This window comes from Streptococcus sp. 2741 (genome assembly GCF_013276315.1).
In the GTDB taxonomy this organism is placed as follows: domain Bacteria; phylum Bacillota; class Bacilli; order Lactobacillales; family Streptococcaceae; genus Streptococcus; species Streptococcus pseudopneumoniae.
Genome location: NZ_VMKU01000007.1, coordinates 6914 through 54532 on the forward strand (window position 1 = coordinate 6914; position 47619 = coordinate 54532).

Annotated in this window: 51 protein-coding genes and 1 pseudogene; 3 read left to right on the forward strand and 49 right to left on the reverse strand. The window is 39.4% G+C overall.

All coding sequences use genetic code 11. The features are described from left to right. Positions 1-41: 41 nt before the first annotated feature. Genes HT671_RS01100 through HT671_RS01120 form a run of 5 tightly spaced genes read right to left on the reverse strand, consistent with a single transcriptional unit; the run spans position 42 to position 4448 of the window. Positions 42-446 carry a PTS sugar transporter subunit IIA gene (locus HT671_RS01100; RefSeq protein ID WP_138703027.1) on the reverse strand — a complete coding sequence of 135 codons (405 nt, stop codon included), beginning with the start codon at positions 444-446 and terminating at the stop codon, positions 42-44. 6 nt (positions 447-452) lie between these two features. Continuing rightward, positions 453-1268, reverse strand: coding sequence for a PTS system mannose/fructose/sorbose family transporter subunit IID (locus tag HT671_RS01105; RefSeq protein ID WP_050235419.1), 816 nt, complete (start codon positions 1266-1268; stop codon positions 453-455). Beyond that, complete coding sequence (locus HT671_RS01110; RefSeq protein ID WP_050235418.1) at positions 1255-2160, reverse strand: PTS mannose/fructose/sorbose/N-acetylgalactosamine transporter subunit IIC; 906 nt, start codon at positions 2158-2160, stop codon at positions 1255-1257. The genes HT671_RS01105 and HT671_RS01110 overlap by 14 nt, the downstream gene beginning before the upstream one ends. Before the next feature lie 27 nt (positions 2161-2187). After that, on the reverse strand, positions 2188-2664 hold the full coding sequence (locus HT671_RS01115; RefSeq protein WP_000156958.1) for a PTS system mannose/fructose/N-acetylgalactosamine-transporter subunit IIB: 477 nt from the start codon (positions 2662-2664) through the stop codon (positions 2188-2190). Continuing rightward, complete coding sequence (locus tag HT671_RS01120) at positions 2661-4448, reverse strand: beta-galactosidase (protein ID WP_138703026.1); 1788 nt, start codon at positions 4446-4448, stop codon at positions 2661-2663. Before HT671_RS01120 ends, HT671_RS01115 begins: the two co-directional genes overlap by 4 nt. Positions 4449-4794: 346 nt before the next feature. Here HT671_RS01120 and HT671_RS01125 point away from each other — a divergent pair, with 346 nt between their 5' ends. Together HT671_RS01125 and strH are read left to right on the forward strand one after the other, a co-directional pair. Then, complete coding sequence (locus HT671_RS01125) at positions 4795-5511, forward strand: GntR family transcriptional regulator (protein ID WP_001007202.1); 717 nt, start codon at positions 4795-4797, stop codon at positions 5509-5511. 314 nt (positions 5512-5825) lie between these two features. After that, a complete protein-coding gene (strH, locus tag HT671_RS01130) occupies positions 5826-9764 on the forward strand; it encodes an LPXTG-anchored beta-N-acetylhexosaminidase StrH (protein WP_172923008.1) in 3939 nt (1312 codons plus the stop codon). A 54-nt stretch (positions 9765-9818) separates the two neighbouring features. On the opposite strand, the gene purB is transcribed toward strH, so the two are convergent. The 6 genes from purB to purH all read right to left on the reverse strand — a co-directional run bounded on the left by purB (position 9819) and on the right by purH (position 16111). Continuing rightward, positions 9819-11117: an adenylosuccinate lyase gene (gene purB / locus HT671_RS01135; protein WP_000610745.1), complete on the reverse strand. Its 1299-nt coding sequence runs from the start codon at positions 11115-11117 to the stop codon at positions 9819-9821. Positions 11118-11179: 62 nt separating this feature from the next. Continuing rightward, positions 11180-11407 carry a hypothetical protein gene (locus HT671_RS01140; RefSeq protein ID WP_000614701.1) on the reverse strand — a complete coding sequence of 76 codons (228 nt, stop codon included), beginning with the start codon at positions 11405-11407 and terminating at the stop codon, positions 11180-11182. Between the two features lie 9 nt (positions 11408-11416). Then, entirely contained in the window at positions 11417-12508 is a 1092-nt protein-coding gene (gene purK, locus HT671_RS01145) for a 5-(carboxyamino)imidazole ribonucleotide synthase (protein WP_000099012.1), read from the reverse strand. Beyond that, positions 12495-12986 (reverse strand): 5-(carboxyamino)imidazole ribonucleotide mutase, encoded by a 492-nt coding sequence (purE, locus tag HT671_RS01150; RefSeq protein WP_000165491.1) that lies wholly within the window; start codon positions 12984-12986, stop codon positions 12495-12497. Before purE ends, purK begins: the two co-directional genes overlap by 14 nt. Positions 12987-13179: 193 nt before the next feature. Beyond that, positions 13180-14442 (reverse strand): phosphoribosylamine--glycine ligase, encoded by a 1263-nt coding sequence (gene purD / locus HT671_RS01155; RefSeq protein WP_050208255.1) that lies wholly within the window; start codon positions 14440-14442, stop codon positions 13180-13182. A gap of 121 nt (positions 14443-14563) precedes the next feature. Beyond that, positions 14564-16111 carry a bifunctional phosphoribosylaminoimidazolecarboxamide formyltransferase/IMP cyclohydrolase gene (purH, locus tag HT671_RS01160; protein WP_031222471.1) on the reverse strand — a complete coding sequence of 516 codons (1548 nt, stop codon included), beginning with the start codon at positions 16109-16111 and terminating at the stop codon, positions 14564-14566. 118 nt (positions 16112-16229) lie between these two features. On the opposite strand from purH, the gene HT671_RS01165 reads away from it, so the two are divergent. Next, entirely contained in the window at positions 16230-16460 is a 231-nt protein-coding gene (locus HT671_RS01165; protein ID WP_138703024.1) for a hypothetical protein, read from the forward strand. Positions 16461-16816: 356 nt separating this feature from the next. Here the strand turns inward: HT671_RS01165 and purN are convergent, their stop codons facing one another. The 38 genes and pseudogenes from purN to HT671_RS01335 all read right to left on the reverse strand — a co-directional run bounded on the left by purN (position 16817) and on the right by HT671_RS01335 (position 47484). Continuing rightward, the gene (gene purN / locus HT671_RS01170) at positions 16817-17368 is read right to left on the reverse strand and encodes a phosphoribosylglycinamide formyltransferase (protein WP_023938635.1); all 552 of its coding nucleotides are present in this window, start codon (positions 17366-17368) and stop codon (positions 16817-16819) included. After that, the gene (gene purM, locus HT671_RS01175; RefSeq protein WP_023938637.1) at positions 17365-18387 is read right to left on the reverse strand and encodes a phosphoribosylformylglycinamidine cyclo-ligase; all 1023 of its coding nucleotides are present in this window, start codon (positions 18385-18387) and stop codon (positions 17365-17367) included. Before purM ends, purN begins: the two co-directional genes overlap by 4 nt. A gap of 38 nt (positions 18388-18425) precedes the next feature. Then, on the reverse strand, positions 18426-19868 hold the full coding sequence (gene purF, locus HT671_RS01180; RefSeq protein ID WP_172923009.1) for an amidophosphoribosyltransferase: 1443 nt from the start codon (positions 19866-19868) through the stop codon (positions 18426-18428). Positions 19869-19960: 92 nt separating this feature from the next. After that, the gene (locus HT671_RS01185) at positions 19961-23686 is read right to left on the reverse strand and encodes a phosphoribosylformylglycinamidine synthase (RefSeq protein ID WP_172923010.1); all 3726 of its coding nucleotides are present in this window, start codon (positions 23684-23686) and stop codon (positions 19961-19963) included. A 56-nt stretch (positions 23687-23742) separates the two neighbouring features. Beyond that, positions 23743-24450 carry a phosphoribosylaminoimidazolesuccinocarboxamide synthase gene (gene purC / locus HT671_RS01190; RefSeq protein ID WP_050222965.1) on the reverse strand — a complete coding sequence of 236 codons (708 nt, stop codon included), beginning with the start codon at positions 24448-24450 and terminating at the stop codon, positions 23743-23745. Between the two features lie 169 nt (positions 24451-24619). After that, a complete protein-coding gene (comB, locus tag HT671_RS01195; protein ID WP_023938644.1) occupies positions 24620-25969 on the reverse strand; it encodes a competence pheromone export protein ComB in 1350 nt (449 codons plus the stop codon). 12 nt (positions 25970-25981) lie between these two features. Then, on the reverse strand, positions 25982-28135 hold the full coding sequence (gene comA, locus HT671_RS01200) for a peptide cleavage/export ABC transporter ComA (protein ID WP_023938645.1): 2154 nt from the start codon (positions 28133-28135) through the stop codon (positions 25982-25984). 381 nt (positions 28136-28516) lie between these two features. Then, positions 28517-29008 carry a hypothetical protein gene (locus tag HT671_RS01205; RefSeq protein ID WP_000671988.1) on the reverse strand — a complete coding sequence of 164 codons (492 nt, stop codon included), beginning with the start codon at positions 29006-29008 and terminating at the stop codon, positions 28517-28519. Beyond that, complete coding sequence (locus HT671_RS01210; protein WP_000687786.1) at positions 28989-29585, reverse strand: ATP-binding cassette domain-containing protein; 597 nt, start codon at positions 29583-29585, stop codon at positions 28989-28991. Before HT671_RS01210 ends, HT671_RS01205 begins: the two co-directional genes overlap by 20 nt. Continuing rightward, positions 29582-30064, reverse strand: a complete 483-nt coding sequence (locus HT671_RS01215; protein ID WP_001232096.1) for a stage II sporulation protein M — start codon at positions 30062-30064, stop codon at positions 29582-29584. Before HT671_RS01215 ends, HT671_RS01210 begins: the two co-directional genes overlap by 4 nt. Next, positions 30061-31193: pseudogene (locus HT671_RS12005) on the reverse strand (hypothetical protein). The gene HT671_RS01215 and the pseudogene HT671_RS12005 overlap by 4 nt, the downstream one beginning before the upstream one ends. A gap of 6 nt (positions 31194-31199) precedes the next feature. Then, complete coding sequence (locus HT671_RS01220; RefSeq protein WP_000837726.1) at positions 31200-31496, reverse strand: uberolysin/carnocyclin family circular bacteriocin; 297 nt, start codon at positions 31494-31496, stop codon at positions 31200-31202. Positions 31497-32038: 542 nt separating this feature from the next. Further along, positions 32039-32932: an XRE family transcriptional regulator gene (locus HT671_RS01225; RefSeq protein WP_000343887.1), complete on the reverse strand. Its 894-nt coding sequence runs from the start codon at positions 32930-32932 to the stop codon at positions 32039-32041. Positions 32933-32952: 20 nt separating this feature from the next. After that, positions 32953-33147, reverse strand: coding sequence for a hypothetical protein (locus HT671_RS11475; RefSeq protein ID WP_000757185.1), 195 nt, complete (start codon positions 33145-33147; stop codon positions 32953-32955). Between the two features lie 401 nt (positions 33148-33548). Further along, on the reverse strand, positions 33549-33755 hold the full coding sequence (locus tag HT671_RS01230) for a hypothetical protein (RefSeq protein WP_023938646.1): 207 nt from the start codon (positions 33753-33755) through the stop codon (positions 33549-33551). 77 nt (positions 33756-33832) lie between these two features. Next, on the reverse strand, positions 33833-34012 hold the full coding sequence (locus HT671_RS01235; RefSeq protein WP_000846995.1) for a hypothetical protein: 180 nt from the start codon (positions 34010-34012) through the stop codon (positions 33833-33835). Positions 34013-34092: 80 nt separating this feature from the next. Then, positions 34093-34308: a bacteriocin immunity protein gene (locus tag HT671_RS11480; protein ID WP_078149558.1), complete on the reverse strand. Its 216-nt coding sequence runs from the start codon at positions 34306-34308 to the stop codon at positions 34093-34095. Between the two features lie 3 nt (positions 34309-34311). Continuing rightward, positions 34312-34479, reverse strand: a complete 168-nt coding sequence (locus HT671_RS01240; protein ID WP_001047583.1) for a class IIb bacteriocin, lactobin A/cerein 7B family — start codon at positions 34477-34479, stop codon at positions 34312-34314. 8 nt (positions 34480-34487) lie between these two features. After that, positions 34488-34688, reverse strand: a complete 201-nt coding sequence (locus HT671_RS01245) for a hypothetical protein (RefSeq protein WP_000478865.1) — start codon at positions 34686-34688, stop codon at positions 34488-34490. 27 nt (positions 34689-34715) lie between these two features. Beyond that, a complete protein-coding gene (locus HT671_RS01250; protein ID WP_000180815.1) occupies positions 34716-34910 on the reverse strand; it encodes a class IIb bacteriocin, lactobin A/cerein 7B family in 195 nt (64 codons plus the stop codon). A 34-nt stretch (positions 34911-34944) separates the two neighbouring features. Continuing rightward, the gene (locus HT671_RS01255) at positions 34945-35100 is read right to left on the reverse strand and encodes a hypothetical protein (RefSeq protein WP_166735291.1); all 156 of its coding nucleotides are present in this window, start codon (positions 35098-35100) and stop codon (positions 34945-34947) included. 11 nt (positions 35101-35111) lie between these two features. Further along, a complete protein-coding gene (locus HT671_RS01260; RefSeq protein WP_000658224.1) occupies positions 35112-35240 on the reverse strand; it encodes a smi_0059.1 family bacteriocin-like peptide in 129 nt (42 codons plus the stop codon). Positions 35241-35732: 492 nt separating this feature from the next. Next, a complete protein-coding gene (locus tag HT671_RS01265) occupies positions 35733-36779 on the reverse strand; it encodes a DUF6287 domain-containing protein (protein WP_138703023.1) in 1047 nt (348 codons plus the stop codon). 29 nt (positions 36780-36808) lie between these two features. Beyond that, entirely contained in the window at positions 36809-38206 is a 1398-nt protein-coding gene (locus HT671_RS01270) for an N-acetylmuramoyl-L-alanine amidase family protein (protein ID WP_000725077.1), read from the reverse strand. A gap of 46 nt (positions 38207-38252) precedes the next feature. Continuing rightward, complete coding sequence (locus tag HT671_RS01275) at positions 38253-39488, reverse strand: CAP domain-containing protein (RefSeq protein WP_172923011.1); 1236 nt, start codon at positions 39486-39488, stop codon at positions 38253-38255. A 198-nt stretch (positions 39489-39686) separates the two neighbouring features. After that, on the reverse strand, positions 39687-40274 hold the full coding sequence (locus HT671_RS01280; protein WP_001268846.1) for a recombinase family protein: 588 nt from the start codon (positions 40272-40274) through the stop codon (positions 39687-39689). Positions 40275-40880: 606 nt separating this feature from the next. Beyond that, entirely contained in the window at positions 40881-41006 is a 126-nt protein-coding gene (locus tag HT671_RS12010; RefSeq protein WP_007284823.1) for a PncF family bacteriocin immunity protein, read from the reverse strand. Between the two features lie 2 nt (positions 41007-41008). Beyond that, entirely contained in the window at positions 41009-41239 is a 231-nt protein-coding gene (gene blpU / locus HT671_RS01285; protein WP_001093485.1) for a bacteriocin-like peptide BlpU, read from the reverse strand. A 192-nt stretch (positions 41240-41431) separates the two neighbouring features. Next, entirely contained in the window at positions 41432-41632 is a 201-nt protein-coding gene (locus HT671_RS01290; RefSeq protein ID WP_001055966.1) for an SPPN_00645 family bacteriocin-like peptide, read from the reverse strand. 29 nt (positions 41633-41661) lie between these two features. Beyond that, on the reverse strand, positions 41662-41853 hold the full coding sequence (locus HT671_RS01295; RefSeq protein ID WP_000439598.1) for a hypothetical protein: 192 nt from the start codon (positions 41851-41853) through the stop codon (positions 41662-41664). 19 nt (positions 41854-41872) lie between these two features. Next, positions 41873-42055 (reverse strand): class IIb bacteriocin, lactobin A/cerein 7B family, encoded by a 183-nt coding sequence (locus HT671_RS01300; RefSeq protein WP_000435077.1) that lies wholly within the window; start codon positions 42053-42055, stop codon positions 41873-41875. A 110-nt stretch (positions 42056-42165) separates the two neighbouring features. Beyond that, positions 42166-42306, reverse strand: a complete 141-nt coding sequence (locus tag HT671_RS01305) for a hypothetical protein (RefSeq protein WP_001004581.1) — start codon at positions 42304-42306, stop codon at positions 42166-42168. A gap of 11 nt (positions 42307-42317) precedes the next feature. Beyond that, complete coding sequence (locus HT671_RS01310) at positions 42318-42446, reverse strand: smi_0059.1 family bacteriocin-like peptide (RefSeq protein WP_000658221.1); 129 nt, start codon at positions 42444-42446, stop codon at positions 42318-42320. Positions 42447-42940: 494 nt separating this feature from the next. Next, a complete protein-coding gene (locus HT671_RS01315) occupies positions 42941-43672 on the reverse strand; it encodes a response regulator transcription factor (protein ID WP_001221866.1) in 732 nt (243 codons plus the stop codon). Then, a complete protein-coding gene (locus tag HT671_RS11485; protein ID WP_240148708.1) occupies positions 43669-44484 on the reverse strand; it encodes a GHKL domain-containing protein in 816 nt (271 codons plus the stop codon). The genes HT671_RS01315 and HT671_RS11485 overlap by 4 nt, the downstream gene beginning before the upstream one ends. 564 nt (positions 44485-45048) lie before the next feature. After that, on the reverse strand, positions 45049-45195 hold the full coding sequence (locus tag HT671_RS01325; protein WP_000425303.1) for a smi_0057.1 family bacteriocin-like peptide: 147 nt from the start codon (positions 45193-45195) through the stop codon (positions 45049-45051). 152 nt (positions 45196-45347) lie between these two features. Beyond that, positions 45348-46517, reverse strand: a complete 1170-nt coding sequence (locus HT671_RS01330; protein ID WP_138703021.1) for an N-acetylmuramoyl-L-alanine amidase family protein — start codon at positions 46515-46517, stop codon at positions 45348-45350. 112 nt (positions 46518-46629) lie between these two features. Beyond that, positions 46630-47484: a C40 family peptidase gene (locus HT671_RS01335; RefSeq protein WP_023935480.1), complete on the reverse strand. Its 855-nt coding sequence runs from the start codon at positions 47482-47484 to the stop codon at positions 46630-46632. Positions 47485-47619: the final 135 nt, after the last annotated feature.

Consider the following 47619-nt stretch of genomic DNA (forward strand, 5'->3'; position numbering starts at 1 on the left):
AAGGCGACGTTGACGTGGTTTGAAGAGATTTTCGAAGAGTATTATTCATCTTCGTCATCATCGAAGCCCGCTAACAGGTCATTAACTTTCACAATGCTTTCTGCAGCACGGCTCTTGTAGTCCGTATCTGCGCCTGTAAGGCTCGCATTGATAAATTCAATCACCATTGGAAGATTCATCCCTGCGTAAAGGTCAATATCACGACCTTCCATGATCAAGCGACTCACCACATTACAAGGTGTCCCACCGAGAAGATCCGCAAAAACTAGGAAATCATCCAATCCTTCAATAACAGCTTCAAATTTAGCAGTAAATTCTTCTGGGCCATCTTCTGGAAGAAGAGCTACTGTGTAAATGTTGTCTTGTGGGCCCATAATCATTTCTGTGCTACCTCTAAGCTCCTCACAGAAGCGACCATGGCTCACCAAAATTAATGATTTAGTCATAAGAAATTACATTCCAAATGCAAAGTGACCAAGGGCAGAAAGACCTACTGCAAGAGCGATAATGATACCGATAGCTTTAGTAGAAGTCATACCTTTCTTACCAAGCAACCAGAAGATAAAGGCAGTAAAGATTGCTGGAAGCAAACGTGGGAAGATTTGGTTCAAGATGTCTTGGAAATCAATCATCTTTTCACCGATTGGCAACTTGTAAGAAATTTCAAAGTTGATCATTGTTGCTACAAGAGCACCCATCATGAAGACACCAAGTACAGATGCAGCGTCAATCAAAGCTGTCAAGGTACTTTGCATGTTGTTGATAAGGTTAACCCCTTCTTTGTAGGCAAATTCCAACTGTTTCCAACGGAAGATGTCATAAGCAACTGCAACTGCAATCCAAAGGAAGATACCCCAAGGTTGGCCAGCGATAGCCATAGTTGCTGCGACTGACCCCATGATAGCAGGTACAAGTGAACCAAAGATTGTATCTCCAAGAGGAGCGAATGGCCCCATCAAACCTGTCTTGATACCGTTAACGGCGTCTTTTGAACCCACACCATCTTTTTCTTCCATGGCAAGGTCAAAACCAGCGATAATGGTATGGAAGAATGGTGAAGTATTGAAGAATTGAGTATGAACTTTCATCATTTCTTTCAATTCAGGAGTCCCATCCCCATACATTTTACGCAATTGAGGCAAGATCATGTAAAGGTAACCAGAAGCTTGCATACGTTCGTAGTTCCAACCTAATTGGAAAGTAAACAAGCTACGTTTGTTGATTTGATTAAAATCTTCTTTTGTAAGTTTGTAATTAGAATTCGTCATCTTCGATTTCCCCACTTTCTGATGGTGTAGAAGGTGCTGCTACAGCTACTTTTTGGCTATTTTTGAAGTGAAGCACTGCAAGGAAAATACCTACGATAGAAATACCAATCATAGACAAACCTTTGAAGTTGTTCACGAAACCAATTTTTTCAGCAACTTCAGCAGGAAGAGTACCTACGATACCAGCAACAGCGCCACCAAGACCTGTTACATATGAGTAAAGAACAGTCAACATAGCCGTCAAACCAAATCCCATAGCAAGATAGTGAAGGTTACGTTTAACTGGAAGGTAACGAAGCAAGATTGCAAATCCAAGACCTGGAAGCATACGTCCTGCGAGTGTCAAACCATCTGCAATCCATTGGTATTCTGTCACTAAGTCTACTACATGTTGTACAAAGGCACCACCAAAAGCAAGCGCAAAGAAGACTGGAAGGGCACGAGATAGAGCCCAAGGAATCGCACCAAGCAAGTAGTTGCGTTCAATACCTTTATAGTCAAAGCGTTCGATGGCAGCATCCACACGGTGAGCGAAGAAGGTAGTAGTCATACGACCAAGAACGTCGAAGTAAGTCAAGAGAGCTGCTACTGGTACAGCGATTGTAGTAATTGCAAGCGGTGCATCGATTCCTTGTGAAACAGAGAAGGCTGTCGCAAGAACCGCACCAGAAGTAGCGTCGATACGAGAAGCACCACCGAAGGTACCAACCCCAAGAACGAACAGTTGCAAGTTACCACCGATAAGCAAACCAGTAGTCACATCTCCCATGATTAAACCAGTAATGAAACCAGCAAATACAGGGGAACCTGCAGATGAAACGATCGTCAACTCATCACAGATTTGATAAGCTGAGTACAAAGTGAGAAGTAAAATTTGCCACCATTGTATCATAACAATGACCTCCTAAAAAATTTTTTCCTATTTTAATAAGCTCAAAAAGTCTGAAATTGGATCATTTGGAACCATTTGAGCAGTAAGTTTAACACCTTTTTCTGCCAGTTTGTGGAAATCTTCCACATCCTTGTCTACTACGTTGATAGAACGTGTAATAGAACGAGTTTCTGGTGTTTGAGACATATTCCCAACATTGAGGGTTTCAAGTGGTACACCTGCTTCAACCAAACCAAGGAAGCGGTCTGGTTTACGAGCCACGATAAAGAGACGTTGGCTATCGTATTTACCAGCAAGAATATTAGCTGCCGCTTTTTCAATTGGCAAAATACTCAATTTCACACCTGGTGGTGTCGCAAGTTTCAAACCACTCTTTTCAATATCGTTGTTGACAACTTCGTCGTCTACAACCATAATACGTGAAACATTTAGTTTTCCAGCCCAAAGATTGGCTACTTGTCCGTGGATCAAACGTCCATCGATACGGCATCCTACAATTGTCATAAGTTTTCCCCCTTTATGTGTTTTAGTGTAGGTTTACGATTTAAATGAATCTCTTCTTTATATTGACCCTCTGTTTCAAAGATAATGATGCGGTTGGCACCTTCCTTGAGATAGCTATGAGGGATATAAAGTGAGAGGGTCGGGCCGACATTCCAAAAACGTCCTAGATTCTGCCCATTGACAAAGGCAACTCCCTTACCAAACTCAGACAAGTCTAGGTAAGTATCTTTTGGCTCTTGGACTGTAAAGTCATAAGCATAAAAGGCTGGTTGTCCTTCTGTCCATCCTTTTGAAAAATCAATTTTCTCAGGATTGTCTAGTGGGAGTGGATAGTGTTTCCAGTTCAGTAAGAAATGCAAATCCTTACAAACCCCTGTCCGAATTCCCTTACGTTGCGTATCCGCTAAGAACTTGTGTCCATAGTTGACACGCCCCATATTTTCTATCAATATGTCAATCCTAGATAACGCTTTCTTTTCGCCTTGATAAAAAATATCTTCCCCAATCTCTGTCTGATATTGGGTTTCGACCCATTGACCATCGACATACAGCTGAGCCCTATCTCGACCGTCAATGATACGAAGTCTTTCTTCTTCTGCATCCCAGTTTGTTTCTGTTCGATAGAGTAGGTAGCCATAACTTTGTCCCAACTCCTCCATCTTTTTAGGATAGAGGCTTTCTACTGGACTTGACAAGCTATCCAGGGTTTCAAACAAGGAAACTTTTTCAACTAGTGGAATAGCATCCAACTCCATACTCTCTTTGTAGAGTGGCTCCAACTGCGGGTACTCTGGAAAATGTGTTGCCATCATCTTCTTGACTGCCAAGTATTTGGCAGTTGGATTTCCTTCTTCATCCAGAAGCGCATCGTAATCATAAGATGTAACTTGTGGCAAGTCCAAAGTTCCTCGAGCCGAGCAACCATTCATGAAACCAAAGTTTGTACCACCATGGAACATGTAAAGATTGATGGAACCTTGCTCCAAAACCTCTCGAACTGCATCTGCCAATTCTTTTGGATCTCGTGTGATAATCGGTTCTTTCCAACGATTGAACCAGCCATCCCAGAACTCCATACACATGAGAGGCCATTTTTTGCCATGTTCATCAAAGAATTCCTGCATCTGTGAAAAGTTGTAAGGTGCCTTAGAACCAAAGTTTCCTGTTACAAAGAGGTCATCTTCGATTAAGGTTCCAGCTTTCAGAGTAGCTCGCCATGGACCATCTGATGTAAAGAGAGGACAGGTTACGCCACGCTCTTCCATCAGCTGTCGAATGACTCTCAGGTAAGCCTTATCTTCTCCGTAAGAACCATACTCATTTTCAACCTGCATCATGAGGATATTGCCACCATTGTCCAACAGATGTGGAACCAATCGTGGAAAGAGCTGATCATAATAGCGACCGACAGCTTCAATATAGGCTGGGTCTGAGGAACGAATCCTCATATCTTTGGTTAAAAGCCAAGCTGGTAAGCCACCGAATTCCCACTCCGCACAGATGAAGGGTGACGGACGAACGATAGCGTAGAGACCCAAGTCTTGCGCTGTCTGTAGAAATCGCTCCAAATCCAGAGCTCCTTCAAAGTGAAACTCACCCTCACGAGGCTCGTGTAAATTCCAAGCCACATAAGTCTCTACTGTATTAAAACCAAGAGCCTTCAAGTTATAGAGCGAATGATACCAATCTTCTGGAGGAACCCTAAAATAATGAATGGCGCCAGATAAAATCTTAAATGATTTTCCATCAAGATAGAAATCATCTCGTATCTCAAATCGTGTCATAAAACTACCTTCTGACTGCGAAAGTTTGCGCTTTCATTTGTTGTTATAGTCATTATAAACCAATCTGTTTGAATTGTCAATAGAAATTGTAGGGATATTTACTGCAATTTTACTATTATACACACGTTCAATTAGTTTCAAACATTTTCAGACCCATTTCAAACACTCTTTAAATTCGGAATAGAGAACCTAAAATAATTTTGCACAAAATACATTTATAAAATACGTACAATGCCTATGTAACTTAATTTTTTAATCTGTTATCTAATTTTTTATTCAAAAGACTACTATTTTTTTCGCTTTTATGGTAAAATTTTCTATGGAGAAGGAAAATAGAGGTAAAAATATGGCAATTCCCAAATATCAATACATAAAAGACGAATTAAAAAATAAAATCATCTCTGGGCAGTTTAGCAGTGGAGATAAATTTTACACTGAAGCAGAGCTCATTTCAATGTACGATGTCAGCTCTATCACAGTTGTCCGCGCCTTAAACGACCTTGCTAAAGATGGCTATATTGTCCGCCAACAAGGAAAAGGAACCTTCGTTTCACGTGCACGCAAACACAAGCTTGTAGAGTTTTCAGATATTGAACTCTTCAATGCTAAAGATGATAAGGTAACTGTTCTTTCAATTGAACGCGGAAACAAGCTTGTTTACTTGGAAAAATTGGGTCTACGCGGCGATCAATTCTACTACAAGATTGAACGTATCCGCGAATCAAACGGTGTCGTTTATATCTACCATACATCCTACATCCCAGAACAATATATCAACGCAAATTATCCAAACCTTGAATACTATAGTTCTATCTATAATCGTTTCAAGTTAGACTACCACATTCACATGAATGATGAACACTTTGAAGAAATCAACGAAATAGTCTTTCCAACTCCAGAACATGCGGCTTCAGTCCTCGGAGTCGATGAACAATTCCCTACTGTCCTACAAACTAAAATCACCAAACTCGAATCAACTGGCCAAGTTTTAGAATACAGTGAAACTTACAAACGATCTGATTACTACAAGATTAAATTCATCTCATGTGACCGTGATCACTAAGAAGAAAGCCTGAGCCTAATCGCTCGGGCTTTTTCTATGCTTATTATACCACACCAAAAAGGTAGCGCTTACCTATTTTTGGAAGATTCTATAATTTGTGGAATATTTTATAGAAATAGAACCAAAAATTATACTAGATATATATACATATTTTTTCTGACCAATCTGAAATCTTAAGCTTAAATTTTATATTTTTTATACTTATTATAGTTTTTTGTCATCTCCTCTTGACTCTCGTTAATATAAGAAATAAAATAAAGGCGTTGATTTATATAATCGCTATCAATATAACAATGCAATCAGGAGGTTTTGCAATGAAACATGAAAAACAACAGCGTTTTTCTATTCGTAAATACGCTGTAGGAGCAGCTTCTGTTCTAATTGGATTTGCCTTCCAAGCACAGACTGTTGCAGCCGATGGAGTTACTCCTACTACTACAGAAAACCAACCGACCATCCATACGGTTTCTGATTCCCCTCAACCATCCGAAAATCGGACTGAGGAAACACCTAAAGCAGAGCTTCAACCAGAAACTCCAAAAACTGTAGAAACAGAAACTCCAGCTACTGATAAGGTAGCTAGTCTTCCAAAAACAGAAGAAAAACCACAAGAGGAAGTTAGTTCAATTCCTAGTGATAAAGCAGAAGTGGTAACTCCAACTTCTGCTGAAAAAGAAACTGCTAATAAAAAGGAAGAAGAAGCTAGCCCTAAAAAGGAAGAAGCGAAAGAGGTTGATTCTAAAGAGTCAAATACAGACAAGACTGACAAGGATAAACCAGCTAAAAAAGATGAAGCGAAAGCAGAGGCTGACAAACCGGAAACAGAGACAGGAAAGGAACGTGCTGCAACTGTAAATGAAAAACTAGCGAAAAAGAAAATTGTTTCTATTGATGCTGGACGTAAATATTTCTCACCAGAACAGCTCAAGGAAATCATCGATAAAGCGAAACATTATGGCTACACTGATTTACACCTATTAGTCGGAAATGATGGACTCCGTTTCATGTTGGACGATATGAGCATCACAGCTAACGGCAAGACCTATGCCAGTGACGATGTCAAACGCGCCATTGAAAAAGGTACAAATGATTATTACAACGATCCAAACGGCAATCACTTAACAGAAAGTCAAATGACAGATCTGATTAACTATGCCAAAGATAAAGGTATCGGTCTCATTCCGACAGTAAATAGTCCTGGACACATGGATGCGATTCTCAATGCCATGAAAGAATTGGGAATCCAAAACCCTAACTTTAGCTATTTTGGGAAGAAATCAGCCCGTACTGTCGATCTTGACAACGAACAAGCTGTCGCTTTTACAAAAGCCCTTATCGACAAGTATGCTGCTTATTTCGCGAAAAAGACTGAAATCTTCAACATCGGACTTGATGAATATGCCAATGATGCGACAGATGCTAAAGGTTGGAGTGTGCTTCAAGCTGATAAATACTATCCAAACGAAGGCTACCCTGTAAAAGGCTATGAAAAATTTATTGCCTACGCCAATGACCTCGCTCGTATTGTAAAATCGCACGGTCTCAAACCAATGGCCTTTAACGACGGTATCTACTACAATAGCGACACAAGCTTTGGTAGTTTTGACAAAGACATCATCGTTTCTATGTGGACTGGTGGTTGGGGAGGCTACGATGTCGCTTCTTCTAAACTACTAGCTGAAAAAGGTCACCAAATCCTTAATACCAATGATGCTTGGTACTACGTTCTTGGACGAAACGCTGATGGCCAAGGCTGGTACAATCTCGATCAGGGGCTCAATGGTATTAAAAACACACCAATCACTTCTGTACCAAAAACAGAAGGAGCTGATATCCCAATCATCGGTGGTATGGTAGCTGCTTGGGCTGACACTCCATCTGCACGTTATTCACCATCACACCTCTTCAAACTCATGCGTCATTTTGCAAATGCCAACGCTGAATACTTCGCAGCTGATTATGAATCTGCAGAGCAAGCACTTAACGAGGTACCAAAAGATCTGAACCGTTATACTGCAGAAAGCGTCGCGGCCGTAAAAGAAGCTGAAAAAGCTATTCGCTCTCTCGATAGCAACCTTAGCCGTGCCCAACAAGATACGATTGATCAAGCCATTGCTAAACTTCAAGAAACTGTCAACAACTTGACCCTCACGCCTGAAGCTCAAAAAGAAGAAGAAGCTAAACGTGAGGTTGAAAAACTTGCCAAAAACAAGGTAATCTCAATCGATGCTGGACGCAAATACTTTACTCTGGACCAGCTCAAACGCATCGTAGACAAGGCCAGTGAGCTCGGATATTCTGATGTCCATCTCCTTCTAGGAAATGACGGACTTCGCTTTCTACTCGATGATATGACCATTACTGCCAACGGAAAAACCTATGCTAGTGATGACGTTAAAAAAGCTATTATCGAAGGAACTAAAGCTTACTACGACGATCCAAACGGTACTGCACTAACACAGGCAGAAGTGACAGAGCTAATTGAATACGCTAAATCTAAGGACATCGGTCTCATCCCAGCTATTAACAGTCCAGGTCACATGGATGCTATGCTGGTTGCCATGGAAAAATTAGGTACTAAAAATCCTCAAGCAAACTTTGATAAAGTTTCAAAAACAACCATGGACCTTGAAAATCAAGAAGCCCTTAACTTTACCAAAGCCCTTATCGGTAAGTATATGGATTACTTTGCTGATAAATCAAAGATATTCAACTATGGTACAGATGAATATGCCAATGATGCGACCAACGCCCAAGGTTGGTACTACCTCAAATGGTATGGACTCTATAACAAGTTTGCAGACTATTCTAACAGTCTAGCTGCTATGGCTAAGGAAAGAGGGCTACAACCAATGGCCTTCAACGATGGCTTCTATTACGAAGACAAGGATGATGCTGAATTCGATAAAGATGCCTTGATTTCTTACTGGTCTAAAGGCTGGTGGGGCTACAACCTTGCGTCACCTCAGTATCTGGCAAACAAAGGTTATAAGTTCTTGAATACCAACGGTGACTGGTACTATGTTTTAGGAAATCACAAACAAGATGAAGCTTATCCTCTTTCAAAGGCAATTGAAAATTCTGGAAAAACACCATTCAATCAACTAGCTTCTACCAAATATCCTGAAGTAGATCTTCCAACAGTCGGAAGTATGCTTTCAATCTGGGCAGATAGACCAAGCGCTGAATACAAGGAAGAGGAAATCTTTGAACTCATGACTGCCTTTGCAGACCACAACAAAGACTACTTCCGTGCTAATTATAATGCTCTCCGCGAAGAATTAGCTAAAATTCCTACAAACTTAGAAGGATATAGTAAAGAAAGTCTTGAGGCCCTTGACGCAGCTAAAACAGCTCTAAATTACAACCTCAACCGTAATAAACAAGCTGAGCTTGACACACTTGTAGCCAACCTAAAAGCCGCTCTTCAAGGCCTCAAACCAGCTGCAACTCATTCAGGAAGCCTAGATGAAAATGAAGTGGCTGCCAATGTTGAAACCAGACCAGAACTCATCACAAGAACTGAAGAAATTCCATTTGAAGTTATCAAGAAAGAAAATCCTAACCTCCCAGCTGGTCAGGAAAATATTATCACAGCAGGAGTCAAAGGTGAACGAACTCATTACATCTCTGTACTCACTGAAAATGGAAAAACAACAGAAACAGTCCTTGATAGCCAGGTAACCAAAGAAGTTATAAACCAAGTGGTTGAAGTTGGCGCTCCTGTAACTCACAAGGGTGATGAAAGTGGTCTTGCACCAACTACTGAGGTAAAACCTAGACTGGATATCCAAAAAGAAGAAATTCCATTTACCACAGTGACTCGTGAAAATCCACTCTTACTCAAAGGAAAAACACAAGTCATTACTAAGGGCGTCAATGGACATCGTAGCAACTTCTACTCTGTGAGCACTTCTGCCGATGGTAAGGAAGTGAAAACACTTGTAAATAGTGTCGTAGCACAGGAAGCCGTTACTCAAATAGTCGAAGTCGGAACTATGGTAACACATGTAGGCGATGAAAACGGACAAGCCGCTATTGCTGAAGAAAAACCAAAACTAGAAATCCCAAGCCAACCAGCTCCATCAACTGCTCCTGCTGAGGAAAGCAAAGCTCTTCCTCAAGATCCAGCTCCTGTGGTAACAGAGAAAAAACTTCCTGAAACAGGAACTCACGATTCTGCAGGACTAGTAGTCGCAGGACTCATGTCCACACTAGCAGCCTATGGACTCACTAAAAGAAAAGAAGACTAAGTCTTTTCGATAAAAAATAAACAGCGAGATTGAAGCTCGCTGTTTATTTTTTAATTAATCACCTAGTCCAAGACGTTCAAAGATATCATCCACTCGTTTGGTGTAATAAACTGGGTTGAAGATTTCATCGATTTCTTCTTGAGTGAGACGTGATGTTACTTCTGAATCTGCCTCAAGAAGTGGTTTAAAGTCTACTTGGTTGTCCCAAGAGTAGGCTGTTTTTGGTTGCACCAAGTCATAGGCTTGCTCACGGGTCATGCCTTTTTCAATCAATGTCAACATAGCCCGTTGGCTAAAGATAAGACCAAAAGTCGAGTTCATGTTTCGGATCATATTTTCTGGGAAGACTGTCAAGTTCTTGACGATATTTCCAAAACGGTTGAGCATGTAGTCAATCAAAATGGTCGTATCTGGTGTGATGATACGCTCAGCTGATGAGTGAGAAATATCGCGTTCGTGCCAGAGAGCGACGTTTTCATAAGCCGTAATCATGTGACCACGAATGACACGCGCCAGACCAGTCATATTTTCAGAACCGATTGGGTTGCGTTTGTGAGGCATTGCTGAAGACCCTTTTTGCCCTTTAGCAAAGAACTCTTCTACTTCGCGTTGCTCAGATTTTTGTAGACCACGAATCTCAGTCGCCATACGTTCGATTGAAGTCGCAATGCTGGCAAGAACCGCAAAGTACTCAGCGTGAAGGTCACGAGGAAGGACTTGTGTAGAGATTTCTTGGGCACGGATGCCAAGTTTATCGCAGACATACTCCTCTACAAATGGTGGGATATTGGCAAAGTTCCCAACCGCACCAGAAATCTTACCAGCTTCTACACCAGCAGCTGCATGCTCGAAACGCTCGATATTGCGTTTCATTTCGCTGTACCAAGTTGCCAATTTAAGACCAAAGGTTGTCGGCTCAGCGTGCACACCATGAGTACGCCCCATCATGATGGTGAACTTGTGCTCCTTGGCCTTGTCAGCGATGATATTAGTGAAGTTTTCAAGGTCACGACGGATGATGTCGTTGGCCTGCTTGTAGAGGTAACCATAAGCAGTATCCACCACGTCGGTAGAAGTTAACCCATAGTGAACCCACTTGCGCTCTTCACCAAGAGTCTCAGAAACCGCACGCGTGAAAGCCACCACATCGTGGCGCGTCTCCTGCTCAATTTCCAAAATACGGTCGATGTCAAAGTCCGCCTTCTTGCGAATCAAAGCCACATCTTCCTTAGGGATTTCCCCCAACTCAGCCCATGCCTCGTCAGAGAGGATTTCCACCTCAAGCCAAGCACGGTATTTATTTTCTTCACTCCAAATATTCGCCATCTCAGGGCGAGAGTAACGGTTGATCATGTGTTAATTTTTCCTTTCTTCTTAAGCTGTTGGGAATAAGCTATCTAGGTAAACCAAGATTTCTACTCAAACTCCTCTTTTTCAATAAACACAGACGGGTAATGATCTAGTGTATTCAAATCCGTATCCAGCGGTACATCATAGATAGCTAAATAATTTTCGGGGTATTGTGCAGCTAGTTCTTCATATTTAGCTTGTACCTTATCTTGGTCAGCACTGGCATACAACACTTCAACAACTGCTCCAGTCTTATCCTTTTCAATAAATGTATTAACGATAATTTGTATCATAGACTTGTCCTAAAAATCAATCCCTTCCCCAAGCTCATCCACACTATCCGGTACATCACTAAACAAGGTCACATGTCCCATCTTGCGGTTGTGCTTCGCTTCTATTTTACCATACATGTGGAGGTGGGCGCTTGAATTTTCTGTCACATATTGCTCAGCAGCCTCGACATGCTGACCGAGGACATTAAGCATAACGGCTGGCGCATGGAGTTTGATGACTGGTAATGGTGCTCCGAGAACACCGAGAATATGGGTGTCAAACTGAGAGAAATCACAGGCTTCAATAGAATAGTGCCCAGAGTTATGTGGTCGTGGGGCGATTTCATTGACAATAACGTCATCATCAGTCGCAAACATTTCCACACAGAGAGTTCCAGACAAGTTGAGTTGTTCTGCGATTCGCACTGCCATAGCTTTAGCCTTGTCTACTAGACTTTCAGAAATGCGGGCTGGTACGATGGTCTTAGACAGGATATTGTTGCGGTGGATATTTTCCTGAACTGGGAAAAACGTCACCTCCTTGCCATTTCCTGACACGATGACAGAAATCTCAAGGTCAAAGTTGATAAATTCTTCCAAGACGCAGTCTGCTGAGTCTGCTAGCGCATAGGCTGCTTCCAAGTCTGCTTCTGAACGAATAACCTTTTGTCCATGACCATCGTAGCCACCAGTCGCAGTCTTGAGGACATAGTTTTTCGACAAGTCGATATCTGCCAAGTCTAGGCTAGAAGTCACGACCTTGTAGGGTGCCACAGTGACTTGAGCCTTGTTTGACAAAAAGTCCTTTTCAAAAATACGATTTTGCGAAATGCGGAGCAGATCTGTTCCTTGAGGGAGTTGTCCATCCTTGATAACGGCATCCAAACCGTCAGCGTCGACATTTTCAAACTCGTAAGTGAGGACATCGCAACGGTCTGCCAACTGACGGAGGGCGTCCACATCGTTATAAGGTGCCACAATGATTTCCGCCACGCGAGAGGCCGGGCAATCCGCCGCAGGATCCAGCGCGATAACCTTGTGCCCCATGTAGATAGCAGAAATGGCCATCATCTGACCCAGTTGACCGCCACCGATAATTCCGATTGTTTTAGATGAGCTCATTGGTAGACTCCTCTGCGATTTTTCCTTGTTCTTCTGCAAAATCTGCCAAAGCCGTCGCGATAGCTTGATCCTCTACTGAAAGAAGACGGAGGGCGAAGAGAGCCGCATTTGTCGCACCAGCTTCACCGATAGCCATTGTCGCAACAGGCACCCCACCCGGCATCTGAACGATAGAATAGAGTGAATCCACGCCACTAAGGGCACGAGATTTGACTGGCACGCCAATGACTGGAAGGGTTGTTTTGGCAGCTACCATTCCTGGCAAGTGGGCTGCGCCACCTGCACCTGCGATAATGACCTTGATGCCACGGCTACGAGCTTCTTCGGCATGTCTGAACATGAGGTCTGGTGTGCGGTGGGCAGAGACAACCTTCTTCTCGTAGGCTACACCGAAGCGGTCTAGGACTTCTGCTGTTTTTTGCATGGTTGCCCAGTCGGATTTTGAGCCCATGATGATGGAAATAATTGGTTTAGTCATAATTTTTCCTTTTTTCTTCTTTTTTGATAATGGTCTTAGGTGGTGGGGACGGAAGCAAACCTTCGGTTTCATTCCTAAACTTTGAGCCTAAGGTCTCAAAGTTTCCCCCTGACCAGAACATTCACTGTTCTGGTCTTTTCACCACGACGACCATTATCGTGTTTGGCGACTACGGCGCGTTATTCTTATATCTTTACTTAATTGCCTTGCTTCCGATATCTGTTCGGTAGAAGAGTCCTTCTATTTTTTGTTGGGATAGTTCTTGGTAGATGCTGGCTTGGGCTTCTTTGACGGTGGCTGCTGTGGTAACGAGCATATAAACTCGTCCGCCGTTTGAGATCAGTGCTCTGCTATTTTCCGCAAACTTAGCCCCTGCATAGTAGGTGATGACATCGCCTTCTGTCTTGGCTGGCAACTCAACGCCCCTTTCATAGTCTAGCGGGTAGCCCTTGGATGCGACAACCACACCCAGAGTCACACCCTTATCCGTCCAGGTGATGTTTGGCTCCTTGCTATCCAGAATATCTGTAATATTTTGTGCAAAGTCAGATGTCAAACGAGGCAAGATAATCTGTGTTTCAGGATCTCCAAAGCGAGCATTGAACTCGATGACTTTAGGATCTTCTGCTGTCAGGATAAGCCCTGCATAGAGGATGCCAAGATACGGACGGCCTTCTTTGATCATCCCTTCAAGGATTGGCTTGACAATAGTCTCAACCGCTGTATCAACTACACTCTGTGGTAAGTGTGGAACTGGCGCATAGGCACCCATCCCACCAGTGTTAGGCCCCTTATCGCCATCATAGGCACGTTTGTGGTCTTGCGCTGTTGGCATGATGTAGAACTTGTCCCCATTGACAAAGGCAAAGAGTGAAAATTCCTCTCCTTCAAGGAATTCCTCAATAACCACACGCGCACCTGAGTCACCAAATTTATTGTCCAAAAGCATCTCGTGAGCTGCTTCGACCGCTTGCTCAACCCTCTCCGCAACGACGACACCCTTCCCAAGCGCCAGGCCATCCGCCTTGACTACGATAGGCGCACCCTGCTTTTCGATATAGGCCTTGGCTTCCTCGAAATCTGAGAATGTGCCATAGGTTGCTGTCGGAACGCCGTATTTGACCATGATTTCCTTAGCAAAATCCTTGGACCACTCCAACTCTGCCGCCAATCTTGTCGGACCAAAGGCTTTGAGACCAGCTTGGTTAAAATCATCCACGATACCAGCTGCAAGGGCGTCATCTGGCCCTATAAAGGTCCAAGCAATATCGTTGGCTTTTGCAAACTCAATCAATTTAGAATGTTCGGAAATAGAGATATTTACCAATTTCAGACCATCCAGAGTCATACCGTCATTCCCAGGAGCTACAAAGACTCTTTCAACCCCTTTTGATTCAAGTAACTTTTTAGCAATCGCATGCTCACGACCACCCGAACCGACAACAAGCAGTTTCATTTCTCAACCTCTTTTGCGAATTATTTACCAACATTATATCAAAAAAGTTCGTTTTAATCTTGTTCCAGTTAGCATTTTAAGCCAAAAAAGGAAAGAAACTGTTTTCTTCCCTTTAACGTTCTTAATGTCTAAAATGTCTCACACCTGTAAAGACCATTGTCAAGCCATATTTGTCAGCAGCTTCGATAGACTCTTGGTCACGGACGGATCCACCCGGCTGGATGATAGCCCTGATCCCTGCTTTGGCGATTTCTTCCACATTATCCGCAAATGGGAAGAAGGCATCCGAAGCAAGAACAGCGCCGTCAAGACGGTCTTTAGCTTGATCAATAGCGATGCGAACAGAAGCCACACGGTTAGTTTGACCCGGACCGACACCAAGTGTCATGTGGTCATTGGTTACGATGATACCGTTTGATTTGACGTACTTGATAGCTTTCCAAGCAAACTCAAGAGCAGTCGCTTCTGTCTCAGTTGGCTGGCGTTTGGTCACCACTTGCCAGTCAGCTGGGCTTTCTTTGACCACGTCTTGGTTTTGTACCAGAAGTCCACCGACAACACCTGTGTATTCTGCTTCCACTTCGCTAGCCTCTTGAGCATCAAATGGCAAGGCAAGGATACGCAAGTTTTTCTTTTTATTAGTCAAAATAGCTAGCGCTTCATCCGTATAACTTGGTGCGATGATGATTTCAAGGAAAACACCATGCATCTTCTCAGCTGTCGCAACATCCAACTCACGGTTGAGAACGACGATTCCACCGAAAATTGAGACTGGGTCAGACTCATAAGCATAGTCCCAAGCAGTCTCGATGTCGTCAGCTTGACCAATTCCACATGGATTCATATGTTTGAGAGCCACAACGGTTGGACGATCTTTGAAGTCACGGATGATACGAATGGCAGCATCCGCATCACGGATATTGTTAAAAGACAATTCCTTACCGTTGAGCTGTTTAGCGGATGCAATCGAGTAATCTGTCGGCAAAGCTTTTTGATAGAAATCGGCATCTTGTTGAGGATTTTCACCGTAACGCATTGGTTGCTTGAGGTCATAAGTCAAAGTGAGTTTTTCAGGCTTGCTTTCACCCACTTGAGCTGTGAAGTATTCTGCAATCAAGGCGTCATAAGCCGCTGTGTGACGAAATACTTTGGCTGCTAAACGTTGGCGAGTTTCATAAGAGGTTTCGCCGTTTGCTGCCAATTCGTCCAAAACCACAGCGTAGTCAGCAGGATCTACCACAACTGTAACACTGGCATGATTTTTCGCTGCTGAACGAAGCATAGACGGCCCACCAATATCGATATTTTCAACTGCATCAGCATAAGTCACATCTGGTTTAAGGATAGTTTCCTTAAATGGGTAAAGGTTGACCACCACAAGGTCAATGAGCTCAATCTTGTTGTCCTTAGCCGCTTCCAAGTGGCTATCCAAGTCACGACGAGCGAGAAGCCCTCCGTGGATATTTGGGTGGAGGGTCTTCACACGACCGTCCATCATTTCTGGGAAACCAGTCACATCATCGATAGCAATGGTATCCACCCCAGCATTATCAAGGGCAACCTTAGTTCCACCTGTTGAGATAATCTCCCAACCAAGTTTTTTGAGTTCTTGGGCAAATTCAACAATGCCCGCTTTGTCTGAGACGCTGATTAAGACGCGTTTAGTCATTATATTCTCCTTTTCCAAAACCATATATTTAACTTCGTATAAAATATCTATTAGATACACTTCTTTTGAAGCTTTACCCCATATGGGGTATTTAATAATATTTTTTATTCCACTATCTATGAAATTAATCAACCATACTATTATAGCTACGATTAAAATTAAACCCAAAAATGTTTCAACAGAAATAGCTGTCTCATCTGCAACAAATAATTTATTTAAAGCCAAAGTGATAAAAGCCGTTACCAAAATTATACCAACTATGCCTACCGACTTTACTAAACTTTCATACTTCTTAATTTTATTATCCTGTTTATCTGTCAAATCAGCTATTAACAACTTCACAGCATAACTAGCTTTTTCTCCATACATAAGAATCAATTCATACTTTATTTCTCTACATAGCTCTTCAAATTTATTAGGTTTTCCATCTGAAATTTTATCAAATTTTCGACTGAGATAAATAAAGCCCCCCAAAGAAAGTACAGTAAAAATAAGAGAAACTATTTTAACACACAAATCACCAAAATTCCAGAACCAAAGTACATAACTTGTCAACATTAGAATAATAAATACAATTAAGCTAACTAGAAATAAATTTCTAATTTTTATTACTTTAGGGTAAAATTGTTTTTCATACTCATTAAAAAAATATTCAAATTCTTTAACTTTATCTAGTAAAGTCTTAATAACTTTATTATTCAAAATTTACTTTCTCCTTAATTTCAAACTATCCAACACTTCCGGATACAACTTGTACTCTGCCTCATGGATGCGAGCTTCAAAGCTTTCTATGGTATCATCAGCCAGCCGTGGCACACGCACTTGTTTGATAATCTTCCCTGTATCTACACCTGAGTCCACCCAGTGAATGGTCACGCCACTCTCAGCAACACCAGCATTCCAAGCGTCCTCAATCCCATGAGCTCCTGGAAATTCTGGCAGGTAGGCTGGATGAATGTTGATGATTCGGCCTTCATAGGCTGCCAATAAGGTTGGCCCAACAATTTTCATGTAGCCTGCTAGACAAACCAAGTCAATCTGGTGCTCTTCCAAGAGTTCGACAAGGGCCGCTTCGTAGTCTGCCTTGTTCTCAAACTCCTTGAGTTCAAAAGCGTAGGATAGGACACCAAGCTTGTCTGCACGTTCGAGCACATAGGCGTCACGATGGTCTGAAAAGACAAACTCTACTGGAAATTGTTCCGCTATCACCTGAAAATTTGAGCCATTACCAGAGGCAAAAACTGCTATTTTTTTCATTTGATGATGACACTTTCGTTTTCTTTCTTGACGATACGACCAATTTCATAGACTGGTTCATTCAACAATTCCTTGATACGAGTTACATTTTCAGGGCTAACTGCCAGTATGAGCCCTACCCCCATATTGAAGATTTCAAACATTTCTTCATGTTTGATTTCACCGTATTTTTCAAGGGCTTTGAAAATTGGAAGCACTGGAACCTTGTCTTCCTCAATCTCAGCTGCTAAATCAGCTGCAAACATACGAGGGACATTCTCAATAAAGCCACCACCTGTGATATGGGCAATGCCGTTGACCAACTCTTCCTTGATGAGTGGCAAAACAGACTTGACATAGATACGAGTCGGCTCAAGCAAAACTTCCTTGAGTTGCTTGCCTTCCAATTCTGGCAGGACTTCCTCACCTGTGTAGTCTGCAAAGACACGACGGACGAGAGAGTAACCATTTGAGTGAATCCCACTTGAAGCGAGTCCGAGAAGAACATCACCTTTTGCCACCTTTGAACCGTCAATGATTTGAGATTTTTCAGCCACACCAACCGCAAATCCAGCCAAGTCGTAGTCATCTTCGCCGTACATGCCCGGCATTTCAGCCGTTTCCCCACCGATGAGGGCAGCACCAGCCTGCACACAACCTTCTGCCACACCAGCAACGACTTGCTCTAGCTTAGCTGGTTCATTCTTACCTGTCGCCACATAGTCGAGAAAATAGAGGGGTTCCGCACCTGCAGCGATGATATCGTTGACACACATGGCCACACAGTCCTGACCGATAGTATCGTGCTTGTCGTACTTGATAGCCAGCATGAGCTTGGTTCCGACACCATCCGTCCCTGAGATCAATACGGGCTCTTTGACACCTGTTTTTGAAAGATCAAACATGCCACCAAAGCCACCAAGAGCTCCAATGACACCTGCACGCTCCGTACGAGCCACGTGCTTTTTAATCCGTTCAACAACTTCATAACCCGCTTCAACATCCACACCAGATTGAGCGTACGCATTTTTATTTGCCATTTCTTTATTCCTTTTCTTTTATGGAGAATCTCAGTAACTCACTTGTAAAAACTGGTCTTTTCTTCCAAACTTCTACGATAGTCTTCTTCGTAGTCATAGAGAGGTGTTGGGTAGTCACCGTCAAAGTAAGCGACACAGAGACCACCATTTGGCGCATCCGTTTCAATCCCAATCGAATCAATCAACCCCTCAACAGAGAGGTAAGTCAGGCTGTCAGCTCCAATGATTTTGCGAGTTTCTTCAATCGTATGATTAGCCGCAATCAGCTCCTGACGGGTCTGGATATCAATCCCGTAGAAGCATGGATAAGCTAGCGCTGGACTGCCAATAGCAACGTGAACTTCAGTCGCACCTGCTTCTTTCAAAAGCTGAACGATACGACGAGAAGTTGTTCCACGTACAATAGAGTCATCAATCATAACCACACGCTTGCCTTTGACAACACCAGAAACTGCAGACAATTTCATCCGCACCCCTTGCTCCCGCAATTCTTGAGTCGGTTGGATAAAGGTACGTTGGGTGTATTGGTTCTTGATGAGGCCCATTTCATTTGGCAAACCAGATTCTTCCGCAAATCCCATGGCTGCGCTGAGGGAAGAATTGGGCACACCGACCACTATATCCGCCTCATGCTTGAATTCACGCGCCAATTGAGCACCCATACGTTTACGTGCCGTATGAACATTGACACCATGAATGTTAGAATCAGGGCGGGCAAAATAGATATACTCCATAGAACAGATTGCTAACTGAGTATCATCCGTATAGCTATCATACTGGATGCCCTTGTCATCAATGATCACAATCTCACCTGGCTTCAAATCACGAATCCATTCAGCACCAATAACCTCAAAAGCACAGGTTTCAGAGGAAACCACCACCGCTCCGTTGGCCATTTTCCCGATAGAAAGCGGACGGAAACCATTGGAATCAAGAGCCGCAATCAACTTATCTTCAAATAGCAAGATATAGGCAAAACCACCTTTAACTAGGCTGAGCGCCTCCTTGATTTTGCCCATCAGACTAGGATTGTGACTGCGACGAATGAGGTGAGCCAAGATTTCAGAGTCCGAAGTCGCGCTGAAAATTGCTCCTCTTTGTTCCAGTTCTTTCTTGAGAGAGGCTGCATTGGTCAGATTTCCATTATGAGCCAAACCAAACTGCATATCGTGAAAACGGAAGAGGAAGGGTTGGATGTTATCAACAGAAGCTTCGCCAGCAGTCGCATAACGCACATGCCCAATCGCACCAGCTCCTGTCAATTTATCCAAATTGGCTGGATTTCTGAAAACTTCTGATAAAAGCCCCATGTCACGATGGCGCTTCAGTTGTCCTTGATCATTGGAGAGGATTCCTGCCCCCTCCTGACCACGGTGTTGAAGACTGTGGAGTCCAAAATAGGTCAACTTAGCAGCATCTGGATGTCCCCAAATACCGAAAACACCACATTCTTCATTAAGAGATTTTACTTCGTATGTCATTTTTTATACCTAATTTTCATTTGTAATCATCAAGAGCTAGATTTACATGACTTTTACATTACTGATACTATCTATTAGAAAATCTGTAAGTCTTATTTTCCAGTGAAATGTTTAACCGCTGATGCGAACAGGTGTTGGTCTTTATTGCCTGGGATATTTTGGAAAAGACCATCCTCATAACGTTCTGAGTGGCCCATCTTACCGATGATTTGACCATTCTTGCTGGTAATTCCTTCGATGGCATGGACAGAACCATTCGGATTGTACTTAGAATCCATACTTGGTTTACCGTTAAAGTCAACGTATTGGCTGAAAATTTGACCATTGTCACGGAGCTCTGCAAATTCCTCAGCCGTCACGACAAACTTCCCTTCACCATGCGATACTGGGATAGCATGAATATTACCCACTTGCACTCCAGCCAACCATGGCGAGTTGGTATTGGCAATCCGAGTTTCCACCATCTTGGCCACGTGCTGGTTGGCATCATTGTAGAAGAGGGTTGGGCTCGTACTGCTGGCATCCTCGAAGTTCCCGTATGGAAGAAGACCTGATTTGACGAGGGCCTGGAATCCATTACAGATACCGATAATCAAGCCACCACGGGCGATAAAGCTATCAATAGCCGCACGCACTTTTTCATTAAGCAGGATATTGACGATAAACTTAGCTGAACCATCTGGTTCATCCGCAGCCGAGAATCCACCGGCAAAGAAGAGAATATTAGTCTTGTCGATATTGTCAACCATAGTTTCAACTGACTTGACAATAGCTTCTTCATTCAAGGTCACGAATGGCACCAAATTGACCTCTGCACCTTCTTTTTCGAAGGCCTTAGCTGAATCATATTCTGAGTTGGTTCCTGGAAAGACTGGGATGTAAACCACAGGTTTTTCAACCTTTTCTTTGGCTTTAATCACAACATCTGATACCACAGCTGGTACTTCTTCTAGTTCTTTCGCTTGGGTAAATTCTGTTGGGTAAACTTCTTCCAATGTCCCTTGAAATGCACTGTCAAGCTTGTGTCCATCTAGCTTCACACCGTTGACAGTCAGTGTAAAGTCTGCTTTCGTTTGTCCAATCTTCTCTACTCCAGCAATTTCTTCAGGAGATGTGAAGACAAATCCGCCCAATTGTGCTGTCAAAGAACTTTCAAGTTCAGGCAAGATTACCTCTGCACCGATATGATTTCCAAAAGTAGCAAGAGCCAAACTTTCAACTACACCACCGTATTTGACAGCTGATGCAGATGTCACTTTATTGTCAGCTTGGATGGCTTCAAACTGAGTAAAATTTTTCTTAATCAAGTCAAAATCAATCTCTGCAGAGAGGGCTTGACCTGGGATGTAGTAGATATTTTCCCCAACAGCTTTAAATTCTGGAGAGAGCACCTTACGGCTATCTGCCGTCGTCACCCCAAAGGCAACCAAGGTTGGCGGAACGGTCAATTCTTCAAAGGTACCAGACATGGAGTCCTTACCACCGATAGATGGCAAGCCAAGCTGAATTTGTGCTTCAATAGAACCTAGAAGAGCAGCTACTGGCTGACCGAAACGCTCTGCTTGTTTATCCATACGCTCGAAATACTCTTGGTAAGAGAAACGAGCCTTGGACCAGTTGGCACCAGCAGCCACCAAACGAGCAGTTGCTTCGATAACCGCATAAGCAGCACCGTGGTATGGAGACCATTCAGCTACATATGGGTTGAAACCTTGAGCAATGACCGACGCAGTATGAGTCACACCGTGTTGAACTGGCAATTTCTGCACAGATGCCTCAGTTGGTGTGAGTTGGTAACGACCACCAAGTGGGTGATTAACCGTTGAGCGTCCAACAGAGCAGTCAAAGATAGTCTGTAATCCTTTTTGACTTGCATGGTTGAGGTCAGATAGAACCGTAAGGGTATCTGATTCCAGTGTTTCAGCAGATGTTTGACGCTCTTCTGGGAGTTTGACATCCTTGTCCACAACTTTGGCATCGACAACCACGCGCACACCATTGGTGTCAAGGAAACGGCGTTCCAAGTCAACGATTGTCTCACCATTCCAGTGCATGACAAGATTTGGTTTTTCAGTTACTGTCGCCACCACAACAGCATCAATATTTTCTTTGTTACATTCGGCAACGAAGGTATCCACATCTTCAGGACGAACCACGACCGCCATCCGTTCTTGTGATTCAGAGATGGCAATTTCTGTACCATTCAAGCCCTGGTATTTAAGAGGCACCTTGTTGAGGTCGATTTCAAGACCGTCTGCCAATTCACCGATAGCCACACAGACACCGCCTGCCCCAAAGTCATTGGACTTCTTGATCAGACGAGTGACATTGCCATTACGGAAGAGGCGCTGAATCTTGCGTTCTTCGATGGCATTTCCTTTTTGAACCTCAGCACCAGCAGTCTCTACAGACTCAACTGTTTGAACCTTAGAAGACCCTGTCGCACCACCGACACCATCACGTCCAGTCTTACCACCGAGCAGGATAATGACATCCCCCGCTTCCGGTTTTTCACGGACTACATTTTCCTTAGGAGCAGCACCGACAACGGCACCCAACTCCATACGCTTAGCAACGAAGCCTGGGTGGAAGTATTCACGAACATAGGTCGTCGCAAGCCCAATTTGGTTACCATATGAAGAATAACCATGAGCCGCTGTTTTAGAAATGACTTGTTGTGGCAGCTTACCAGCACGCGTTTCAGAGATTGGTGCTGTAATATCACCTGCACCCGAGATACGCATAGCTTGGTAAACGTATGAACGTCCTGACAATGGGTCACGAATGGCTCCACCAATACAGGTAGCAGCCCCACCAAATGGCTCAATCTCAGTTGGGTGATTGTGGGTTTCGTTCTTGAACATTAGGAGCCATGGCTCTTTCACACCATCAACATCCACTTCGATTTCTACTGAGCAAGCATTGATTTCATCTGACACTTCCATATCATCCAAACGTCCATTGGCACGCTCATAACGACCGAAAATAGTAGCCATATCCATCAAGGTTTGTGGTTTTGCCGTACGTCCCAACTCATCACGCATGGCAATATACTTGTCATAGGTCGCCTGCAATTGCTTTTGGAATTTAGAAGCTGAAAAGTCGATGTGTTTCAACTCTGTCTCAAAAGTCGTATGACGGCAGTGGTCAGACCAGTAAGTGTCCAAAACCTTGAGTTCGGTCTCAGTTGGCACGCGCCCCATTGACTTAAAGTAGTCTTGGATAAAGAGCAAATCATCCACTTCCATGGCCATCCCTTGCTCAGCCTTGTAGCGAGCAAAGTCTTCTGCTGTATAGCTTTCAAAGAAAGTCAATTTGGGAATAGTCTTGTCTGACTCTGAAAATTCCTGCTTGGCAATCCCTACCGTGATGTCCTTGAAACGAGAATCAACTGGGTTGAGCAGATAGTTCTTGACCGCTTCCAACTCAGTCGCATCAATATCCTTATTGACTAAGTACAATTGTGCTGTATTAACCGTCACATCACTCGAACTTCCTAGTAAAAGCAAGGCTTCCTGTGAAGAAGCCGCACGCTGGTCAAACTGCCCTGGTAGGCTTTCAATCGCAAAGAAAGCATAGTTGGCAAGATCCGCCTGCACAGCCGCTTCATCCAAAACATGGTCTATCACCTGCTCAGAGAAAATGTGTTTCTCTGCAGGTGCAAACAGGTCCTCTGCCAAGTCAAATACATCATAAACTCGCACGATGCGAATACTTTTCAAAGTTGAAAGCCCCAAGTTGTGCTGGAGCTCTCTCACCAAACTCTCTGACTTGACCTGAAAATCAGCCTTTTTTTCAACAAAAATACGTTTATCCATCAATTCTTATTCCTTTATTTCAGCTCTTGCAATGTTTCCAAACAGCCTTGAGGTTGTTATTTCAATTCCTGCAACTTTTCCCAAACAATCTCGTAAACGTCTGTTAGTTCTCCCAATCCTCTACGGAAAACATCCTTATCCATGTGGTTGCCATCCGCATCCCACAAACGGCAGTTATCTGGTGAAAATTCATCTGCTAAGATAATCTTGCCATCCTTGTCAAAACCGAACTCTAGCTTAAAGTCAATCAACTTAAGCCCAATCTCAGCAAACCAGCCTTTCAAGAGTTCATTGATACGACGGGTTTCTTCCTTCAAGTAAGCAATCTGCTGGTCATCCGCAATCTTTAGGAATTTCACATGCTCGTCATTGATAAATGGATCATCCAAATCATCATTTTTATAGTAAAATTCAACAATCGGAGTATCCAAGGCGATACCTTCGTCTACGCCAAAACGTTTTGAAAAGGAACCAGCCGTGTAGTTGCGGAGCACGACTTCCAAAGGAATAATCTCAACCTTTTTATTGAGTTGTTCCGTGTCTGAAAGTTTCTCCACAAAGTGAGTCGCCACATCAGCCGCATTTAATTTCTCAAAAATAAAAGATGAAATCTGATTATTCAAGACTCCCTTACCTGCAATCTGCTCCTTCTTGACACCGTTGAAAGCAGTCGCCTGGTCCTTGTAAGTTGAAATAATAAGATTTTCATCTTCAGTTGTATAGATATCTTTAGCTTTTCCCGAATAGATCAACTGTTTTGACATTTTAAAGTTCGCCTTTCGTATTACTTGAGCACATTCTACCATAAAAAACCTAAAATTACAAGAATTTAACCGAATAAATAACATAGCACCCTCGAAAATCATAAAGAAAAAACTGCAAGAAGAATCTTTCTCACAGTTTTAAAATCATTTAACTCTGAAAATACGAACATTACTCTTTGTTCAAAAATTGATCTAAATAATAACGCAGGTAACTTTTCTTGCCCGTAATCATCTGTAGACGGCCTTCCACCCCGTACCGAAGTTTTTCAGCCTGCTCAGAAGTTAGATTAGTCTCCGCTTCAATTTTAAAGAAATTCCCTTTTTCAGTCTTGGTAGCTGTAGCATCTATGCTGGTAATAGTAGAATCTAGGAAAAGTTGATTCTTGGCATCATGAGTCGTAGTATAGCGAACAGAATCACCGACCTTGATTCTTGCTACATCTTTTGAACTTAGATAAGCTGTTAGCTTGGCTTTTCCTTCTTTTTCCAAGGATGGATAGAGTTGGGCTAGTAGGGTACCTTCTGCTACCATGGTAGAATCACTAGTCTCAGGATTAAGGTGAAGCACCCCATCCTCACTGGCCGTAATTTTCCCCTTGTCTAGAAGACTTCCCTGAACCTTCTTGCCTGACTCTGCTTCCAAGATTTTTTGGTCTAGAAGGGTCAATTCCTGACCAACCTTTGCCAAGTGTTGGGATTTGAGAGATTCCAATTGACTGCTTAAACCTGACGCATAGGCTTGCTGGGTACCTGAACCTGCATACTGGACACGGTAAGTAGCAAGACTAGATTCTAACTGAGAAAGCTGCGCTTCAACCTGCGCAACAGCCTGAGCCTTAGCTTGCGGATTTTCCTCGCCCTGAGACTTGTAGGACTGGTAGAGAGAGTAGGCTAGATTCTGACTGGCCAAGGAAGCACCTGTTTCCATAGCTGACTTAGCTGTCTGGTAATCGCGAATTTTAGCCTCTGTTTGACTGATGAGGTTGCCGATTTCGGCTTGGGTTTGGCTAGCTGCTGCATTCTGGGACGCGATGGTCTCATTTTGTTGCGATGTACTAGCCCTAAGACTGCCTGCTTGACTGATGTAGTCGCGAAAGGTGGCTTGGTAGCCAAACTTATCCTCCTCTGGAAAGTGGTTCTCCCCTTCTTGCAGGCTCTTTTGCAAATACTCCAATTGCTTTTTTTGATCCTTGAGCATATCCAACTGACTAGCATAGGCCTCCGCTTGGACACCCTCTGCCCCTTCCTGATATTGAACCAAGAGATCCCCCTTCTTAACCAGCTTATTTTCTTCCAAATGATTGACAAGAATACGATTGTTGCTAGTTGACTGGATATGTGCAAGGATACAACTAGGCTCGACAGTAGCTCTAGTAGACAAACTCATCTCCTTATCTGCAAATGTTGCAAATCCAAGTAAAAACACAAGCAGAAGGGACATGGGGACAATCACCCGACTGGAAAAATTATGGTAACGACGATTATAAAACTCCGCACTTTCTAAAAATTCTGGTTTCATCCTCTCCTCTTTCTAGCTATTGACCAAATGGGCGTAAAAGCCACCCTGTGCAAGCAAATCAGCATGCTTTCCTTCTTCAACAATCTTGCCCTGATCCAAGACAACAACCTTCTCTGTCCGCTCTGCAATGGTCAAGCGGTGGGCGATGAAAATCAAGGTCTTGTCTAAAGCCATGAGATTATCTACGATCCGCTTCTCTGTCAAAATATCCAAACTGCTGGTCGCCTCATCCAAAATCAAGACAGGTGCATCTGTCAAGAGAGCACGCGCCAGAGCGATTCTCTGCCGTTGACCACCTGAAATCCCTGCCCCATCCGAAGTCAATTCTGTCTGGTAATTCAGTGGCATGCGCTCGATATCCTCCCGAATCTCTGCCAATTCCACCGCCCGTAAGATATCCTCTTGAGTCGTCCCCTCCTTGGCTCCAAGGAGAAGATTCTCCAAAATCGTTCCGTTAAAGACATAGGGCTGTTGAGGCAGATAGTTGATGTACTGGCGCAGGGCTTTTTTATCAATCTGATTGAGATTGACACCACCCAGACTAATCTCTCCCTGACTTGGGTCGTAAAAATTAACCATCATCTTAGCCAAGGTCGTCTTACCTGACCCCGAAATCCCCACAAAAGCCACCTTAGAACCCTGCGGAATAGTCAAATTGATATCCGACAAGACATCTCGACCATAGCCATACTTATAGTAAACCTGCTTGAAAGTCATCTCTCCCTTCATCAAACTCAAATCCTCAACCGTTTTCTTCTCCTCAAACTCCGAGGCTACCAGATAGACCTCATTCAGACGGTTATTGGCAACCTGTGCTGTCTGAAGCTTGGTTTGCAGATTGATGATATTTTCCAAAGGATTGGTAAAGTAAACCAGCAAGGTATTATAGGTAATCAACTGCCCCAAACTCATCTTGCCATCCATGACCAGAACAGCCCCCATCCAGAGAATGCCGACATTGAGCAAGAGATGGCCAACTTTTTTCAGAGCCTTTTGCTGACTCTCTGCCCGACTATAGGTAAAGGATTTCTTCAGATAATCCACAAATTCCTTGTCAATCTTTTGATAACGTGAACTTTCACTAGTCAAGGACTTGATAGTCTCAATACCGTTGATGTCCTCAATGATAGAAGAAGACAGAACCGCATTGGCTTCCATGGTGTCCCGATTCATCTTTTCAAACGGCTTCATAAAGGCAAAGATAATCACTGTGTAGATAGGAAGTGCCAATAAAGTCATGAAAAAGAGATTGGTATTTTGTGAAAATAAAACAAGAGAAATAATGACAACTGTTGACACATCTAGGAAAATCGAAAGAATGGTCGAAGCCAGCGCATCGATGATACTATTAGCATCCGTGAAACGAGACACGATTTCCCCTGTCCGACGTGTCGCAAAAAAGGACATAGGCAGGTGAAAAACATGCTTGATATAGGACAAAATCACATCAATCGACAAGCGTTGCCCCAAAACAAGTAAGAGATACTCCTGAGCGTAAGACAAAATCTGCTGGAGAATATAGACGATAACCAGCCCAATAGAAATAATCCCAAGCGTCGAACGCATCTGATCTGGCACATAGGTATCAATGATAGACTGCATATAATAAGAACCCACAATGTTAATCAAGGTTACCAAGAGTGTTGCCAAAACGATATTGGCAATCAAGCCACGCTGCTTCACTAATATAGGGATAAAAGAGAGCAGACCATTCTTTTGTTCCTTATGAGGCTTGTAGTCTGGACTAGGTGCCATAAAAAGAGTCACTCCTGTCCATTCTTCCGCAAAACGCTCACGTGGCAGTTTGGTCAATTTCACCCCAGGATCTGGATCGGCAATATGAATGCTATCCTTATCCTGCCCAGTCACCACATAGTAGTGGAGCAATTTTCCTTCCTTAAGAACATGGGCAACAAAAGGAAAAGTCAAATCTGGCAAGTCAAAGAGCGTCATATCCGCCTTAATTGCTCGCGTCTCAAAACCAATTTCCTCTGCCACCTTGACCAAGCCCAAAGCCGTCGTCCCATCCATAGTCGTCTTAGCCAATTCTCGCAAGTGAGCCAAAGAATAATAACTACCATAGTAGCCAAAAACCATAGCTAATGAAGCTACACCGCAGTCCATCTGATCCACCTGCGGACGATAGTGACGTTTCCCAAATTTCATCTTCATCTCCTTTTTCCTAATACTCAATGAAAATCAAAGAGCAAACTAGGAAACTAGCCGCAGGCTGCTCAAAACACTGTTTTGAGGTTGTAGATAGGACTGACGAAGTCAGTCACATATATACGGCAAGGCGACGTTGACGTGGTTTGAATTTGATTTTCGAAGAGTATAAACTCATCTGATAACAACTATCTTACCCCAATCCTCAAACAAAAACTGGACTTCCTCCCCAAATGCGCCTATCTCCCTCCCAACTGCACTTTTTGGATAAAGAAAATAGGCAGAACAAACGTTCTACCTAGAAAATATAAGAATTCCAAGTTAATAAAACCGAAATGATTTCGTGTCATTATTAAGTAAAGAAAAGAAATTTTAGTATTTCTAAAAACTATTTATAATAGACACTATAGCATTAAATAAAAATGGTACAGAAAATACTACTGTCAATCTTAAATTTTTAAATCTCGCATAATTTGTTATCCCAATTAGTAATACTGTCAATATGCTGAAATAAGCAAACTTTATATCCGATGGATTAAATAAGTAACAAAGTAAAATGCTAAAACTTAAGGTTATATTTTTAGATAAAAGAATATCTCCAAAGTTCCTCTTATCCTTATCAAAAAATAATGTAATCAGAAAGAGAGAAAATCCATATTCAATAAGAGTTGCTATAAATGTGAAAACAACAGAAATCACTGTCAATATTGTTTCTATTTTAATTGTAAAAAGATTAGATAGTTCAGATAATTTATCAATTTGTTCATCTAAAATTCCCGACTTCATCAGTAAATCAATAAACAAATATAAAAGAAAAAGATAAATAATCAGATTCATTAATTTGTATAAACTATTATTTGTTTGAAATTTCATAAACCCGTCCTTCCTCTATTAAAATCCTTTGAGATTTGCTAATCAATTCTTGATTCAATAAATTATGAGATACATATATAATAGTAGAGCTTTCTTTCATGGAAATTAAACGTTTAGCAATCATATCAATACTTCTTGCATCCACTGTTGATAAGGTCTCATCAATAAAAATATAATCCCAATTTTTAGCAAAAATTAAGGATAAGCCTAATTTGAATTTTGTTCCAGTAGATGCTGTCATATAGTTATCTCCGATTTTATTATCAAAAAAAGTATTAATTTGTTCTTTATCCTCAAATGATAGATGGATTTGAAAAGAATCACACAACAACTGCAAATTTTCTTCTATAGTAAATGGAATAACCCCAAGCTGATTGGTATCAAGGTATAGTACATCTTTGGAGACACAATTCTTTAAACCACTATCAAAAGTCTCTAGCCCAGCTAAAAGTTGTAGAAGGGTGCTCTTTCCTGAACCATTCTCTCCTTCAACTCTGTAAATTCCCTTATCAATCTCTAGTGATATATTTTTCAGTATACATTTATCATAACTTTTAGATTCATTTTCAATTTTCATAATTTAATTCCCTCTATCAACGCTGCTAAAATTAATAAAATATAAGAAATGATATACCATTTTAAATTACTTTTTATATAAATAAGTATATTTTCAATTCCCCTATCCTTCAATAATCGGTATAAAAGATACTGACTCATACCTTGATACCAAATAAAATTCGGTATTTCAATAAGACCATGAGGTAATATTCCTTTTATTGTAGCTACTATTCCAATCATCTGACCAGATATACCCAATTGTATTCCTAAAGATAGCAAATCAAAAAGTTGCAATAAGGGCGAAATCGGAAAACAGAATAGATATAGCAAAAAATTTGTAGAATTTGCCTGTAAAACTGTCAATGTAAATTGTAATTCCAGTTTCGGAGGTATAGTAGCAAAAGTCTCACTTTTTAATATAAAGCTTAAAAGTAAACCTAGTGAAAAACAGACCGTACAAAATAACACATAGTAAATCAGAAAACCACTTTTTCTCATCTAATGCCCCCTACTAAAGTTACAAATAATATCAGAAAACAATATAAAACCAGAAAACTCCATCTCAATAAACTAACTGTACCTTTAATTAAAAATAGAGCTTTCTTATAATAGACATAGGCTATAAAATAATTGAATGGAATCAATAACAAATTCAACAAAATACTTTTTATATCATTACTATAACTTGTCACCGGAATCAAACATAACAACAATGAAAATTGTAAGAAAGAGATTAAATGCGTCAACATCATTAGTTGTGCATTCTTAAAAAAGAAATTCATTTTAGAATGATTAAGAGCAGATAATTGAAGTAAAGCTAGATCTACCCCAATTGAGGATTTATGATTCCCTATTATTGCCTCCATTAATGTGATATATATTGAGGTATAAAGAAACAATATTGGTATTTTTGTACCATCAATTGATAACATCGTCATCATATACCAAAATAGATAGGAAAGAAGAATACTAATCAAAATAAAAGAAAAAGTTAACCCTTTATTTAACCAACAAAAACGAAGCAATATAAATAGACTGCTACGAAATCTTTTTTGGCTCATTCGACTGCTTTTAAAATAGAAATTACTCGCGTGATTATCTAATATCCCCATAACTAAAATAAAATAATTGAGTAGTATGACATAAATTACAACTTGTCCTTGTTCTATAGACAATAGTCCTATAGATAAAAATAAGAACAATTTACTTATAATTGAAAACAAACTAGGTAGAATTAAAGAAATAATTTGAATAACTATCAAACAAAGAGTAATGTATAAATAAAAATATCCAATAATATCTAGAAAATACAAAATAAATAAATGAATGATTGTAAAATTTGGAAAGAATAATATTTCTTGACAATGGCAAGAAGATAGAGAAAAATATAGTTTTTCCTTATATAGAAAGTATTTATTTTTTTACTTTGGATAGGCAGTTTCATATTATAACGATTCAAAGTAGCGTAATCTACTACCAAAAAAAGTAAAAATAATTTCCCTTGAAAAGGAAGATAGCTTTTAAAATAGATTGACAAACTTATGATAACAAAAAACAAAAGGGTTATCCCAATAAAATTAAGATAACCTAAAATACTTTCACATTCTTTTTTAGAAAGTATTTTCATCTAGTTCTACCATAGAGCTGCTTTAGCAGCACCCTTCTTTTTCAATATATAAAGAACTGTTGCTGCAATACCCGAACCAATAGAACCTACTCCTGTGATTGCACCTACAATTGAAATTACTGCTGTAACTGTACTATAAGCACTAATCAAATTGACTACAGTAGCAGCAGCTTTTGTCGAAATTCCTAATGTCCCAGCCAACATAGGAAAAGAAACAACACCTAAGCTTAACCAACTAATGACTGCTAACATTGCTGAAACAATGAGAAATTTATTATGAAATTCCATTCTTTTAGATTTCATTTTAGTGTACTCCTTTTGTATATTATGTATGTTTTATTGAGAGTTAATTCGCACATGTTGTATTCCTAACTCTCTTCAAATGTTCGTCTATATTTTATACTACTTTTATTAACATATCTATAATAAATAAATTACTACTACATTTTCCTAGATTATCAAATTACTTTTATATCACTAAGACTCAATAAAAGATAATGTCTATTTAACTTTTATACGATTACTACCTCCTTTTTAGTTTACACTTCCTACATCATAAATAAACATACTCAACCCTCACAATCTCCAAATCACTCTTTTATATCATTGAAAATTGAGTTTCATCCTCTATACTAATGTAGGAAACCTATTAAAACATTCCTTTAATCCAATATAAGAATACTTTATTCCATTAATCTCTACCTGATATTATAGATAGAACCAAACTCTTATACTTAAAGGGACAAATAACGTTCCAACCATAATAAACCTCCTTTCTTTTTGAGAGCGTTTTCTTTATAGGTTTAATATAACAAAAACATGAAAAAAACAACATGACTTAGAAGTCAGGTTGTTGGGAAATCTATTTGTTTTTCTTCTAAGATTCTCTGAACTAATATCTGATCATCTAGCAATTCTGCTAGAGAAATTGCCTTTTCATAGAAACTTTCTGCCTCTAAAATATTCTTGTCTACAAATAAAGCATATTTTGCCTTTAGCAAAAATAGATGAGGTCGGTAAAAAACATGTCTTGTTTTAGCAATAATTTTCTCAAATGTTTGAATATATATCAGACTATCTTCTGTCTGAATTTGGATAAATAGGCTCAGAAGAACTTTTTCCATCTGAGCTAGGCTAGCCTTATCTTCATATTCTGAACATAGCAATACTTTTTGAGCTAACTCCTCAAAATGTTCTTTATCTTCTAATCCCATAGCACAACAAAAGAAATACAATTCAATAATCAACAAATCATTTACAGAAAAATATTTCTTTTTTAATAACTGCTGGAAATATTCTTCCACTAACCCTAAACCGTAGGTCACATCTGAACTACCATAAATATCAAAACGAGCTTGTGTCACATCCACAATTAACTGCTCTTCCTCAGGCAAATTCTCATAATAGTTTTCATATATTTCCTCAAGTATAGCTTCTTTTCGTTCGATTCTTCCCTTATCAGCGTAGGTTTGAGAATGAATCAGCTCATCTTTGAGTTTTAGGAATCCTTTTGGAATCTCTATAACCTTAACATCCACAATATTCTGTAATGATACTCCAAGTTTATCCGCAATCAATAATAATTTAGGAAGTGTTGCTAAAGCTTGCCCATTTTCAATACGTGCTAGCTGACGAATCGTCAACTCTGATTCATCACCACAAATATCTATCTGAGTTTTTCCACAAGATCGCCTAATAGTTTTGATTTTATAACCAATTTCACGTTTCAACTCATCCATAGTAATACTCCTTAAGTTGATTACAAAGATTTCTTTTTCTTCCTAATTCTTTTGTCAATCATGTACAAAACGATAATCGAAAACAGCGGTGGTACAATATAACTCTTTTCACTCATTGTCAGCTGAAATCCCAGAGTTGCTAGTATCTTAAAGATGAAAATATTCATCAAAAATAGAAAAACAAATACTAAAAAATATCTTAAAACCTTCTTCATTTCTTTTCTTCAACTCTCCTAATTTCTATACCTATTTTATCAAATTTTATCAAAAAATACATGTAAAACTCCAAATAAACAGCTCAAATACACTTTTTTGGCAAAAAATAGGCAGAACAAACGTCCTACCTACTAAAAATATGCTATTGAAAGGAAAATGATTTTTTTCTGACACCCTAGGCAAGCTTGGGACAAATAAATCATTGATAGTAACCTTTACGACATCCTATTTAAAGTTACTTCAATTTTTAATGTCCCTGCTATTTCTAAGCCACCTCTGGTATAATCTATTCCTAGTCAGAATAGATAACACCGTTCTAAATTACGATTCATAGTTACTCCTTTTTTTGATTCGTTACTATAAGACACCTATTCCCTATAGAGCGTCTACTACCTCAAATTTATCCATTCTTTTTTTCTTTACTTCTGTATAAAAGAATGAAGACCATCATAAATAATGCAATCGTTGGTATATTGAAACTATCAAACCAAGTAAGTAAAGATACTTTATTCATGTCAGCTACTAATCTGATGATGATATAAGACATTGAACTAAGTAATACCATAATTTCAGGCCAAACTTTCAGTATTGATTTAATAAATTTCATATTAAACTCCAATGTGATGCATTCCTAGATTCTAGCCTAGCCATTTTAGCGCAGACTAACAAGTCATTCTTAACTGTTTACTCTACTCGCTTTTTATTGACCTTATATCCTAGATAAAAGAGCCCAAATAAAACAGGGTAAATTTCTGGATAAAATAGGGTATTGATTGGATTTCTCAAAATCAAATACGTTGCGATGTAGATTATGAGCGATACGGTAAAATAACCCTCAGTAAAGCCTAATAAAAATGTTTTCATAGAAAGCTCCTATTTACCTGACAAGAATGGCGGAAAAACGCTACCATTCATATACACAAAATCCTTTTGATTCATGTTCTTCATTTATAGTTTGGATTATTTTTTGACAAATCTTTGCGAAAAATACCAAAATATGCTGAGAAAAGCAAACCAACCAAAGTCCATTGCCAATTAAAGTATACTAACGAACCTGTACGAATCACATGAAGCGCGACATTAAGAATTATTCCCAACAAAGGAAATATAGTGGCTAGTTTAGGTAACAATGTATTGAGATTAAGGTTGCGATTATTCATTATCTAACGCCCACGACGAGCCAAATCTGAACCAAATTTGTAACCAGCATTAAAAATTTGTACAGCAGCATTCAGTACTCCTGCAATCCCAACTGCTTCCGCAAGACCAAAACCACCTTTTGTTCCCACTAATTCATCGTCAGATAATTGATAAAATTGTTCTAAGTTCATATTCGTCATTACTCCTTTGTATTATATTTTATTGCTATGTAAATGATTAAAATGAGTATTGGATAAGTAAATACTTCTGAAATATCCATAAAATTTATACTATACTGTCCAGATAATATTTTATAATCAATTAAAATTTGAACGATAGTAAAAATAATACGTAGCGATAACAATACCCCTAATAATATCACTTCTTTTTTTAAAAACATAGAAATGCCTCTCTGACTACAATCAGATTATGGTCTATTCGCATAATACCCCAAAGCTGCTCCTCCAGCAAAAAGCGCTGCTGCTCCACCTGCTACTGCTGCACCTATCTTCCAGATAGACACTCCGGCGATTACAAGGGGCAATGCTCCCCCATCCACATCCATCAACTCTTCTTCTGTAAGAGCTACAAAGTTCTGTTCCATTTTGTCAAAATTTGTCATCTTTTTTCTCCTCTTGTTCTATTTTTTCTAAATCTTATCTTCTAAAAAATGGGGTTCCAATAAATATACCGCGTAACAATAGACCTGTAATTAGACCCCGTTGATAACTTTCCTTGCTACCACCCACCAGCAAAGCTAAGTCGCTCTCCTTTAATACTTCAATAGTATACTGATCATTCATTTCATTCATCTCTTATCCTCCTAAAAACCAAAACCTCTACGAAATCCAATGTACCAATCTGCAAGGGTCTTCACCCAACTTTCTCCACCTTGAATATCGGTCAATTCTTCCGAAGTTAGCTCAACAAATCCGTAATAATGTTCTTTCATTATTTTATTCCTTTCTTTTTCTTCTCACTTATCTATTCGAAAAAATTTCAAAAATGTACAACTAAATTAAATTTTATTTAAAAAATAATTTAATGAACCATGAATAGAAAATTGGTAGATACATAAAGCAAACTCCTTTCTTTTTCCTCTTACTTATCTATTCGAAAAAAATTTCGAAAATGTACAACTAAATTAAATTTTATTTGAAAAATAATTTAGTATACCATGAATAGAAAATCGGTAGATACATGAAGCAAACTCCTTTTCTTTTCCTCTTACTTATCTATTCGAAAAAAATTTCGAAAATGTACAACTAAATTAAATTTTATTTAAAAAATAATTTAATGTACCATGAATAGAAAATCGGTAGATACATAAACCAGACTCCTTTCTTTTTCCTCTTACTTATCTATTCGAAAAGGAAGTCAAAAAAATAAGAATATCAGAAAATTTTCCGACATTCTTATTGATAAATTTGTAAGTCTATTAAAACTATTCTACCTTGTAAAAAAATCCCTCGGTACTACCATTGATAAGTTGGTGTCCAAACCATAAGCGGTCTTGTGTAATATCAGACGAGTCAGTATAGCCATTATCTGAAGAAGAGGTGACAGACATGGTTATAGGGATTCCTGCTGGTAAAAAGGCAATAGCTGCACCAGCACCTCCATCTTTAGAAACAGAACTTGCCTTGAGATAGTGGTCAATTTCCTTAGCATGTTCAATTGAAATCTTGGAATGATCACTTACTAAACCATTTTTGTCAAAGGTGAATTCAATACCTGTACGATTCCTCCAAGTGCCTGCGACACTAGAAAAATCTCCATTTTGAATTGCAGTAATATCCATCCCTTTACTTTCTGACGGAAGGCTTGTTTCTCCATTTATAAGACTTGTGACAGATTTCCAAAAGAAAGATCTTATGTCAAGGGAAGGTGGTTTTGTCCCCAGTCCCTCTTCTGTATCTGATTCAATGACTAGTTCTAACCGTGTTCCATCCTGATTCAACTTGTATAGTTTAAGTTGGATTTGATTAGTAGATACTCGGGTAGATAATTGAAAATAACCATTTTCTAAAGGATTAAAATGTACTCGCTCTCCAATAAAGTCCAGATTGTTTTCTGCATTGGTCAGTCGAATAACTTCACTATTTTTAAGAGTTCGAATATCTAATAAATCGTAATAGTTAGAATCCATTTTTAGGGCAATCAAAAGTTCGTCCGTACCGTCTTGGTCTAAATCATACAAGCTATACTGTAATCCAGAATATTCTTTAGGATAAGTGTTTTTTAAGTTTGCTTTTGAATTGAGCTCTTTAGGTGAAGCTGATGAATCATCTAATACTTTGGCATATTCTTTAAGGACAGGATTATATAGGGTGTAATCATTTTTCTTCTCTTCCGATGTAGAAAAAGTTGAACTAGTACTTGAAGCAATTGCTTCAGAACTTGTTGCAGAAGTGTTTTCACTCTGATGTTGGCAAGCCGTTAAAATAGAGATAGCTAATATACTAATACTGAATAGAAATAATTTTTTCATATGTTTAATCTTACAATTTGAAATTGTTTTTATACCCACTCACCGTTGTAACTGACACGATAACCGTCAGGTGTAGTTGTATTGATTGCGAGTGCACCAGAGCTATAGGCATAGTACCATTTGCCAGATACTTTCATCCAGCCTGTTTTCATAGCTCCTGAATCTTGAAGGTAGTACCAGCTACCGTTATCTTTGACCCAACCTGTCTTCATCGCACCTGAGCCGTCGAGATAGTACCACGTGCCGTTGTCTTTTACCCAGCCAGTTTGCATCCAACCAGAGTTATCAAAACGATACCAAACACCATTGATTTTTTCCCAGTCATTAGTTGTATAAGTGCCATCTTCGTGTTTATACCACCAGCGACCATTCGAATACATCCAAGTAGATTTAGACTGATGGGTCGTCATGGTTGTATCCGTGTTAGAATAGTTTCCAGATGACGAACTTGTAGAAGTTGACGAGCTAGATGAATTCGAACCTGATTGAGTTGTGGTGTTAGTATTTGAATTTGTTGAAGGATTTCCGATAGTCACCTCTTTTCTAACTTTAAAGACACGTTTTCTATTATCAACTGAGTGATCGTGCGGAGAGCCAGCTTCTCCAGACATCTCCAAGATGTATGTTCCGGCAGGAAACTGTCTGATATCGAAAACATCCCCTTTAAATTTATTACTATAAATTAAAGGCAAAAGAAATTGGTCGTTGACGTCATTAGTTAGACCACTAAAGATGACATCATTATTATGTTGGTACACAATCTTTCCGGTAGCCTTATCAATTAGAGTAACATTTCCTCTAGCTGCATTATCTCCTCCGTGTTGTAGTGGCTCTGAGAGTACACCTTCAAAATTAAATCCAAAATGATGAATTTCAACCTTTGTAATTGTTGCTTCTATTTGTTTTTCAGTACTCGTATTCGAGATAGTATTTGCTTGATTATTTGATAAGACTTCTAGTTTGGTTACATAAGTGTAAAAAGGACCTCCTTTTCCTAGATTTTCTCTGACATCAGCAGTTAACTTATAGAGAGTACCATTTAATTCAAACTTCATGGTATAGATACCATAGTCTGTTGCTTTAAAGACAATTGTTTTACCGTTGAATGTAGCAATGCCGTTGGATTCAAAACTTGCAAATTGCTTAGAGAATTCTTGTCTATAAGCATTATCTACCCAATCAACCGTTGTAAATTCACCATCAGAAAATGCTCCAAGTTGTGCTTTTCTTTTTTCTACAAGCGTCACATCTGTTGCGACTAAATCTGTATCACGATACCCAGGAGCAGGTTCTTCAACATAAGCATTAGCTGCAGGAGACCAGAACTTGACCATCGGGACGCCACTTGCTGCATTGACACTTGAAATTGTAGCTCCTGTTGCTAGGAGTGATAAAACTGCTGTAGTCGTTAAAACGATTTTTTTCATAATTTTTGTATTCCTTTTCTTTTTATCTATTTTTTATAATCTTATCCTATACCCATTCTCCATTGTAATTGACGCGATAGCCGTCTGGTGTAGTCGTATTGATTGCTAGGGCACCAGAGCTATAGGCATAGTACCATTTCCCAGATACCTTCATCCAGCCTGTTTTCATAGCACCTGAGCTATCAAGATAATACCAACTACCGTTATCCTTGAACCAACCAGTCTTCATAGCACCTGAACCGTCGAGATAGTACCACGTGCCGTTGTCTTTTATCCAGCCAGTTTGCATCCAACCTGAACTATCGAAGTGATACCAGATATTATCTAATTTTGCCCACTGATTGTAAGGGTAAGACCCATCAAGTTGCATAAACCACCAACGAGAACCAGATTGTCGCCAAAAACCCATACCCCTACCAATATCTTGCATTTGAAAAAAGAAACCTGGTTTATTAGTCCCGTTAGACTTACCTTGTTTTGTTTTCTTACTGGTATGAGTTCCGATTGCCTTCAAGTCTTTGTCAAAAAGATTCGCCTTAGTCGCAAATGTTTGAATCTGAGAAGAATTTGCTTCTGTATATTGAATGGCCTTTCCATAACCACCAGCTAATTCTTCAGAGCCACCAGATGATGTTCCGAAACTTTGTGCAACGGTAATCCATCCATTTTGAGTGACAGGGTTTTCAAAGGCTGCCAAACCCATATAGGTCAATTCTGAATTGATTAAGGATTCGTAGTGTCCAGTTTGACCAGATACACTTGCCCCACTACGAGATTTGACGTAATCTGCTTTTTCGTCATACCATTGATTAATAGCTGTCATAAATCCATCATAGTTCCAAGCTAAGTTTTCGGCTAGTGAAAAATTCCCTGAAGGCCAGGCACTCCAAATATCTTTATTAGATAAACGTTTATGATGCCTAGTTACAGAAGCTTCTGCTGCCCGAACGAAGGCTGTTTTTTCTAGTTCAGTTGACCATTTGATCGGAACATAGCTAGTAACTAGACCTTCATCTGCTGCCTCTTTTCGAATAGCATTGATACGATCTAAGATAGCCTGTTTATCTGGCGTTAAGAAAGTCCCTTCAATCCCAACTAGAGTAGTACCAGAAGAAGTACTAGTGACCTCAGAGTTTAAGATATTGTAGGATTGACCTTTGATTGCTTGAGTGGAAACCAGCCTATCATTAGTGGCTACTGATTGTGATGTAACAATTCCTACCCCAAGAAGTGATAGAGCTGAAATCGTTGCAAGTGTGAACTTTTTAGCTTTGGTGTCCATTTCGTGTCCCCCTATTTTTATTTATTGTAAAATAATCAGTTTGTCCTAAAATCTAGACTTTTTTGGACAAACTTGATAAAATGGAAGTGTAATAATAATTGGTCAAAATGCTGGATTTTAGAACCTTTTTTCTAACGAAAACGCTTCTAAAATAGACTGTATTTTCTGTCCAAAAAATCCTAGGTTTTTTGACAAGAACTATGAATTTTTTATCCAATTGTGAAAGGTGCTTTTTGATACTCCTAAGATGTCTGCACCTTCTCGTAAGGTTATTTCTTTTTTCTTATATTGAGCTATCACATCAGGGAGATTATTCGGAACAACCAATTTTGGTCTGCCGAATTTCTTCCCTTTTTTCTGTGCTTCCCGTATTCCTTCCATTTGTCTTTGTTTGATTTGTTCTCTTTCAAACTGTGCCACATAAGATAGGACTTGTAAAACGATATCGGAGATTAGTTTTCCTGTGATATTATCATTGCTATTCTTTGTATTTAATAAGGGGAAATCTAAAACAGTTATATTTACTTTCTTTTTCTTAGTAATTGCTTGCCATTGTTCTAAAATTTCATCATAGTTTCTTCCCAACCTATCAATTGATTTAATAACCAATTCATCATTTTCTTTCAAGGTAGTTAATAATTTTTGATATTCCATTCTGTCAAAATCTTTTCCTGAAACGTAATCAATAAAAATATTCTCTTTTGATAATTTGTTTTCTACCAATGCTGAAAATTGCCTATCAATATTTTGTTCTCTTGTAGATACTCGAACATAACCGTAACGCATAAAAACTCTCCTTTTACACTTATTGTAAAATATAAAAAAGGGCAAAATGCCCTCAAGGAGTAGTGTATTCAATTTCTAGCAATTATATATTAGTTCAAACTGGTTCATCAAGCCTTAAAAGTATGTAAAAAATCACAAACTAAGACCTCCTTCATTCCTTTTCTTCAACTTTCCTAATTTCTATACCTATTTTTTATCAAAAATACATGTAAAACTCCAAATGATGCAAATAGACACTTCAACTGCACTTTTTAGCAAAAAATAGGCAGAACAAACGTCCTACCTACTAAAAATATGCTATTTTGAAAGGAAATTGATTTTTTACTGACACCCTAGGCAAGCTTGGGACAAATAAATCATTGATAGCAACATTTACGATATCCTATTTAAAGTTACTTCAATTTCTAATGTCCCCGCTATTTATAAGCCACCTCTGGTATGATCTATTCATAGTCAGAATAGATAACACCGTTCTAAATTACGATTCATAGTTACTCCTTTTTTGATTCGCTACTGCAAGATTCCTATTTACCTGATAAGAGGAGAGATGGTCCTCTTTACATGTGCAAGATAATTTTGAATCAGATTCATCATTTATCGTTTTGATTATTTTTTGACAAATTTTTCTGTTTTCTTCTCCGAAGACTTTAAAAATTTTTTTCTAATTAGATCATCCATATAGGGACCAAATATACCAACTACTAAACCAATAATAAAACTTTTAAAATCCATAATTACCACCAACATGTCGCTGCATAGGCCACACCTCCAAATATAGCTCCTCCCGCAGCACCAGTTGCTGCACCTTGCCATGTTCCTGTTTTAATTCCTAGCTGAAGACCTCGTGCTGCTCCTCCTCCAACACCTGCTTTGGCAAAATCTCCCCAATTGCATCCGCCACCTTCAAGGCAAGCAAGTATCTCAGTATCCATAATTTCAAATTGTGACATCGTTTTTGTATTCATAACGAATGCCTCCTTTTTTATTTTAATGCTTGTCTTGTTGCAAACTTGACAAGTTTGGTATAGCAGTGTTTATTAAATTGTTTCATCCAAATCTTGAATTACTGAAATAATCATTCCCTGTATTCCTCTTATTTATCTATTCGAAAACGAATTCAAAAATATAATATATGATATTCATTTTAATAAACTATATTAATAAAATGCATTGTAAACATTTCGCCCAAATGATCTACCAGCATTATAGATACCACCGAAAAATCTTCCCGTACTATCAATCACTTTGTGGACATCGATGTTAATATTACCTCTCCATGACACTCGACCACCCTCTACTGTTGCCAAATCTTTTTCTGTAAGACTTGTAAATTTTTCTTCAATTTTTATCATATTCATTATGTCTGTTCCTCTTTATCTATAATTTTTTATTGAAACAAATAATTGTAAATTGTTTCGCCAAACTTCTGCCCCGCCCAATAAACCGGTCCTAAAAGTAATGTCCCTAAAGCATAAATCCCAACTACTCCAACTATGAAAATGAATACTTTCACAGGAATTGACTGCAAACTGTAAAAATTCTCTACCCTAGTAATCCAACTTTCTATTATGCGTTCCATCAGCGCTCTTCCTTCCCTGTTAACGTCCACGACGCTTAGCATGTGCTCCTGAAGCACCATCTACCGCACCCAATAAAAATGTTCCTGCAATTGCGACTCCTCCAACTACTACCAGACCAAATAGCAAGCCTCCTTCTACATCGGCCAATTCCTCATGACTCATTACATGAAAATTATTTTCCATATTTTTAATTTGTTCCATCTTATTCTCCTTTTTTGATTCTTAACAATTGAAAAAGGTAGTTATTTGTATTTCCTTTTTCATATATTCTGTTCATTGTTGTAGGTAAGCTTCACTCTCTAAATATTATCTTAGAATCCAAATAACGCACGACGTAAAATGAACCCCACCATTAAACCATGTTGGTAACTTGCCTCACTACCACCCACCAGCAAGGCTAAGTCGCTTTCCTTTAATACTTCAATAGTATACTTATCATTCATTTCATTCATCTCTTATCCTCCTAAAAACCAAAACCTCTACGAAATCCAATGTACCAATCTACAAGGGTCTTCGTCCAATTTTCTCCACCTTGAATATCGGTCAATTCTTCCGAAGTTAGCTCAACAAATCCGTAATAATGTTCTTTCATTATTTTATTCCTTTCGTTTTCCTCTTACTTATTTATTCGAAAAATAATTCGAAAATGTACAACTAAATTAAATTTTATTTAAAAAATAATTTAATGTACCATGAATAGAAAATCGGTAGATACATAAACCAGGCTCCTTTCTTTTTCCTCTTATTTATCTATTCGAAAAAGAAGTCGAAAGTGTACAACGAAATTAAATTTATTTGAAAAATAATTTAGTAAACCACGGATAAAAAATTGGTAGATACATGAACTAGGCTCCTCTCCTTTTCCTCTTACTTATCTATTCGAAAAACAATTCAAAAATAAACAACTAAATTAAATTTTATTTGAAAAATAATTTAATATACCATGAATAGAAAATCGGTAGATACATGAAGAAAACTCCTTTTCTTTTCCTCTTACTTATCTATTCGAAAAAGAAGTCAAAAAATAAGAATATCAGAAAATTTTCCGATATTCTTATTGATAAACTCATTCAAATCTAACAGATATTAGACATTAAGATATTTTTTAAGGGTTCTTCTGGCTGTTCGTGATACGGGGAAATGCAAGCCTTCTAACAAGGTCACTTCTGTGGCAGTCATCTCTTCAATAGCCTGTAAACTGACTAACGTATTGCGATTGGCATAGACAAAGTAATCTTTTTCAGCCTTGGCAGCGATATCCTTGAGACTGCCATAAATGGTCTTGATAGAATGATTGGCATAATAGACCTTGATACGATGGGATTCCACTGAAGTTTCAAAGGCTAAAATTTCATGGTAGGGCAGAGTGAAGCCCCGTCTTCCCTCAAAACTATAGGTAAAGAGACGCATATTTTCCCTCTTATCTACTGCCAGTACATAGTCCAGACAGCGCTCCAGCTGATGACAGTAGTCCGCCTCTGGCTGATCCTTGGAAATAAAATCCAAGGCAGACAAGTGGTAGCGAAAAGCTAGAGGTAAGGCCTCCGAGTGCGTGGACACAAAGACAATGCTTGTAAAAGGATCCCGCTCCCGAACCTGTTGAGCAACCTGAAAGCCCCGTTCACGCTCTCCATCAATCTCTAAATCTAATAAATAGAGCTGGTAATGGTCAAAATACTGAGAATACTTTTCAACATCCCCATAGTTTTTGGCAATATCAATTTCCAATCTTAAATTGCGAGAGCGACCGATATCTAGTAAAGTCTGCTCTATCCGTCCTTGCTGGACTCTATCGTCTTCCAAAACTAAAATTCTCATTCCTCTCCCCCTCGTTTCTCATCCTTAAATGGCAATTCTAAATCTTGTCTAAAAGTCGTCTCTCCTAGCTGGGTATCTAAGTTTAAATCATAATGAAAAACCATGTCCTCCAAGGTTGCCAAGCCCAGTCCACTGTGGTTATCCTTGGTAGAGTAACCCTTTTGACTGAGAATACTGGGATTCAGTTCTTCTTTCTTACGAGTGTTTTCAATGATAAAACGGACACTCCTATCACCTGCCAATAAAGCAACCCGAATCTGCGGATTTTCAGCCTCACTGGCTGCTTCTAAAGCATTTGTCGTGAGGATAGAGAGGATACGGATAGCCTCCAACATAGGCAATGCCAGCTCTTCGACAACCCCCACCGTCTCCAAACTAAAATGAATTCCCTGCTTATCTGCCACAATCATGGCTTTTGCCAAGGTATTGCGAATAGCTATATCATGGATATTGTGAAGATTAAAGGACGTGTAATCCGCCTTCCTCAGCTTTTCATTAGTCTTTAGAAAGACATCTTGATAAATGGTAGATACCTCAGCCATGTCTTGATTTGCTATGGCAGGCTCCATGCTGGCGACAATTCCCGCAAAATCATGACGGAAACCTCGAACCTCATCATAGAGATGTCCCAACTTATCCACCATTCCTTGCAAGGAACGATTTTCATCTTCCTGTCTCTGAATGGTCTGCTCATCACGATAAACCTGCTCCAAATGCTTGATGTAAAAGAGCCAAGAGAAAAAGAGAATGAAAATCAGGAGAGAAATGGTCGTATCAAAACGAACGTAGAACGAACTATTTCTATTGGTCATAAACGAAGAGAATATCCTAAATCCAGTCAGAGGTAGGATAATGAAAAAACTCTTATAATAGTGGGTTTTGAAAGCATCTGAAAAGAATAAATCCAAATCCAAAGAACAACGTTTCATAATTGTAGAACATAGAAATATTGATAATAAATCAAATACAGATCTATATAAAGTGGAAAACGAATCTACAAAACAACAAGGCTCACCAGATAATACACGAATCCAAATTGTCAAAAATAAATAACGAATACTTTGAAAGAAGAGAAAAAGATACAGAGAAAGAAAAAAAGCTTCCCCTTTTCCCTTGTGCAATACTAGTAAAAAAATACAGTAAAAGAAGAGAATGATTCCTATATGAAATAATTCTCCAAATGTTTGGCGAGCAGATAAACTAATTAAAAATACAAGGACCCAATAACGTTTTTTATAAAATTCTGGGGAAATTTGAGCACCCAAATAAATAGTAGGAACCATGGTTGAAACGACTACCAACAGTATATATAGCACAGAAACTAAGAATTCTAAAATAATCATAAATAAATCTAATCTCTAACGAATACTGTGAATTTAAGCAAAGTGTCTACCCGTACTAAATAATTTATCGCACCATTTTACGGTATCTTCAAAAATCCCTCCACCATTCACTTCTTCCAAAACCTCTGGAGTTAACTCTTCAAATTGTTCCAATTCTACAAATGTATTTTTCATTTCCATGACAGACTCCTTTTCATTATTTTATAGATAACTCTATCCCCTGCTCCATCTACAAAAGGCTTTAGTTTCCTTTTAAAATACAAGAAATCTAAAGCCTCCTGAAAATGGTATATTGGTTAGAGCGTTAACGATTAGTTGTGAAGATGTTATTTTTATTTAACCACAACCACTTTATAATATTCGTTTGAGTGTGGAGATTCAATTTTAATTTTTTCACCATATAAACCATCGATTTCTTTATCCAGATAATCTGAAACTCCTGATGGCAAGCGTTTCATCTTAAGAATTTCACCAGATTGATCCGCATAGGCTAGGATGTGATAGTGGGTTGTAGCCATACCATCATCAATCAATACAAAGTAACCTGTTTTGAGCTTACCTTGCTCATTTTCTAAATAGTATAGTTTATTGTTATTGATTGTAAAGTGGGTAGCTCCAAGACGAAGTCGTGCACCTGGATTTTCTAAATAGACATCATTGCCAACTTTTTTAATCTCTGAATAGGTTGTCATTGCTGGGATATTAATCACACGATGTCCATTTTCATCAAAGTAGTAGCGATTTGGTAAGTTTTGGAAGTTCTGTAAAACTGCCTTAGGATCAATTTCTTGTCCTTCTTCTTTATTATCCACTAAAGCTAAGGTAGTATTTGCAACCTCATCTCCATATTTATTAGAAAACTTCTTGAACTCTGGTCTGATATACCAAGCATTTTTTTCAATAATAACATCGTCACCTTTAGCATTTAGCAAATATTCTTGCCCATCTCCAAGTTTGACAATATCATGAATACTGTATCCAGCATCTTTTCTATTTGCTAGATAGCCATCCTTACCAATGACATAACTTTCCCCATCACTGGCTAGAACAGCTCTATCTGCAACCATAGCACCTGATTTTTCAAAGTAAGACCATTTACCATCTATGAACTCCCAACCTGTCATCATAGAACCACTAAAATGAAGATAGTACCATGTAGACCCTTCTTTGTACCAACCTGTACGCATGGCGCCACTATCTGCTAGTGAGTACCATGTGCTACCTTCCTTGTACCAGCCAGTACGCATAGCGCCACTATCTGCGAGCGAATACCAAGTGTTACCGTCTTTGAGCCAACCTGTCTGCATTTTACCAGTGATGTCGAAGTGATACCATGACCCAGCATTTTGTACCCATTTATCCTTAGCTAGACTGCCATCTTGTGAAAGATTCCAGTCAGCACCATTTTTAACCCAAGTATCTGCAGCCTGTGCTTGGTTGATAGACAAAAGTAGACCAGCACCTGCAAGCAAACCAAGTGTAAGTAGTTTAGATTTTTTCATAGCCATTTCCTCCTTTATTGAATAGCTATAAGAGGGCTTCCCCTCTTTATTTAGCTATATTCTAATACTTTTCATTGTCAAAGTCAATAATATTGTGAAAAATTAGACAATATTACCAATATCTACGAATTGTATTTTGAGTAATACCGTATTGATTCATATAAGAAACATATTGACCTGGATATGGAGCATGAACTACCTTTCCACCACCAACATAAATACCTACATGGTCATTTGTCTCTTCACTATTATACAAAATCAAATCTCCAGCTTGTTGAGAACCATTACTTATATAGCTTCCTCCTGTTGCTTGACCATAGGTTACTCTAGGAATACTAATATCAAACTTAGCATGAATAGCCATCGTAAATCCTGAGCAATCTACGCCACTATTCAAATCTGCCCCACCCCAAACATATGGGATTTTTCCTACAAATGTCTCTGCGTATTCACCAAGTGCCTGTCCACGATTTTCTACCCATACACCACTGGCTCTAAAGAAGTATGGTGTACCATTCACACGTTGATAACCAGTGACCATAGCACCACTAGCAGATAAGTAGTAATAATTACCATCAGGTTGAATCCAAGTATTTTCTTTCATCCATCCTTGGTCATCAAAATAGTACCACTTGCCATCTAATTGTTCCCAATTTTTAGCATACCCACCTGAACCGTATTTAAACCACCATTTACCATTGGTTTGCATCCATGTTCCTTTCGGATCACGATATTGATTGAAAGCTTTCTTCTCTTGATTTCCCTCTGCTTGGGTTTCTTTATCTTCAAAACCAATCAATTTTACTTGATCAGCTTCTTCAGCTTTTATCTTGCCTTGATTAACTAATTGAGCAATCGCTTCTTTCTCACTTGCTGATGGGGAATCAGCATAGGCTACCGTAGTATTTGCTAGGAGAACGCCTCCTGCAAGAACTAACAAACTAGAATAAAGATATTTTTTCATCATAAAAATCCTTTCTTTTCTCCTTTTTGGAGATTGATTTTTTCTGACTCCATTATATCCCTTATTTGTCCTCAGATTTCTACTGTCCCTAGAAAGACTAAATCTGTTCCTAAACGGTCACTTATACTCAATGAAAAT

Excerpts from the sequence above, each read along its gene's own strand:
- HT671_RS01100 (WP_138703027.1), bottom strand. The coding sequence starts at position 446 with ATGACTAAATCATTAATTTTGGTGAGCCATGGTCGCTTCTGTGAGGAG.
- HT671_RS01105 (WP_050235419.1), bottom strand. The coding sequence starts at position 1,268 with ATGACGAATTCTAATTACAAACTTACAAAAGAAGATTTTAATCAAATC.
- HT671_RS01110 (WP_050235418.1), bottom strand. The coding sequence starts at position 2,160 with ATGATACAATGGTGGCAAATTTTACTTCTCACTTTGTACTCAGCTTAT.
- HT671_RS01115 (WP_000156958.1), bottom strand. The coding sequence starts at position 2,664 with ATGACAATTGTAGGATGCCGTATCGATGGACGTTTGATCCACGGACAA.
- HT671_RS01120 (WP_138703026.1), bottom strand. The coding sequence starts at position 4,448 with ATGACACGATTTGAGATACGAGATGATTTCTATCTTGATGGAAAATCA.
- HT671_RS01125 (WP_001007202.1), top strand. The coding sequence starts at position 4,795 with ATGGCAATTCCCAAATATCAATACATAAAAGACGAATTAAAAAATAAA.
- strH (WP_172923008.1), top strand. The coding sequence starts at position 5,826 with ATGAAACATGAAAAACAACAGCGTTTTTCTATTCGTAAATACGCTGTA.
- purB (WP_000610745.1), bottom strand. The coding sequence starts at position 11,117 with ATGATCAACCGTTACTCTCGCCCTGAGATGGCGAATATTTGGAGTGAA.
- HT671_RS01140 (WP_000614701.1), bottom strand. The coding sequence starts at position 11,407 with ATGATACAAATTATCGTTAATACATTTATTGAAAAGGATAAGACTGGA.
- purK (WP_000099012.1), bottom strand. The coding sequence starts at position 12,508 with ATGAGCTCATCTAAAACAATCGGAATTATCGGTGGCGGTCAACTGGGT.
- purE (WP_000165491.1), bottom strand. The coding sequence starts at position 12,986 with ATGACTAAACCAATTATTTCCATCATCATGGGCTCAAAATCCGACTGG.
- purD (WP_050208255.1), bottom strand. The coding sequence starts at position 14,442 with ATGAAACTGCTTGTTGTCGGTTCGGGTGGTCGTGAGCATGCGATTGCT.
- purH (WP_031222471.1), bottom strand. The coding sequence starts at position 16,111 with ATGACTAAACGCGTCTTAATCAGCGTCTCAGACAAAGCGGGCATTGTT.
- HT671_RS01165 (WP_138703024.1), top strand. The coding sequence starts at position 16,230 with ATGAAATTAATCAACCATACTATTATAGCTACGATTAAAATTAAACCC.
- purN (WP_023938635.1), bottom strand. The coding sequence starts at position 17,368 with ATGAAAAAAATAGCAGTTTTTGCCTCTGGTAATGGCTCAAATTTTCAG.
- purM (WP_023938637.1), bottom strand. The coding sequence starts at position 18,387 with ATGGCAAATAAAAATGCGTACGCTCAATCTGGTGTGGATGTTGAAGCG.
- purF (WP_172923009.1), bottom strand. The coding sequence starts at position 19,868 with ATGACATACGAAGTAAAATCTCTTAATGAAGAATGTGGTGTTTTCGGT.
- HT671_RS01185 (WP_172923010.1), bottom strand. The coding sequence starts at position 23,686 with ATGGATAAACGTATTTTTGTTGAAAAAAAGGCTGATTTTCAGGTCAAG.
- purC (WP_050222965.1), bottom strand. The coding sequence starts at position 24,450 with ATGTCAAAACAGTTGATCTATTCGGGAAAAGCTAAAGATATCTATACA.
- comB (WP_023938644.1), bottom strand. The coding sequence starts at position 25,969 with ATGAAACCAGAATTTTTAGAAAGTGCGGAGTTTTATAATCGTCGTTAC.
- comA (WP_023938645.1), bottom strand. The coding sequence starts at position 28,135 with ATGAAATTTGGGAAACGTCACTATCGTCCGCAGGTGGATCAGATGGAC.
- HT671_RS01205 (WP_000671988.1), bottom strand. The coding sequence starts at position 29,008 with ATGAAATTTCAAACAAATAATAGTTTATACAAATTAATGAATCTGATT.
- HT671_RS01210 (WP_000687786.1), bottom strand. The coding sequence starts at position 29,585 with ATGAAAATTGAAAATGAATCTAAAAGTTATGATAAATGTATACTGAAA.
- HT671_RS01215 (WP_001232096.1), bottom strand. The coding sequence starts at position 30,064 with ATGAGAAAAAGTGGTTTTCTGATTTACTATGTGTTATTTTGTACGGTC.
- HT671_RS01220 (WP_000837726.1), bottom strand. The coding sequence starts at position 31,496 with ATGAAATCTAAAAGAATGGAATTTCATAATAAATTTCTCATTGTTTCA.
- HT671_RS01225 (WP_000343887.1), bottom strand. The coding sequence starts at position 32,932 with ATGGATGAGTTGAAACGTGAAATTGGTTATAAAATCAAAACTATTAGG.
- HT671_RS11475 (WP_000757185.1), bottom strand. The coding sequence starts at position 33,147 with ATGAAGAAGGTTTTAAGATATTTTTTAGTATTTGTTTTTCTATTTTTG.
- HT671_RS01230 (WP_023938646.1), bottom strand. The coding sequence starts at position 33,755 with ATGAAATTTATTAAATCAATACTGAAAGTTTGGCCTGAAATTATGGTA.
- HT671_RS01235 (WP_000846995.1), bottom strand. The coding sequence starts at position 34,012 with ATGAAAACATTTTTATTAGGCTTTACTGAGGGTTATTTTACCGTATCG.
- HT671_RS11480 (WP_078149558.1), bottom strand. The coding sequence starts at position 34,308 with ATGAATAATCGCAACCTTAATCTCAATACATTGTTACCTAAACTAGCC.
- HT671_RS01240 (WP_001047583.1), bottom strand. The coding sequence starts at position 34,479 with ATGAACTTAGAACAATTTTATCAATTATCTGACGATGAATTAGTGGGA.
- HT671_RS01245 (WP_000478865.1), bottom strand. The coding sequence starts at position 34,688 with ATGTTTTTAAAAAAAGAAGTGATATTATTAGGGGTATTGTTATCGCTA.
- HT671_RS01250 (WP_000180815.1), bottom strand. The coding sequence starts at position 34,910 with ATGACAAATTTTGACAAAATGGAACAGAACTTTGTAGCTCTTACAGAA.
- HT671_RS01255 (WP_166735291.1), bottom strand. The coding sequence starts at position 35,100 with ATGAATGAAATGAATGATCAGTATACTATTGAAGTATTAAAGGAGAGC.
- HT671_RS01260 (WP_000658224.1), bottom strand. The coding sequence starts at position 35,240 with ATGAAAGAACATTATTACGGATTTGTTGAGCTAACTTCGGAAGAATTG.
- HT671_RS01265 (WP_138703023.1), bottom strand. The coding sequence starts at position 36,779 with ATGAAAAAATTATTTCTATTCAGTATTAGTATATTAGCTATCTCTATT.
- HT671_RS01270 (WP_000725077.1), bottom strand. The coding sequence starts at position 38,206 with ATGAAAAAAATCGTTTTAACGACTACAGCAGTTTTATCACTCCTAGCA.
- HT671_RS01275 (WP_172923011.1), bottom strand. The coding sequence starts at position 39,488 with ATGGACACCAAAGCTAAAAAGTTCACACTTGCAACGATTTCAGCTCTA.
- HT671_RS01280 (WP_001268846.1), bottom strand. The coding sequence starts at position 40,274 with ATGCGTTACGGTTATGTTCGAGTATCTACAAGAGAACAAAATATTGAT.
- HT671_RS12010 (WP_007284823.1), bottom strand. The coding sequence starts at position 41,006 with ATGGATTTTAAAAGTTTTATTATTGGTTTAGTAGTTGGTATATTTGGT.
- blpU (WP_001093485.1), bottom strand. The coding sequence starts at position 41,239 with ATGAATACAAAAACGATGTCACAATTTGAAATTATGGATACTGAGATA.
- HT671_RS01290 (WP_001055966.1), bottom strand. The coding sequence starts at position 41,632 with ATGAATATGATAAAAATTGAAGAAAAATTTACAAGTCTTACAGAAAAA.
- HT671_RS01295 (WP_000439598.1), bottom strand. The coding sequence starts at position 41,853 with ATGGAACGCATAATAGAAAGTTGGATTACTAGGGTAGAGAATTTTTAC.
- HT671_RS01300 (WP_000435077.1), bottom strand. The coding sequence starts at position 42,055 with ATGGAACAAATTAAAAATATGGAAAATAATTTTCATGTAATGAGTCAT.
- HT671_RS01305 (WP_001004581.1), bottom strand. The coding sequence starts at position 42,306 with ATGAATGAAATGAATGATAAGTATACTATTGAAGTATTAAAGGAAAGC.
- HT671_RS01310 (WP_000658221.1), bottom strand. The coding sequence starts at position 42,446 with ATGAAAGAACATTATTACGGATTTGTTGAGCTAACTTCGGAAGAATTG.
- HT671_RS01315 (WP_001221866.1), bottom strand. The coding sequence starts at position 43,672 with ATGAGAATTTTAGTTTTGGAAGACGATAGAGTCCAGCAAGGACGGATA.
- HT671_RS11485 (WP_240148708.1), bottom strand. The coding sequence starts at position 44,484 with ATGACCAATAGAAATAGTTCGTTCTACGTTCGTTTTGATACGACCATT.
- HT671_RS01325 (WP_000425303.1), bottom strand. The coding sequence starts at position 45,195 with ATGGAAATGAAAAATACATTTGTAGAATTGGAACAATTTGAAGAGTTA.
- HT671_RS01330 (WP_138703021.1), bottom strand. The coding sequence starts at position 46,517 with ATGAAAAAATCTAAACTACTTACACTTGGTTTGCTTGCAGGTGCTGGT.
- HT671_RS01335 (WP_023935480.1), bottom strand. The coding sequence starts at position 47,484 with ATGATGAAAAAATATCTTTATTCTAGTTTGTTAGTTCTTGCAGGAGGC.